This is a genomic window from Streptomyces sp. NBC_01750 (assembly GCF_035918095.1).
In the GTDB taxonomy this organism is placed as follows: Bacteria; Actinomycetota; Actinomycetes; order Streptomycetales; family Streptomycetaceae; genus Streptomyces.
Genome location: NZ_CP109137.1, coordinates 4,808,362 through 4,865,210, shown reverse-complemented (window position 1 = coordinate 4,865,210; position 56,849 = coordinate 4,808,362). Strand labels below are relative to the sequence as shown.

Below are 56,849 nucleotides of genomic sequence, written 5' to 3'. Positions count from 1 at the left end.
ACCGCGGGTGCACCAACGTCGACGGCGGCAGGGCAGGCAGCCTGGTCCGCTCGGCGGCACGCACCCCCGCCGCGAGCGCGGACGGGCCGAGCGCCCGCAGCCGCGGTACTCCCGTGTCGAGTCCGAGCCGCGGGACCCGGCCCACGGCGGCGAGCAGGAACCCCCAGTCGTGCGGCGCGGCGGCAGTGCCCGTCGCCCGGTCCGGTCCCGCGGCGAAGCCCGAGAACCGGCCGCTCGCGCTGTACGGCCGGGTGCCGAACCCGGCCGCGCGCAGCGTCGCGTCGATCGTCCAGAAGGTGTGCGGACGGGAGACCGGCGTCCCCGCATGGACGACCAGCCGCCCACCGTCCGCGAGGACCCGGGCGGCGAGCCCGTAGAACTCCTGGGAGTACAGCTTTGTGCTGGGAGTGATGCCCGGGTCGGGGAGGTCCGAGATCACCACGTCGTACGTCCCCCGGGGTGCGCGCAGCCAGGAGAAGGCGTCCGCGGTGACGACCCGCACCCGCGGATCCTGATAGGCGTGGGCGTTCAGCGTGAAGAGCGCCGGGTCCGTGCGCGCCAGCCGGACGACGCCGGAATCCAGTTCGACGACGGTCACCGACCGGACATCCGGATAGCGCAGCGCCTCACGCGCCGCCAGCCCGTCGCCGCCGCCCAGGATCAGTACGCGCGCGTGCGGCCCGCGCATCGCCGGGTGGACCAGCGCCTCGTGGTACCGGTACTCGTCGCGCCCGCTGACGCGTAGCCGGCCGTCCAGGAAGAGGTCCGGCGGCCCCGACCGGCCGCCGGTGAGCACGACTTCCTGTACGTCGGTGTGGACGGCGACCCGCACCTGATGCCCGTAGACCGCGCTGCGCGCAGCGCGCTCGAAGTCGTCGACCAGGACCGCCGCGGTCGCAAGCACCGCCAGCACCGTCATATTGGCGACCAGCAGCCACCATCGGGAACGGGCCGTCAGATCGCGGCGGAAGAGCCACAGCACGAGCAGTCCGCCTGCCACGGCGTTGACGGCTCCCGTCAACAGCGCGCCCATGAGCTGCCCCAGCCACGGCAGCAGCAGAAACGGGAAGGCGAGCCCGCCGACGAGGGCGCCCACATAGTCGGCGGCGAACAGATCGGCCACCGTGCCCTCCGCGTCGCGCCTGGAGATGCGCTGGATCAGGGACATCAGCAGCGGGATCTCGGCGCCGATCAGCACGCCGATGGCCAGGGAGAACAGGACCAGCACGAACCGGGACTCGCCGATCCAGGCGAAGAAGGCGTACAGCACCATGGCCGAGCAGCCGCCGATCATGGCCAGCGCGGCCTCCAGCAGACCGAAGCCGACCGCGGCCCGGCACCGCAGCCGCTTGGCGAGCAGCGAGCCGATACCCATCGCGAAGACCATCACCGAAAGGACGACGGATGCCTGGGTGACGGAATCGCCGATCAAGTACGAGGCGAGGGCGACCAGTTCGAGCTCGTACACCAGTCCGCAGGCGGCGCAGACGAAGACCGCGACCAGCACCAGATACCGTCCGGCGTCCGGGCGGACGGGCAGTCGCAGCACGCTCTGGGGCACTGAGGTCGGCTGCTGGTCGATCATGTTGGTAACGCTACGTCGCCGTGCGCGTGCACTGTGTCACCCACAAGAGTGTAACTACAGGGCGGCCGGCATACGGACGCCAACGCGCGTACGGGTGACAACGAGACGACCCTCCTGCGGATAGGCGTGCCAGGTGCGCCACCGCACCTGGCCCTCGATCCGCTGCGCGAGCATCGCGGTGAACGCGTCCGGCGACCCGGGAAAGGTGCCGGCCAGTCCGTTGGGGTGGTCTGCGACCAGCGCGAGCAGCTCCTGCGCACGACCCGCGAACGACCCCTTCGTGAGCGTCTCGACGTGGGCCGCGAACTCGTACTCCCAGTCGCCGAGCCGTTTGGCCACCCCGAGCGGCAGCGGAGTGCTGCTGCCCCGCATACAGGCGACGGTCTCGGAGCAGCTGCCCCGCTCCTCCTCGAGCAGCACTTGATGGGAGGCGCCCAGCAGTCTCAACTGCAGTTTTGCTCCTGAGAGTTCGAGGTCGAGGACGGCCAGGGCAGGGAGCGGCTCCCTTCCCAACGCCCAGGCGAGGTCGTCGGCACTGGTATCGGAATAGGCGGTCTTGAGGGTCGTGAGCATGGGTCGGCTCCGCAAACACGCTTCGACAGGTGGACACGTGGACCGGGGGCGCCCCGAAGGGGGAAGGTCAGAAAGTGGGGGAACGCCTGCTCGGGTCCACATGAGGTCCGAGGGCTGGATGGTTCCAATAGGTTCCAACAGCGAGGGAATCATGAACTGCGCGGCACCCACAGCGCTTTTACCCAACTTGGTTGGGTTTCCATCCCCTCGGGGGCCCTACAGTTCAACTGTTCAACAAAAAGGGTCGACATGGCCGACGCCGCGATCCGCGGAACGACCCGCGCGGCGGCCGACTGGGCATTCAACAAAAAGGCACCCGGCGGGAGTTCACCCGCCGGGTGCCTTCAGTGGTCGCGGACCGGCTGCCCCGTGTCAGCTGCCTCCGCCACCGCATCCACCACCGCCGCAGGACGAGGAACCGCCACAGGACGAGGAACCGCCACAGGACGACGAGCCCCCGTCAGCGCCACCCGCCCACCAGCTGCCACCGCTGCCCCCGGCCCCGCTGCGCCGACGGCCCGTGCCCGTCCTGCCCCGGTTGCCTTTCTTCGCCTTCGCCCTGCCCGCGACGATCACGGCGAACACGAAGACGACCATCAGAATCCCGAAGAAAGCTGCCACTGCTCTCACCGTCCTTCCATCCCCCGAAGCGAGCCCCCCGCGTCTTTGCGTGACCGCTTCTTGTGTGACACGGGGATGCCCCCGGCTGTGAGAACCCAAAGCAGACTTGAGCAAGTCCAGAGCTTCGGCACAGGATGGCGACCATGACTGGACGCGAACCCGGACCACGACCGCTGCTCAACCGCCGACTGGCGGAATTCGGCACGACGATCTTCGCGGAGATGTCGGCGCTGGCCGTACGGACCGGGTCGATCAACCTCGGCCAGGGCTTCCCCGACACGGACGGCCCGAAGGAGATCAGGGAGGCGGCGGTACGGGCGCTGCGCGACGGCCGCGGCAACCAGTACCCGCCGGGTCCCGGGGTCACCGAGCTGCGCACGGCGATCACCGACCACCAGCGGCGGCGCTACGGGCTGTCGTACGACCCCGATACGGAGGTCCTGGTCACGGCGGGCGCGACGGAGGCCATCGCGGCGGCGCTGCTCGCGCTGGTGGAGCCGGGCGACGAGGTCATCGCGCTGGAGCCGTACTACGACTCGTACGCCGCGTGCATCGCGATGGCGGGCGGCACGCGGGTACCGGTGACGCTGCGCCCGCGGGACGGCGCGTACCACCTCGACCTGGACGAACTGCGGGACGCGATCACCGGCCGGACCCGGCTGATCCTGCTCAACACGCCGCACAATCCGACCGGCACGGTGCTCACGCGCGAGGAGCTGGCCGCGATCGCCGCACTCGCCGTCGAGCGTGATCTGCTCGTCGTCACCGACGAGGTGTACGAGCATCTCGCCTTCGACGGCGAGCACGTCCCGATCGCGTCCTTCCCCGGGATGCGCGAACGCACGGTGACGATCTCCTCGGCAGGCAAGACGTTCTCGTTCACCGGCTGGAAGGTCGGCTGGCTCACGGCGTCGCCCGAACTGGTCACCGCGGTCCGCTCGGCGAAGCAGTTCCTGACGTACGTGTCGGCGGGGCCGTTCCAGTACGCGGTGGCCGAGGCGCTGCGGCTGCCGGACGCGTACTTCGAGGAGCTGCGGGACGGCCTGCGGGCCAAGCGGGATCTGCTGAGCGCGGGTCTGGTGGATGCCGGCTTCGAGGTCTACCGCCCGGCGGGCACGTACTTCGTCACCACCGACATCCGGTCCCTGGGCGAGGACGACGGCTTCGCCTTCTGCAGGTCGCTGCCGGAGCGGTGCGGGGTCGTCGCCATCCCGAACGCGGTCTTCTACGACCACCGCGACCAGGGCGCTCCGTTCGTCCGATTCGCGTTCTGCAAGCGGGAGTCGGTGCTCCAGGAGGCGGTGACCCGCCTCAAGGGGCTCGCTAGCGGCTGAGCGGCCCGCTGTCACGGGTGACACGCGCATCTTCAGCCGACCGGGTAGGAACCGGCTCCGTCTGCTGCGCAGCACTCGCGCGCGCGCCCCGGGCAGCACAAGGTCGGGTTGACCGACCCCCTGTGCGCGCCCGGAGGTGCACCCTGTCCGCCGACACTCTCGACACCACAGCGGCGGCGGGTGCCAGGCCCGTCTCCCGCCGGCGCGCCGCGATGCTGAGGGCAGTCCCCGCGCTGGGTCTGTTCGCGGTGGCGCGGCTGGCCGGGCTGCTGGTGATGGCCGGCTGGGCCTGGCACATCGGGCGCTCGCCCCGGATGCTGCTGGCCCGTACCTGGGACTCCGACTGGTACATGCTGATCGCCGAGCACGGCTACGGCCGCATCCTGAGCTGGCCGGACGGCTCGGTCCAGAGCGATCTGGCGTTCTTCCCGCTCTACCCGGGGCTGCTGCGCGCGGTGACGACCGTGCTGCCCGTGACCAGCGGCACCGCCGGGCTGCTGCTCTCCTGGTCCGCGGCCGCGGCCGCGGCCCTGGGCATCTACGCGGTCGTCGAGCGGCTGCACGGACGGCGCGTCGCGACCACGGCGGTCCTGCTCTGGGGCCTGCTTCCGCACTCGATCGTGCTCTCCATGGCGTACACGGAGCCGGTGCTCACCGCCTTCGCCGCCTGGTCGCTGTACGCGCTGCTCACCCGCCGCTGGGTGTGGGCGGGCACGCTGGCGACACTCGCCGGGCTCTCCAGGCCCAACGGGATCGCGGTGGCCGCGGCGGTGCTCGCGGTGGCGGTGTACGAGGTGTCCAAGGCGTACCGGCGGGGCGGGCGCCCGGGGTGGCGGATCTGGACGGGCGCGGCCGTGGCGCCGCTCGGCTGGTGCGGCTATGTGCTCTTCGTCGGCTTCCGTACGGGCGACCCGCTGCGCGGGTACTTCGCCGTGCAGCGCGGCTGGAACTCACGCTTCGACTTCGGGATCGGAGCGCTGAAGGTGGTGCGCGACATCGTGCTGCGCCCGGCGATGTTCCCTCCCGTGCTGTCGCTGCTGGTCGTCGCGGCGGCGGTGCTGCTGTTCGTGCTCTTCGCGCTGGAGCGGCCGCCGTTGGCGGTATTCGTCTACACCCTCGTGCTGGTGCTGATCACGGTCGGAGGCTCCGGCTTCTTCGAGTCCAAGCCGCGTTTTCTGCTGCCGGCCTTTCCGCTGCTGCTGCCGGTGGCCCGCGCCATGACAAAAGCCCGGCCGAGGGCGGCGGTCGTGGTGACCGTCGCGCTGGCCGGGCTGTCGTTCGCCTACGGGACGTATCTGGTGACACTGTCCCCGCTGGCGCCGTAGCCGGTGCTGCCGGGGCCGCTCAGGCGTCGTCGGCGGGCTTCTCGTCGGCTGCCTTCTCGTCCGCCGGCTCCAGGCCGAGCTGCTCCACGAGCCACTTGTCGAACTCGATCGAGGCCCGGACCCAGCTGACCGTCGACGACACGAAGTGCTCCAGGCTGACGCCCATGCCGATCAGCATCTGTGTCTCGCCGATGAGGCGGACCGTGCTGGGGGCGTCCTCCTCCTCGTCGTGGATGTGCGTGTAGACCTTCGGCCACAGGGTGCGACGGTTCCAGTCGTCGATCGCGTCGAGGAGCTTGGGCTTGTCCTCGAGGGCGTGCGGACGGTCGTAGAAGGTCCGCACCGAGAAGACCTGCTGGTCCTCCTCGCCTCGGAACATGAAGTACGTGCGGAATTCCTCCCACGGCGCGGCGAGGTCGCCCTCGTCGTCGACGACGTACTTGAGCTCCATCTGATCGAGGAGCTGCTTGACCAGGTCCTGATCGGGAACGACGGGGCCCGCCGGTCCTGCGGCCTGCGGCTGGGGCTGGCCCCCGAAATTAGGAATCGAGGACGGATCGATGGTCACCGTGTATTTCCCTTCGTACGGTTCCCGCCATCCTCTCCCATGCCCGGCGGGGCATGGCAACCCCCGACTCGCCCGATCCGCTGCGGGCTGACATTTCCGGCCGGGCCTTTCCCCTGCCGGCGCCTTCCCGTGCCCCCGATGAGGGGATACGCGGTGGCGTGGGGTCGCGGGCCCCACGGCGGGCCGGGGCCTGTCCCCCATGGGGGACAGAGCGGGCGCGGGGAGACGCGCCCCGCACCGCGTCAGCCCCGCCCTGCCCTGCCCTGCCCGCGATCAGGCCGCTCCCACGCTGCCCACGATCAAGCCGCTCCCGCCTTGCCCACGATCAGCCCGTTCTCGAAGCGGTCCACCCGGACCGTGTCGCCGTCCGTGACCTCGCCCGCGAGGATCTCCTTCGCGAGACGGTCGCCGATCGCCGTCTGCACCAGACGGCGCAGCGGCCGTGCCCCGTACGCCGGGTCGTTGCCCTCGTCCGCCAGCCAATCGAGCGCCGCCGGGGTGACCTCCAGCGTGAGCCTGCGCTCGGCGAGGCGCTGCGCGAGGCGGTCGATCTGGAGCTTCGCGATGTGCGCGAGCTCATCGCGGGACAGCGCCGAGAAGACCACCAGATCGTCCAGCCGGTTCAGGAACTCCGGCTTGAAGGAAGCCCGGACCACCTCCAGGACCTGCTCCCGCTTCTCCTCCTCCGAGGTGAGCGGCTCGACCAGGTACTGGCTGCCGAGGTTCGACGTCAGGACCAGGATCGTGTTGCGGAAATCCACCGTGCGGCCCTGTCCGTCCGTCAGCCGGCCGTCGTCGAGGACCTGGAGCAGGATGTCGAAGACCTCGGGATGCGCCTTCTCCACCTCGTCGAGCAGCACGACGGAGTACGGACGCCGCCGCACGGCCTCGGTGAGCTGGCCGCCCTCCTCGTAGCCGACGTACCCCGGAGGCGCACCGACCAGCCGGGCCACGGAGTGCTTCTCCCCGTACTCGCTCATGTCGATGCGGACCATCGCCCGCTCGTCGTCGAACAGGAAGTCCGCGAGGGCCTTCGCCAGCTCGGTCTTGCCGACGCCGGTGGGGCCGAGGAAGAGGAACGAGCCGGTCGGCCGGTCCGGGTCGGCGATCCCGGCCCGGGTACGCCGGACCGCGTCGGAGACCGCCCGCACCGCCTCGATCTGACCGATCAGCCGCCTGCCCAGCTCCTGCTCCATGCGCAGCAGCTTCTGCGTCTCGCCCTCGAGCAGCCGACCGGCCGGGATCCCGGTCCAGGAGCCGACCACATCCGCGATGTCGTCCGGGCCGACCTCCTCCTTGACCATGGTGTCCTTGGCCGCTTCCTGCTCGGCCTCCGCCGCCTCCTCCAACTCTCGTTCCACGCCCGGGATTTCCCCGTACAGCAGCTTGGAAGCGGTGTCGAAGTCGCCGTCGCGCTGGGCCCGCTCGGCCTGACCGCGCAGCTCGTCGAGCCTCTCCTTCAGCCCACCGACACGGTTGAGACCCTCCTTCTCCTTCTCCCAGCGCGCGGTGAGGCCGCGCAGTTCCTCCTCCTTGTCGGCGAGGTCGCGGCGCAGCTTCTCCAGGCGCTGCTTGGAGCCCGGGTCGGTCTCGTTCTTGAGAGCGAGCTCTTCCATCTTCAACCGGTCGACGGAGCGCTGGAGTTCATCGATCTCGACGGGCGAGGAGTCGATCTCCATACGGAGCCGGGAGGCGGCCTCGTCGACCAGGTCGATGGCCTTGTCCGGCAGGAAACGCGAGGTGATGTACCGGTCCGAGAGCGTCGCGGCGGCGACCAGTGCCGAGTCCGCGATCTGCACCTTGTGGTGAGCCTCGTACCGGCCCTTGAGCCCGCGCAGGATCGCGATCGTGTCCTCCACGGACGGCTCGGCGACCAGCACCTGCTGGAACCGCCGCTCCAGCGCGGGGTCCTTCTCGATCCGCTCCCGGTACTCGTCGAGCGTCGTCGCGCCGACCATGCGCAGCTCGCCGCGCGCCAGCATCGGTTTGAGCATGTTGCCCGCGTCCATCGAGGAGTCGCCGCCCGCGCCGGCGCCCACGACGGTGTGCAGTTCGTCGATGAAGGTGATGATCTGGCCGTCGCTCTGCTTGATCTCGGAGAGGACGGTCTTCAGCCGCTCCTCGAACTCACCGCGGTACTTCGCGCCCGCAACCATCGCGCTGAGGTCCAGCGAGACCAGCCGCTTGTTCCTGAGCGACTCGGGCACATCGCCCTTCACGATCCGCTGGGCGAGACCTTCGACGACGGCGGTCTTGCCGACGCCGGGCTCGCCGATGAGGACGGGGTTGTTCTTCGTACGCCGCGAGAGCACCTGCACCACGCGGCGGATCTCCTGGTCCCGGCCGATGACCGGGTCGAGCTTGCCCTCACGGGCCGCGGCGGTGAAGTCCGTACCGAACTTCTCCAGCGCCTTGTACTGCCCCTCGGGGTCGGCTGTGGTCACCCTGCGCCCTCCCCTCGCCGTCTCGAACGCGGCCAGCAGCTTCTTCGCCGTGGCCCCCTGCTGGTCCAGCACCTCCCCGGTCTGGCCGCCCCTGGCGGCGATACCGATGAGGAGATGTTCGGTGGAGATGTAGTCGTCCCCGAGCTCCTTGGCCCGCTGTGCGGCGTCGGCGATGACGGCGAGCAGCTCCCTGTTGGGCTGCGGCGGCGCGACGGTGGACCCGGTCACGCTGGGCTGCGCGGCCAGCAGCCGCTCCGCCCCGGACCGCACGGCTGCCTGGTCGGCTTCGGCCGCGGCCAGCAGATCGGTGATGTTCTCGTTGTCCTGGCCCGCGAGCAGCGCGAGCAGCAGATGCGTGGGGGTCAGATCGGGGTGCCCCTCGGACACGGCCCGGGTGGTGGCGGCGTTGATCGCATCCCGGCTCTTGTTGGTCAGCTCGGCGTCCACTGCGGTCTCTCCTCCTCGCTCAAGGGCTCTTCCGTCAACACTGACTCATTCAACCTGCACAAAGTTGAGTCTACTTCACTCAAGCAGGGAGCAGGCGGTGCCGACGCGACCGGTTGCCGTCACAATTACCCTGCAGAGCATGGCCATCGACGTACGCAACCCAGGTCCCGAATACCTCGCGTTCTGGCGTGAATACCATCTGTGCACGCTCACCACACAGCGTCCGGACGGCAGCCCGCACGTCGTCCCGGTGGGCGTGACATACGACCCCGAGGCCGGGCTCGCCCGCATCATCACCAACAAGAGCAGCACGAAGGTGGCCAACATCCTGGCCGCCGACCGCCAGGGCGGGGCGCGCGTGGCCGTCTGTCAGGTCCACCGGGGGCGCTGGGCGACGCTGGAGGGGCTGGCGACCGTACGCACGGAGCCGGAGCTCATCGAGGACGCGGTACGGCGCTACGCGGAGCGCTACGAGCGCATGCCGGCACCCAACCCGGACCGGGTGCTCATCGAAATCGCCCTGGACCGGGCGATGGGACGCGGCTGACGGACTCGGCCGAAGCCGGCCGTCCCGCTTCCGCACGGGACACAGCTCCGTACGGGAAATGCACAGCGGCGCCATCGTGTTTCAGGTCCACGATGGCGCCGCTGTGTGGGGGAAGCACCTGAGCGATTTACAACGACGGGGGAACCGCTCAGGCACTGCGGGGGGTGGCGGTGGTGGTGTCGGGCTCGACCAGCTGGTGGTCCCGCTGGTCGAGATTGACGAAAATCATGCCGTACCGGATGGCACAGCGGACGGGCTGTGGAGCTCCACGGGGCCTGCGAAGGCACCGATACGCGCGGACGTCCTCGTCCTCCTCGCGCGCCACGACTATCGGCTCTCCGAAGAGGGTGACCATCAACGAGTCGCCACGGTGGGGGATTGCCGTGACGAGGTCGATGAAATGCCACCCCGATCGGTAGGCCGTAGCCATTTCACGCCGGAAGACCCGGTCGTCCGGTGGAACGGTCATGCGTCCGTGCGGGCCGGAGCGACACCCCAGGAAGGCTCACCAGGAGTACCCGCGGCATCTGCCGGCGCCACACCCCAGGAAGGCTCACCAGGAGTACGCACCGCGTCTGCCGCGACGACACCCCAGGAGGGCTCACCGGGCGTTGCTGCCACAGCGTCCGCGGGAGCGAAGCCCCACGAAGGTTCGCCAGGGGCTGCCGTCACCGCGCCGGCGGGAGAGCTACCCCAGGAGGGCTCGCCGGAAGCCACCGCACCGAGCGCGGCCGCCGCTATGGCAAGAGCACAAAGAGCACGAAGCGTCCTAGACATGGGTGATCTCCACCTCTTTTGATCATTCCTCCTCCCCCGCGCATAAGACGATGTCTCACTCCGAACGCTTGCACCAGCGACGGCAGGCATCATGTTCCTGTAATGCAGGAGCCTGAGGGGGTGCATATGTCATCGAAGGAGGGCGAAACGGGACACCCTCACGCAGACGGCGAGCTGTGCGAAGCGGGGAAGGTTCTCTACATCACCGCTCTGCGGACCGGGCGAATAGCCCGGTCAGAGGCGGAACCCACACCCTGCCTCTTCGATCTCGCCCTGCTGCATCCGGATCCCGACGACGCTCAGTGGCTCCGTCCGGTTCCACCGACCACTGCGCTGACACAGCTGATACACCCCATCGAGCGGGAGATCCAAGAGCGCCGACGGCGAACTGTCGCTCTGACCGACGCACTTGAGCCATTCATGGCGTTCAGTGCTCAGAACTCCACCGTCCCACAGGGGATCACCGTCCTCGAGGGTCTCAACCGCATCAACACAACCCTTGACCAGGTCACCGCAGAGTGTTCGGAGGAGCTCCTCACGGTGCAGCCCGGCAGCGGGCGGCAGCCGCACATCCTGGAGAAGGCTCTGCGCCGCGTGGAGCCGCTGATCGACCGCGGCGTACGGATGCGGACGCTCTACCAGCACACGGCCCGCCACCACCCGGCCACGCTCTCCTACATGGAGCAGGTCGGCCCGTCCGGCGTGGAGGTGCGCACGCTCGAGGAGATCATCGACCGGCTGATCATTGTCGACCGGAAAGTAGCGTTCATACCGGCAAGTAGCGACAGGCTCTCGGCACTTGAGCTACGGCACAAGGGAATCGTCGAGTATCTCGTCGGCGTCTTCGAGCAGTTCTGGCTGCACGGCATCCCGTGGGAGGAGCAGGTCTCCTACGGCCCCCCGCTGGACGGCATCACAGGCGTCCAGCGCTCGATCGCCAAGCTGCTGGTCGAGGGCCATGTGGACGAGGCCATCGCCCGGCGGCTCGGCATGAACGTCCGTACCTGCCGTGCCCATATCGCCAAGCTGGGCTCCGCGCTGGGCAGCGGCAGCCGGACCCAACTCGGCTATCTCATCGCGCAGTCGGGGATTCTGGAGCACGAGGGCTGAGGCCCGGGACAGCGGGGTGGCCGGCGGGACCGTTTGCATTGGGAACGCCACAGGACGCGAGAAGGGAACGTAAGAAGCTGGCGTCCCGTCACATGTTTCACACGGCTGAGGGGCCGGAGAGCGACTCGCTCTCCGGCCCCTCAGCCGCACAACTGCGGTCCTGCTCGGGACACGACTCCGGTGCTACTCGGGACGCTTGGGCCGCCAGACCACCAGCGCGCTCGCCTGCTGCACATCCTGGTACGGCACCAGATCGCGCCGGTAGGAGGCATGCACCTGCGCCTCGCGCTGCTGCATCGCCGCCGCCGCGCCGTCCACGGCCGCAGACAGCTCCACCACCCGCTGCTGGAGCGCCGCCACCTGGTTCTCCAGTTCGATGATGCGCTTGATCCCGGCCAGGTTGATGCCCTCGTTCTGCGACAACTGCTGGACGGTGCGAAGCAGTTCGATGTCGCGGGCGGAGTAGCGCCGGCCCCGGCCTGCCGTACGGTCCGGCGAGACCAGACCCAGCCGGTCGTACTGCCGCAGGGTCTGCGGATGCAGACCCGAGAGCTGCGCCGCCACCGAGATCACGTACACCGGCGACTCGTCGGTCAGTTCGTAAGCCCTGCTGACAGCTGAATACTGTCGGCGACGTCCGTCCATTGCCTCATGCTCCCTTCGCGGCCTGGAACAGCTCGGCCCGCGGGTCCTCCTCCGCGGTGGCTTCGCGGTAGGCCTCCAGCGCTTCCTTCGCCTTGTCGCTCAGCTCCTTGGGGACCGCGACCTCGACGGTGACCAGCAGGTCGCCGCGGGTGCCGTCCTTGCGGACCGCACCCTTGCCGCGGGCACGCATCGTACGACCGTTGGGCGTCCCTGCGGGCAGTTTCAGCGTGACCGGGGGACCGCCGAGGGTCGGCACCTTCACCTCGCCGCCGAGGGCCGCCTCCACGTAGCTGACGGGCACGGTGACCGTGAGGTTGTCGCCCTTGCGGCCGAAGACGGAGTGGGCACCGACATGCACGACGACGTACAGGTCGCCGGCCGGGCCGCCTCGTTCGCCCGGTGCGCCCTTGCCGCGCAGCCGGATCCGCTGGCCGTCGGAGACGCCCGCGGGGATACGGACCTGCATGGTGCGCGAGGAGCGGGCGCGCCCACTGCCCTTGCAGACGTCGCAGGGGTCCTGTGCGATCAGGCCGCGGCCCTTGCAGTCCACGCACGGGTCGGTGAGCGAGAAGGAGCCGCTGCCGCCGCGCGAGACCTGGCCGGTGCCGACACAGGTCGGGCACACCCGAGGCGTACCGTTTCTGTCGCCGGTGCCCGAACACGCCTTGCACGCCGCCGAACTGGACATCCGCAGCGGGACCGTGGCCCCGTCCACCGCCTCGGTGAAGCTGAGCGTCACCTCGGACTCGATGTCCTGGCCACGGCGCGGCTGGGTACGCGTACCCGTGCCGGCGGCGCCACGGTTGAACAGGCCGCCGAACACATCGCCGAGACCGCCACCGAAGCCTCCGGCGCCACTCTGCGTCCCGCCCTGTGCGCCTCCGAAGAGGTCGCCCAGGTCGAAGTTGAAAGTGCCGCCGGGGCCGCCGGGACCCGGCCGGAAGCCACCGTTGCCGAAGAGGGCGCGCGCCTCGTCGTACTCCTTGCGCCGCTTGGGGTCGCCGAGGATGTCGTTGGCCTCGGAGATCTCCTTGAAACGACCCTCGGCCTTGGCGTCGCCCTTGTTGGCGTCCGGGTGGAACTCGCGGGCGAGCTTCCGGTACGCCTTCTTGATCTCGGCCTCGGTGGCATCCTTCGGGACGCCGAGAACCTTGTAGTAGTCCTTCTCGACGAAGTCCTTCGTACTCATCGACGTCCCTCCTCTCGGATGATCATTGCGTCAGCCCTCTTCCGGGCCACCGCTCTCCTCGTCGGTCGCCGTCTCGTCCTTCGGGGCCGCGCCCGGCTGGGGCTCGGCCACCGCGACCCGCGCGGGGCGGATGGTCCGCTCGCCGATGCGATACCCCGGCTGCAGGACCGCGACGCACGTGGTCTCCGCGACATCCGGTGCGTACGAGTGCATCAGGGCTTCGTGGATCGTCGGGTCGAAGGGCTCACCCTCCTTGCCGAACTGCTGCAGGCCCATCTTGGCGGCGGCCGTCTCGAGGGATTCGGCAACCGACTTGAACCCGCCCACCAGCTCCCCGTGATCACGGGCGCGACCGATGTCGTCGAGTACGGGCAGGAGCTCGGTCAGGAGGGACGCCGTGGCGATCTCCTTGACCGTGATCCTGTCGCGCTCCACGCGACGGCGGTAGTTCTGGTACTCGGCCTGGAGCCGCTGGAGGTCTGCCGTGCGCTCGTTGAGCGCCGTGCGGACCTGGTCCAGCTGTGCCGTCAGGCCGACGATCATTGCTGCGTCCCCTGCCGGGGCCGCCGGGCCCTCCTTCTCGGAGGACTCGGCGGATTCGGCGGCGTCGTCAGGTGTGGCGCCGGAGGGGACGTCAGGCTTCTCGTCGAAGCCCGGAGTCTCCTCGGTCACGCCGCACCACCCTTGGCGTCCTTCTCGTCGTCCACGATCTCGGCGTCCACGACATCGTCCTCAGCCTTGGCCTGCTCACCGGCGGGCGCATCGGCGCCGGGAGCGCCGCCCTCGGGCGCGGCGTTGGCGTACATCGCCTGGCCGAGCTTCTGGCTGACCGCGGCGACCTTCTCGGTGGCCGTACGGATCTCGGCCGTGTCCTCGCCCTTGAGCTTCTCCTTCAGCTCGGTGAGCGCGGTCTCGACCTCGGTCTTCACATCACCGGGAACCTTGTCCTCGTTGTCCTTGAGGAACTTCTCGGTCTGGTAGACGAGCTGCTCGCCCTGGTTACGGCTCTCGGCGGCCTCGCGGCGACGGTGGTCCTCGTCCGCGTACTGCTCGGCCTCCTGGCGCATCCGGTCGACCTCGTCCTTCGGCAGCGAGGAGCCGCCGGTGACGGTCATCTTCTGCTCCTTGCCCGTGCCCAGGTCCTTCGCGGTCACGTGCATGATGCCGTTGGCGTCGATGTCGAAGGCGACCTCGATCTGCGGGACCCCGCGCGGGGCCGGCGGCAGACCGGTCAGCTCGAACATCCCGAGCTTCTTGTTGTACGCCGCGATCTCGCGCTCGCCCTGGTAGACCTGGATCTGCACGGACGGCTGGTTGTCCTCGGCCGTCGTGAAGATCTCGGACCGCTTGGTCGGGATCGTGGTGTTGCGCTCGATGAGCTTGGTCATGATGCCGCCCTTGGTCTCGATACCGAGGGACAGCGGGGTCACGTCGAGGAGCAGGACATCCTTGACCTCACCCTTGAGGACACCGGCCTGGAGCGCGGCGCCGATGGCGACGACCTCGTCCGGGTTCACACCCTTGTTGGCGTCCTGGCCGCCGGTGAGCTCCTTGACGAGCTCGGCGACGGCGGGCATCCGGGTCGAGCCGCCGACCAGGACCACGTGGTCGATCTCGGACAGCTGGATGCCGGCGTCCTTGATGACGTTGTGGAACGGGGTCTTGCAGCGGTCGAGCAGGTCCGCGGTGAGCTGCTGGAACTGAGCCCGGGTGAGCTTCTCGTCCAGGTGCAGCGGGCCCTCGGCGGAGGCCGTGATGTACGGGAGGTTGATGTTCGTCTCGGTCGAGGACGACAGCTCGATCTTCGCCTTCTCCGCGGCCTCGCGGAGACGCTGGAGAGCCATCTTGTCCTTGGCCAGGTCGACGCCGTGACCGTTGGCGAACTGCTTCACCAGGTAGTCGACGACGCGCTGGTCCCAGTCGTCACCACCGAGGTGGTTGTCACCGTTGGTCGCCTTCACCTCGACGACTCCGTCGCCGATCTCCAGCAGCGAGACGTCGAAGGTGCCGCCACCGAGGTCGAAGACCAGGATGGTCTGGTCGTCCTTGTCGAGGCCGTAGGCCAGCGCGGCCGCGGTCGGCTCGTTGACGATGCGCAGGACGTTCAGGCCCGCGATCTCACCGGCCTCCTTGGTCGCCTGACGCTCGGAGTCGTTGAAGTACGCCGGTACGGTGATGACCGCGTCGGTGACCTTCTCTCCGAGGTAGGACTCCGCGTCGCGCTTCAGCTTCTGCAGGATGAAGGCACTCATCTGCTGCGGGTTGAAGTGCTTCCCGTCGAGCTCGATCTTCCAGTCGGTGCCCATGTGGCGCTTGACCGACCGGATGGTCCTGTCGACGTTCGTGACTGCCTGACGCTTCGCAACCTCGCCGACCAGCACCTCACCGTTCTTCGCGAAGGCGACGACGGACGGCGTGGTCCTGGCACCCTCGGCGTTGGTGATGACGGTGGGCTCTCCGCCCTCCAGAACGCTGACGACGGAGTTAGTCGTGCCCAGGTCGATGCCGACCGCACGTGCCATTTCAATTCCTCCAGCTGACTTGAGTGGATCTGGCTCAAGGATGCATGACCGGGTCCTACGAGTCAACAGACATGAGTCTGCCCCACTCAAGTTTTATCCGGCACTTACGTGCACCCTTGCCGACTCCTGCGCCCATCCCGCCCCCAAGGGCCCACGCGCGTGGCGCACGGGTTTCGCACAGCGCTCATCTGCGAGAGTCAAAGCCGAAAAAATCGGTTAATAACTGTCAATCGTGATGAAAGGCGTGTACCCATGCCTGCAAAGCGAGCCGTCGATCTGACGGGCAGTCTGATCCTGCTGCTGCTCCTGTCCCCGGTACTGCTCGCGGTCACCGCGGCGGTCGCGCTCACCTCTCCGGGGCCCGTACTGACCCGCCAGGACAGGGCCGGTCTCGGCGGCCGCACCTTTGCAATGCTGACGTTCCGTACGCGACGGGCCGGCACCCGCTGCAGCACACCCGTCGGACGGGCGCTGCGCGACCATTTCCTCGACGAGCTGCCCCAGCTGATCAATGTGGCGCGCGGCGAGATGTCGCTGGTCGGCCCCCGGCCGCTGCCGCCGGAGAACTCCGGGCCCGCCACCGGAGCCGGCCGCGCCCGGCTCGGCGTACGCCCCGGCATCACCGGCCTCTGGCAGATCAGCGGACGCTCCGAACTCCCCTGGGAGGAGATGGCCGTGCTCGATCTGCACTACATGGAGGAGTATTGGCTGGGACTGGACCTGCTGATCCTGGCCCGGACCCTCCCGGCCGCTTTCACCGGGCTCGCTCCGGTCCGTCCTCGCCGGGCCCGCCCGGTCAGGCTTGCCTGAGCGACACAGATCACCGCGTGCGCGGCTACAGTGCGGCGCAATAAGTGGGTACTCTCAGCAACGGACTGATTAAGTTACCGCTTAGTAGAAGTCGCCGAATCCCACCCTCGCAGGCCCGAGGAGCCCCCAAATGCAACTCGCCGCGATCATCGTGTCGCTGGTCCTGACCGTGGTCGGCGTTGCGCTCATCGCCCGAGCCGTCGCGCAGATCTACCGGTTCGTCAGGCTCGGCCAGGCCGTGCCCGCGGGCAGCCGTACCGACAATCCCAAGCAGCGCACGATCACCCTGGTCAAGGAGTTCCTCGGCCACACCCGGATGAACCGGTGGGGGATCGTGGGCTTCGCCCACTGGTTTGTCGCGATCGGCTTCCTCACCCTGCCGCCGACGCTGGCGCAGGCATACGGACAGCTCTTCCAGGCGGACTGGACGCTGCCGGTCATCGGCGGCTTCCTGCCGTTCGAGATGTACATCGAGTTCATCGGCCTGATGACGGTCGTCGGCATCGTCGTGCTGATGGCGATCCGGCTGCTGAACCTGCCCTCGCGGGCGGGCCGCAAGTCGCGCTTCGCCGGCTCCAAGGCCTGGCAGGCGTACTTCGTCGAGTACGTCATCCTCACCATCGGTCTCGCGATCCTCGCCCTGCGCGGGCTCGAGGGCGCGATCCACCATGTCGAGGGCTACGAGGCCGCTTACTTCGTCTCGTATCCGCTGGTCCTCGCCTTCAAGGGGCTCAGCCTCGGGGCGCTCCAGAACCTCATCTACTTCACCGCGATGATCAAGATCGGCACCTCGCTGATCTGGATGATCACGGTCTCGCTCAACACCAACATGGGTGTCGCCTGGCACCGCTTCCTCGGCTTCCCGAACATCTGGTTCAAGCGGAACGCCGACGGCTCGACCGCGCTCGGCGCGCTCCTGCCGATGACGAGCGGCGGCAAGGAGATCGACTTCGAGGACCCGGGCGAGGACGACGTCTTCGGCGTATCCCAGGTGGAGCAGTTCTCCTGGAAGGGCATCCTCGACTTCTCCACGTGTACGGAGTGCGGCCGCTGCCAGTCGCAGTGCCCCGCCTGGAACACCGGAAAGCCCCTCTCTCCGAAGCTCCTGATCATGTCGCTGCGCGATCACGCGCACGCCAAGGCCCCGTATCTGCTGGCCGGCGGCGGCAAGACGATGGAGGGCGAGGAGAAGGCTTCGGCCGAGGCACTCAAGGACGTGCCGGCGGCGGCCCTCGCCGAGGCCGAGCGTCCGCTGATCGGGACGCTCGAGGAGAACGGCGTCATCGACCCGGACGTGCTCTGGTCCTGCACCACCTGCGGTGCGTGCGTGGAGCAGTGCCCGGTCGATATCGAGCACATCGACCACATCGTCGACATGCGCCGCTACCAGGTGATGATCGAGTCCGCGTTCCCGTCCGAGGCGGGCACGATGCTCAAGAACCTGGAGAAGAAGGGCAACCCCTGGGGTCTTGCGAAGAAGCAGCGCGTCGAGTGGACCAAGGAGGTCGACTTCGAGGTCCCGATCGTCGGCAAGGACGTCGAGGACCTGTCCGAAGTCGACTATCTGTACTGGGTCGGCTGCGCGGGCGCCCTGGAGGACCGGGCGAAGAAGACCACCAAGGCCTTCGCCGAGCTCCTGCACATCGCGGGCGTGAAGTTCGCGATCATGGGCGGCGACGAGAAGTGCACGGGTGACTCGGCCCGGCGCCTGGGCAACGAGCCGCTGTTCCAGCAGCTCGGCCAGGAGAACGTGGCCATGCTGAACATGGCGTACGGCGAGGACGACGAGGACCCCTCGACGAAGAAGCCCAAGTCGTCGAAGAAGATCGTCGCGACCTGCCCGCACTGCTTCAACACGATCGCGAACGAGTACCCGCAGCTGGGCGGCGAGTTCGAGGTCATCCACCACACGCAGCTGCTCCAGCACCTCATCGACGAGGGCAAGCTGATTCCGGTGACGCCGGTCGAGGGTCTGATCACGTACCACGACCCCTGCTACCTGGGCCGTCACAACAAGGTCTACACGCCGCCGCGCGAGATCATCGCGAAGGTGCCGGGCCTGCGGAACGAGGAGATGCACCGCCACAAGGAACGCGGCTTCTGCTGCGGCGCCGGTGGTGCCCGGATGTGGATGGAGGAGCGGATCGGCAAGCGCATCAACACCGAGCGTGTTGATGAGGCCCTTTCGCTGAACCCGGACATCGTCTCCACCGCCTGCCCGTTCTGCCTGGTCATGCTCACGGACTCGGTGAACGGCAAGAAGAACGAAGGCAAGGCGAAGGAATCGCTCCAGGTCGTGGACGTGGCGCAGCTGCTGCTCGACTCGGTGCGCACGCCTCCGGCCGACCCGGCTGCCTCCGAGGAGTCCAAGGACGCGCCGGAGCCCGAGCCGGTGAAGTAGGGCCGGTGAAGTAGTCCGTACGCAACACGGGAGCGGCCGGATCTGCCTCGGGGCAGATCCGGCCGCTCCTGTGTGTGCACTCCCCCGGCGGAGATCGGCGGATCTGCGGGTCGTCCGTCGTGTGGTGCTCCCAGGGTGATCCGCTGTCTGGTTTATCGCGTCTGTCGCTCTTTGCCATGGCGACGTCCATGACATTACGGATGGGATGTTTGCACCATCCACCGGGAATGCAACAACCCTGGCATTCAGGCAGAGCGCGCTCCGGTGAACCCACTCATTTTCCACAATGGACTGCATTCCACACCCGCCCCACTACGCACCGTATAACCATCGGCCTGCGATCACGACGGATCCATTGCCCTGCCGCGACAGCCGAACGAGCATCGTGGGGCGACTGAGCACAGAAGAGACGGACGGGGTGGGTCGTGCGGATACAAACGGCGGCAGCAGCGGCAATGAGCGCCGCCTGCTTCTGCGCACTGCTGCTGGCGGGCTGCACGAGCAGCCCCGGGCCCGACCGGCCCGCCGCCAAGAACGGCGACACCGCCCCGCTCGCCGGGCGGGGAGCCACCCCGCGCCTCCCCGTCCCCCGCGGCTCCGGCAGCAGCGTCCCCGAGGACTTCAACGGCGACGGACATCGCGATCTCGTGCTGAACGACCTGGTGAAGGCCGCCGACGACAGCCACGGCGACGACGCGGGCATCGGTGTCGTCTACGGCACCGCCGCCGTGCGCCGCCTGGACCCCGCCCGCCGCCAGATCCTCACCCCGCGAGCCAACGCCGCACCCGTCGACGGCACCCTCCCGGCCGCCTTCGACGCCGAGGCCTCCTGCGACCTCGACAAGGACGGCTTCGCGGACCTGATCGTCGCCACGGACCCGCCGTACAACGGCATCGGCCGACCGCCCGTACCGCTCCAGCTCCTCTTCGGCTCCCCCACCGGCCTCGGCGGCAAGGCTGCCGTCCTCCGCATCCCCGACGAGGCGAGATACGGCAACGACTGGCCCGACCACCCCGTCTGCGGCGACTTCGACGGCGACGGCAGCACCGACCTGGCGGTCACCGCCTCGGCGGGCCGCGTCAGCTTCCTGCGCGGCCCCTTCACCCGCGCCGGCGCGCCGCGCGCCGCCACGGCGCCTGTCCCGGGCGGCGGGCCGGCGCTCTCGGCACCGGCACCCGAGGCGGACACCAATGACGACGGCTACGACGACCTGGTGGTCTCGGCCCGCGTCCCCGGGCCGGGCGCGGCGGCCAAGGGCAAGCTGCTGCTCGGCAGCCCCGACGGCCCCGGTCGCGCGGGCGGCACGTACCGCACCGAGCCGGTACAGCTCCCGCCCGGGCCCGGGCTTCCGTCCGGCGAGTCGAGCCCCGCGACCGACGTCCTCGTGTATGCGGACTTCGACGGCGACAAGCGCCCGGACGTGGTGACACGTACGCACCGCGGTGAGCACGCGGACGTCGTGGCCCTGTATCCGGCGGCGGAGCGGACGCGCGCGCTGGTGACCTTCAGTACGTCGGTCTTCCTGCCCTGACCACCTGCAACCTGCCTGCCGCACTCCGGCCCAGTACCCGCCCGTGCGTACGCCCGCCGTACGCGCATCGAATGCCCATCGAATGCCCGGCTGAGGGCACTCCGGCAGACCCCCGGACTTTCCCCTAGGGGATGTCACAGCTCCGCAGCAAAGGGCCGCTTGTTCCCCTGGGTGGAGTACCTCACTCTCCGGGACCAGGTACGTTCGAATACGTGGCTGGATTCAGGATCGGACGCGGCCGGGACAACCGCACCTCGCAGCAGCAACCGCAGCAGGCACCGCCGCCGCCCTACCGGGGCGGAGGCGGCCGTGCGGCGCCGCCGTATGCGCAGCAGCAGCAACCGCCGCAGTGGCCCCAGGCCGGCGGCGGTCACCAACAGCAGCGGCCTCAGGGCCCGTACGGCGAACCGGAGTACTTCGGCGACCCGTACCAGCAGCCCCCGCACGGTGACCCGTACGCCAACAACCCTGGCCACACCCAGGCGTTCAGCGTCAACGAGGACCCGTACGGCGACGGCGCGACCTACCGCGCGGGCGCGGCCGCCGCCGCCCCGGCCGGCCCGCGTCTGCACTGGAAGCAGCTGCTGAGCGGCATCGTGCTGCGCCCGGGACCGACGTTCTGGCAGATGCGCGACTACCCGGTGTGGGGCCCCGCGCTGATCGTGACGTTCCTCTACGGACTGCTCGCGATCTTCGGCTTCGACAAGGCCCGCGAGGAGACGATCAACGCGACGATCTCCTCGGCCATTCCGTACGTACTGACGACGGCGGTCGCATTCGTCATCGGCGGCCTGATCCTGGGCGCGGTGACCCACACCCTGGCCCGTCAGCTCGGCGGCGACGGCGCCTGGCAGCCGACGGTCGGCCTCTCCATGCTGATCATGTCGATCACGGACGCCCCGCGCCTGATCTTCGCCCTCTTCCTGGGCGGTGAGAACTCCCTGGTCCAGGGGCTGGGCTGGGCGACGTGGCTGGCTGCGGGAGCGCTGTTCACGTCGATGGTGAGCAAGTCACACGATCTGCCGTGGCCAAAGGCGCTGGGCGCGTCGGCGATCCAGCTGATCGCCCTGCTGTCGATCATCAAGCTGGGCACGATCTAGGACTGCCCAGAACCTGGGACTGCGCAGGACGCGAGGAGGCCCCCGGAGCCATCCGGGGGCCTCTTCCATGTCCGTACCGAGGGACTGCTCGTCACCGTTGGCGAAGCCGCGGCACGCGAAAGGGGTGGGCCCCGCCGGATGACCGGCGGGGTCCACCCCGTGAGGCGTGCTCAGCGAGCGACCTTCGCCGTCGGCTTGCTGGTGGCGGTGCCGTCGCTGTGTCCGGTGCGGCGGGCGGTCACCTTCACCGTGATCTTCTTTCCCCGCTCGGCGGAGGCCGGTTTCAGCGAGGACCCGGTGGCGCCCTTGATCGCCCTGCCGTCCGCGTACCACTGGTAGGCGTACGAGGACGGGGTGGGCGTCCAGGTGCCCGGGGCGGCCTTGAGCGTGCGGCCGACCTTGGCGGTGCCCGAGATCGTGGGCGCCTTGGTGGCCTTCGGGGTGCTGCCCTTGGCGACCGTGGCCGCGGCGGTCGTGGCCGTGCCGTCGGTATGGCCCGTGCGGTGGGCGGTGACGGTGACGGTGACCTTCTTGCCGAGCAGCGAGGCGGGCACGGTGTACGTGGACGCCGTCGCCCCGGGGATCGCCTTGCCGTCGGCCTTCCACTGGTAGCCGTACGACGTGACGGCCGGAGTCCAGATGCCCTGCGTGAGGCCGAGCTTGACGCCGACCTTCGCCGTGCCGCTGATCTTCGGGGCCGTGGTCGCCATGGGGGCGGCGCCCTTGTCGACCGTGACGGCCGCCGAGGTGACGGCGGTCTCTCCACCGAGGAGGCGGGCGGTGACGGCGACGGTCAGCTTCTTGCCGAGCAGCGAGGCGGGCACGGTGTACGTGGACGCCGTCGCCCCGGAGATCGCCTCGCCGTCGGCCTGCCACTGGTAGCCGTACGACACCGGGGTGGGCATCCAACTGCCCGGGTTCGCGGTGAGGGTGGCGCCGACCTGGGCCGTGCCCCCGATGGCGGGAGCCGCGGTGTTGGTCAGCGTGGGCGGGGTGACGGTGAAGGTGCCGAGTGCGTACTCCCCCGCGTTGTGGGTGATGACGCCGAGGTTCCAGTCGCCCGGGAGAGCCCCGGTCAGGTCCAGCACGGCCGTAAGGGTCCTGCGGTTGGCCGCCACCGACACAGTGGTCGACTCCACCTTGCCGCCGACCCGGCTGAGCACCACCTTGTCGTCCTTGTGCAGAGCCGTACCCGTCACGCGCACGGTGGCCTTCGTGCCGCTCTCGGCGGTGGTCGGGGTCACCCGATCGACGCTGACCCGCTGCGTGCCGCAGATGACGGATGAGCAGATGAGTTCCGCCCGGTAGGAGGTGTGTGAGGCCTTCTTGGGCAGGCTCAGGACCATGATGCTGGGGGAGGCGCCCCTGGTGTCCGGTTCGTCGACCGAGCATCCGTAGCCGGTGGGCACCGTCAGCGTGCAGCCGTTGTCGAGGCTCTTGTCGTACAGCGCGGGCACGGCGGCGTCGGTGGCCCCCGTGGTGTCGCTGATCGCCATGTCGAAGCGGTCGCCGACAGCGGTCGGCAGTACCGCGCAGACGGCGGTGTGCTGCTCGTCCAGGGTGCCGGTGATCGGACCGTACCCGTAGCTGATGTTGGGGACGGCCGTGCACTCCCGGGCCGGCCCGGCGGCGGTGGCGATGCGCAGGGCGTCGAAGTGATACGGGTCGTCGTCCTTCTGGCTCGTCGGTACGGTGACGAGGACCTGGTAGTGGGTGGAGCCGGTGACCGCGCAGGCCTTGTTGGGGTAGGTGCTGCAGGCGAGCTTGCCGTCCTCGCCGTAAGCCACGAGGCTCGCGGTGCCGTGCGCGTCGCGGACGTCGAGGTGCAGGGTGTCCTCGGCGTCGGAGGTGGTGACCTGGCGGCAGAGCAGCGTGTTCGCCCCGGAGAAGGTGCCGCCCGTGGACGGTCCGCCGACCGGGGTCGCGGGATTGGCGGTGCAGCCCTTCGCGGTGGAGGTGACGTCCCGGCGGGTCAGGGTGTAGGTGCCGGTTGTGTCGCTTCCGTTGACCAGGACGGTGTGCGCGACGCCCGGCACGAGGTTGCAGGTGAGCCGGATGCCCTGCAGAGCGGGGCCCCGGCAGACCTGCCTGCTGTACTTGTCCACGACCGAGAGGTACGTCCTGGCCGTCGTACCCGGGGCGGCCTGGAGCTGGATGCTCTCCATCGCGCTGTGGTCGCCGGCGGGGATGGTCAGGCAGTGCGAGATGACCCCGCCACCTGTGCTGAGGCCTGCGTGGGCGCTTTCGGAGGTGAAGTCGCCCGCCGGGAGCACCTGGCAATCGTTCGGCGCGCTCGTGCGGTACAGCGCGAGGCGGTAGGAGCCGGTCGGCGTTTTCTGGTCGGCGGCGGAGACCAGGACACGGAACGGAGCGGTGCCGTTCAGCCCGCAGGTGCCCCAGTTGAGGGTGGTCCCGTCGCACTGCTCGGCGCCGGTGGCGTCGGCGACGGTGACGTCGATCCGCGGGATCTGGCCGCTCACGCTCTTCAGCGCGGCCATACCGGAGCCCTTGGGCAGCGGCAGGGTCAGGCAGTCCACCTCGCCGCTGTGGGTCAGGGTGCCCTGGTGGGTGCCGAGTTCGACGGGCCGGCAGCCGGTGACGGCGGACCGGTCGAGGATCAGGGTGGCGTCGTCGGTGAGTACGGTGTAGTCACCCGCGGCGGGCAGGGTGCAGATGCCGTCCGATGCGCAGACGGTCCTGCCCGTCTGGTCGTACGCCTTCAGCCGGGAGCGGCTCCCGTCGTGGACCCCGTACACGTCGTAACGCCCGGCGGCGGGTGCGGTGAAGACCTTGCAGCCGGAGGCCGCATCAACGGTGGTGGGCGCCGCGCCGTACGCATTGAGCGGGACGTGCGCGCAGCCGGCCGGGTCGGAGAGGCGGCGGATCTTCAGGGTGTACGCGGCGGGGAAGCCGCCCTCCACGTCGCCGATGCGGGCGAGGACCCGGTAGGGGCCGTCGCCGGGCAGGACGCAGCCTTCGCTGTTGTCGTCGTTCGAGCGCGGGCAGATCCGGGCACCGGACGCGTCGGTGATCCAGTACTGGCTGTCGCCGGAGGGCTTGTCGGTGCGGAGGTCGACCGTGATGCGCTCACCGGCCTTCCCGGTGAAGGGCCGGCACATGATCGCCACCGGGCCGGGGGCGGAGCCCTTCACGACGGGGGTGTCCCACGCCGTCCCGGCCTCCGGGGCACAGTGGTCGGCGGTGTTCAGCGGCACGACGGCGACAGGAGTGTCGATCAGGTTCTGCCACCCCTGATTGACCACCTTCAGGGTGTAGGCGCCGGCGCGGGGCAGATCGCACCAGCCCGCGTCGCTCCGATCGGTTTGGTTGCAGTTCAGTTGGGTGGTGCCGTCGAAGACCTGGGAGTAGGTCTCGGCGTGGACCTTGCCGAGCACGACGCGGTGCAGCCCGGCCTTCTCAGCGGTGAAGCCGAAGCAGACGCTGCCGCCGTGGCCGGCGACCGTCGCCTTGCCGACCGCGCCGGCCGGGTCCCCGAAAGAGGTGAGCGGCAGCGCGGCGCAGCCGGCTCCGGCGGCGTCCGCGGCGGTGGGCGTGATGTCCCGCGCCCACGCTGCTCCCGCCGGAAGAAGCGTGGACAGCAGGACGGACAACAAGACGGGCAGCGTGAGCAGGAGTGCGGTGCGCGGCGCAGGTCTGGCGCTCGTCGCACGCGGATGGCGTGACATTCCGTTCCCCCCGGGACGGTCAGGACATGGCCGCGCGCGTGGGTCTGGTGCGGCACATGACAAATGTGCCGCAATGATCGCACAGGAGTCCGACCAAGAGGGCGGGCCGCCGCACTGTGCGCGGCGGGTGCTGACGATTCCCGACAGTTACCCGGAGGGACGCGTAGTCGCTCCCCGATCCCGGACCCGCGTGCTTGATCAAGCGCCAGGCGCGGCGGTGATGATCTTGTCCGCCCGCTCTCCGCGCCCTCCCCGGGGACCTCGCCCAGTCACACCGCATCACCTTCCGTAACAGGTCAGTGAAGGGACTTCCCCTCCGCGACAGTTTCAGCATACGCTGAAATTAGTTTCCACACGTGAGGAAATTAGGAGTTGATCATGTACGCATTCTGGTGTACCTGCCCGAGGGGAACCGCCCGTTTCCGGCGTTGGCACCCGACCGACGTCGCCGGGTACGACCTCAGGACTCCCGCTGTGTTCGGCCGACGGCCGACCAGTCCATCCTGATCAGCGTGATGATGCCGCCTCCGTCGTCCCGGCGCTGCTCGGCTGGGGACTCCTGGAGCTGCTGGAACGATTTGCCCCACGGCGGGCCACCGTCGTCTGGGAGGCGCTCACGGCTCTGGTGTTCGTCGGCAGTCTTCCCTTCAACGGGGTCGGCCTCACAACGTCCGACCTCCTCCTGCTGGCCCTGATGCACCTGATCGTCGCCGCGGCGGTGATCCCCGCATTCGTGATCACGTCACCGCGCCGATTCTGACGCCCGGCTCAGACCATCCGAAGAGCTCGTGGTGCAGCACCGGTGTGACTGACGGCGTCCGCAGCGTCTCCCCCATGCTTACCGCCCTTCAACAGGGCCCCCGCGTCCAGGTCGTCGCCGACGCCGGCGTCGGCCTCCTCCCCGCCCGACTCGCCCAAGCGAGCCGCCGCACCCACCCTGGAGACCGCCATGACCATGGCCTACCTCGCCCAGCCCAGCCAGCAGCAGACCCTTGAATGGCTCGACGGCGGGCTGTTCACGATCCTGCTCGACAGTCAGGCCACCGAGGGACAGCTCAGTGTCGGACGGTTCGACATCCACAAGGGGGAGGCCCCGCCCTTCCACCTCCACACCCGCGAGGACGAGGTGTTCCTCCTCCTCAAGGGCGAGGCACTCGTGTGGGTCGGAGACGAACGCCACGAACTGTCCGAAGGCGGCGTCGTCTACCTGCCCCGCAATATCCCCCATGGCTACCGCATCACGTCCGACCGCGCAGACCTCCTCCTCATCGCCACCCCCGCGGGCATAGAGGAAATGTTCCGGCACGCCGGACGCGACGTCACCACCCCCCGCCCCGACGGGTTCGAGATCACCAAAGACAAGCTCGCCGAAGCCGCAGCCCTGCGCGGCAACCGCATCATCGGACCACCTCGCTGACCATCCGCCCCCACCGCGTCCGCCCCCACCCGCCGTCCCGCATCCACCGCGGGACGACCCGAAAGGCGGGGCCCCACCACATCGATAGGAGGCCCCGCCATGGCCAACCTTGCTCTCCTCTACCCGATCGGCGCCGCTGTCGGCGCTACGTACGCGGCCGCCGCATGGGCCTGGCGCCGCTTCAAGGCCGCGGCCCTGGACGGCGTGTACCCGGGATCCCCGCAGCACCAGGCCGCGCTCCGGTCGGTCAAGGACCGCACCACAACCCAGTTCACGTACTGGCCGTACCTGCCGACCGCGATGCAGGCCGCCCACGACGAGCGGGCTCTGGACACCGATCATCCCGACACCCTCAGCGCCCGCAACAACCTCGCCACCTACGACGACGATGCAACAGCGGTACAGCAACCAAATACAGCAACCCCAACAACCGCCCCCGACCTTCTGCCCTCCGCAGCCCCTCCCACGCAACCGCTATGACCCCTACCGACTGATCTCTATAGAGCTACGGATCAGAAGGTTGCAGGTTCGAATCCTGCCGAGTACACAGCAGGCCAGAGGCCCCCGGCGATCAAACCGGGGGCCTCTGGCGTTACCTGATGGCGGCGCCCGTAAGACGCCGCAGGTCAGAGCGCTTCCTTGGAGGGCGTGATCGGCCGGCCAGACTTACGTACTACAGGCAAGACACTCCAGGGGAAGTTGATCCACTCGTCGGTGCGCTTCCAGACGTACTCGCACTTCACCAGCGAATGCGACTTCTCGTAGATGACGGCGCTGCGCACCTCGGCAACATGGTCGACGCAGAAGTCGCGCACGAGCTTCAGCGTCTTGCCGGTGTCGGCGACGTCGTCGGCGATAAGGATCTTCTTGTCCGAGAAATCAATGGCGTTCGGGATGGGCGCGAGCATGACCGGCATCGCGAGAGTGGTGCCCACCCCCGTATAGAACTCGACGTTCACCAGGTGGATGTTCTTGCAGTCGAGCGCGTACGCCAGTCCCCCGGCGACGAACACACCGCCCCTGGCGATGCTGAGCACGATGTCGGGCTCGTACCCGTCGTCGGCGATGGCCTGCGCCAGCTCGCGGATCGCGCCGCCGAACATCTCGTACGACAGGTTCTCCCGTACATCACTCATCGCTCACACCTGTGTCCGATGGAAGTTCATGTACGACCGCGACGCCGTGGGCCCCCGCTGCCCCTGGTAGCGGGACCCGTACCGCTCGCTCCCGTACGGGAATTCGGCCGGCGAACTCAGCCGGAACATGCAGAGCTGACCGATCTTCATGCCGGGCCAGAGCTTGATGGGCAGCGTCGCGAGATTCGACAGCTCGAGCGTGACGTGCCCGGAGAATCCGGGGTCGATGAACCCGGCGGTCGAGTGCGTGACCAGCCCCAGCCGGCCGAGACTGGACTTCCCCTCCAGCCGCGAGGCGAGGTCGTCCGGCAGCGAGATGACCTCGTAGGTCGAGGCAAGGACGAACTCACCGGGGTGGAGGATGAATGCCTCGTCCCCCTCCGGCTCGACCTTCCTGGTCAGATCCGTCTGCTCGACAGCTGGATCAATATGCGGATAGCGGTGGTTCTCGAACACCCGGAAGTAGCGGTCGAGCCGCACATCGATGCTCGAGGGCTGCACCATGGATTCGTCGTACGGATCGATGCGCACCCGTCCGGCGTCGATCTCGGCCCGGATGTCCTTGTCTGAGAGAAGCACGCCCCGAGGATACGCAGAGTGCGCGGGCCCACCCCAATCGGGACAGCCCGCGCCCACTCCGACCCGCCGCTTCCCCGCGGCTGCCGGCTACCGCTTGGCCGACCGCTCCGACTCCACAGGGACGACGCTGCGAAGCCGCGCACAACGCGGACACCGGATGAGCCGCCCGGGCCCGATCCGATCGGCGCCGAGCTGCTGCATCGGGAACGAAGCGGTACTGAAGACGTGCCCCTCGGCACAGCGGACGACGGTGCGCTCCATCAAGTCCATCGGGTCCCTTCCCCAACAAAATGCGGACGAACGACCACATTAGGGGATGAACGGGACGCACCCGCATCCGGCGCTCCGACGGCACTCCGCACGCAACGGTACGCCTCAACTCCCGTGCGCCGCAGCCGCATCCGGGTCAGCGCCATCAACCGCATCCGGGGCGGCGTCATCGACCGCATCCGCTCCCTGGACAGCACGAGGGCCCCGCGGCGAAATACACCGGGGGCCAGCGATGGGGTACAGTGTGCGACGATGCGGGGCCGGTCGACGGTCCGTCGCGCGGGTGTAGTTTAATGGTAGAACATGAGCTTCCCAAGCTCAGAGCGCGGGTTCGATTCCCGTCACCCGCTCCATAGAGAAACTCCAGGTCAACGACCTGGGGTTGTTTGTTGTCTAGACCATTTTTGGGGCGCGTGCCATTCGCGTGCCATAAGGGACCGAGTTGCCGCGCCGAATTGGGCAGCGCAAGCCCCGATTCGAGGATGCGCCACCGAGTCGTCTCGAATCGCGAGACGCATTTTGTGTGACCTGCGCCACTCGCCGATGGAGTGGTGCTTGTGTACGGGTGCGAAGTACCTCTGGGCTTCCTGGTCGTCTTCCCTGATAGGTCTGCGTGTTGAGGCGGATCGAGCCAGGGTGAGTTCGTTCGACCACCACGCACAGCAACTTCGGCAACGTGCGGCCCTGCTGGAGCGTCAAGCGGACTCCGAGGCGGTACCGGGGCCTCTTGCCGAGCGGCTGTACAGAAGTTCCGCACGCCTGCGTTCTCAGGCCGACGCCCACAATCGTGAGCGCGTCACCGGCTGCGAGAGCGCCTCATGAGCCCGTCAACCGACGAACGCGCACGTATTCGCGCAGCCATGGACCGGATCTTCAGCGACGCCCCCGCCCGCTCTGATGGAGCCTGGACCATCGTCGCTCTGGCCGCCGAAGCCGGTGTCCCGCGCAATGCCCTCACCCAGCGACACCCGACCTCAGAAACGAGTTCTACGACCAAGTCCGCGCACGGGGCCAGGCCCCGGACCACGAGAAGCGGCTCCGAAGGCAGATCACGAAGCTCACTCCGCGCCCCGAATGCAGTTCAGATCCGGCAACTGGAAGCAGACGTCGAAGCACTCGTCGGAGCGCTTCATCTGTCCCAACTGGAAAACAGCAGGCTGCGCACCCAGCCCGCGAACCCCGACATCCGACTCCTGAGGTAGGGGGCACCCAGACCCGGCCCTGCCGTGTCCTCGACCTGGTCGCTGCCAGAGCCGGTGCTCGCCGCGGCTGGTCGACTGCGAATCGATGTGGATCAGTGCGGTGGTGGCGGGATCGGGCCAGAGCCAGCCCGCCAAGGGCTGTGGCGATCAGCCCTGCCACCGGCCGGGCATACGGGTGCAGATCTGCACGCAGACGGGGCTGGATGAGTTGCGGGAGGCGGCCAGCGCGGTCGTCTCGGCTACTTCGGGTCGCGGTTGAACTGCGCCGTCGACCAGCGGTAGCCGAGCGCGATCAGGCCGACGCACCAGGCGATCGCGATCCAGCCGTTGTTGCCGATTTCGGTGCCGAGGAGGAGACCGCGGAGGGTCTCGATGGCGGGGGTGAAGGGCTGGTACTCGGCGATCGGCCGGAACCAGCCCGGCATCGTACCGGCCGGGATGAAGGCGCTGGAGATGAGCGGCAGGAGGATCAGCGGCATGGCCATATTGCCGGCCGCCTCGGGGTTCGGACTGGCCGCGCCCATGCCGACCGCGATCCAGGTGAGTGCCAGGGCGAACAGCGTGATCAGCCCGAACGCCGCGATCCACTCCAGTGCCGTGGCGTCCGTGGACCGGAAGCCCATCGCCACCCCGACGGCGCCGACGAGGACCACGCTCATCACGCACTGCAGCACGCCGCCGACGACATGCCCGACGAGCAGAGAGCCCCGGTAGATCGCCATCGTGCGGAAGCGGGCGGTGAGGCCCTGGGTCATGTCCACGCAGACGGACACCGCGGCCCCGATCACGGTGCTGCCGACGGTCATCAGCAGCAGGCCGGGGACGATATAGGCGATGTAGTCGGAGCGGTTCGCACCGCTGCCACCGATGCCGGCGCTCATCACGTCGCCGAAGATGTAGACGAAGAGCAGCAGCATCATGATCGGCGTGAGCAGCAGGTTCAGGGTCCCCGACGGGTAGCGCCATGCGTGCAGGAGGTTGCGGCGCAGCATCGTGTTCGAGTCGCGTACAGCGAGAGAGAGGGAGCTCATCGGACGGTCTCCTTCGGCTGGTTGGGGACGTTGGCTGGGCCGGTCAGGGCGAAGAACACGTCGTCGAGGTCGGGGGTATGGACGGTCAGTTCGTCCGCCTCGATGCCGGCGGAGTCGAGCCAGTCGAGAATGGAGCGCAGCTCGCGCTGACTGCCGTCGCTGGGGATGGACAGCGACAGTGCCTCGTCGTCCCGGGCGACCTCGCGCAGGGCGTCAGCGGCGGACTGGTACGCGCCAGGGTCGGTGAAGCGGAGCCGGATGTGCCCGCCCGGGATGAGCCGCTTGAGCTCCTCGGCGGTGCCCTCGGCGGCGATCTTGCCGTCGTTCAACACAGCGATGCGGTCGGCGAGTTCGTCGGCCTCGTCCAGGTACTGGGTGGTGAGGAAGACGGTGACGCCGTCGGAGACGAGGCCTCGGATGATGCCCCACATGTTGTGGCGGCTGCGCGGGTCGAGTCCTGTAGTGGGCTCGTCGAGGAAGATGATCCGCGGGCTGCCGACCAGCGTCATGGCGAGGTCGAGTCGACGCTTCATGCCGCCGGAGTAGGTCGAGGTGGGCCTCTTCGCGGCCTCCACCAGGTCGAAGCGCTCCAGGAGTTCGGCGGCGACCCGCCGCCCCTCGCTCTTGGACAGGTGGTGGAGGTCCGCCATGAGGAGCATGTTCTCCTCGCCGGTGATCAGGCCGTCGACGGCGGAGAACTGCCCGGTGACACCGATCGCGGCACGGACCGTCTGTGGGTCGGCGGCCAGGTCGTGCCCGCCGACGTGCAGGTCGCCGGCGTCGGCGGTGATGAGCGTGGAAAGGATCTTGACGGCGGTGGTCTTGCCGGCGCCGTTCGGGCCGAGCAGCGCGAACACAGACCCGGCCGGGATGTGCAGATCGATACCGTCGAGGACGAGCTTTTCGCCGTATGACTTGCGTAGCCCGACGGCGGAGACGGCGGTCGGCGACGGATGACCGTCACCTTGCCTGGATGTGGGCATGACAGATGAAGGCATGATGGCTTCCTTTCGGAGGCTGGAGACGCAAGGGGAGTGGAAGCTTTCGGAACCCGGATTGAGTGACTGTCCGTACTACACGTCAGTCGTGTCGCCTTGGGGAATGGTGTCGAGCGGCCCGCCGCCGGAGACCTGCTCGCCGGGGGCATGGGCAGGACTGAGCCAGGTATCGCCAGCCTGCTTGACCACCTCGGTGGACAGGATCTGCGGCGGCTTCCGGTGGCCGGTCGGCTCGCGCCTGTTCGCGCTGCGCCGAGGCGAACGAACCGCGCGTGCGGGCTACTACGCCCACTGGCATGAGGCGACGGGTGTTACTTCTCGGCCGTACCGGGTTCCCTGCTGATGGACTCCTGGTAGGCGTCCGCATAGGTGCGCGAGTCCTTGACCAGGTCGTCGCAGAACGCGGCGACGTCGTTGCCGATGAGTTCCAAGACCCCCTTGCCCGCTGCGACGCCTTCCTCGAAGAAGTCGACGATCCCGGGGAGCAGGGGCCCGTCAGGCAGGTCGATCGGTCCGACCTTGAACAGGTACTTCTGCATCTCCTTGTAGACGATCTGGTAGTCCGGCGGGAGCGCCTTGACCCGAGCCATGTGCGCCCGCCACTGCTTCTTGCCCTCGATGATGTCCTGGATGCCCACGTCAGCCTCCCAGCCGGCTCAATCTCCTTGCGACGTTCCTGTTCAACTGCTCGCGCCACCGGTCGCGATAGGTTCGAGCCCCTTCTCCACCGGCCAGCGCCGCGCAAAAGCCTCGGATGTCGTCGCCGAGCACCTCGTGGACGCTCTGCCCGTCCGCCGCTGTTTCTTCGAGCAGCCCCAGGGCTGCGTCGAGGATCGGCATCAGGTTGCGGCCGGTGAAGTCCCCATGGGGAAAGAGGTGGCCCTTGATCTGTTCCCACGCCGCCCGGTAGTCGTCTGGCAGGGCCTCGGCCCGGGCTTCGAACGCCTTCCAATCCCTGGTGAGATCGCTGCCTGTGATGGTCTCCCAGAAGTTCATCTCCCGCCCTCCTTGAGCCTGTCGATGCGTGATGAGACGTACTGCCATTTCGTCCAGAACTTCGCGAGTTCCTCGCGTCCGGCGTCGTTGAGCGCGTAGAACTTGCGCGGAGGACCGACCCCGGATGGTCGTTTCGTCACCTGGACGAGTTTGTTCCTCTCCAGTCGCAGCAAGATGGTGTACACCGTCCCCTCGACGACGTCGGCGAAGCCGAGCTCGTTCAGCTGACGAGTGATGGCGTAGCCGTAGGTTTCCTCGCTGCCGATGATTTCGAGCACGCACCCTTCGAGCGTGCCCTTCAGCATCTCCGTCAGGTCGTCCATCGCGAGTCCTCCTCGCCCCCTAGCGGTACTGCGTAGCACCGAGTACCACTATACGGTATCACCGAGTAGTGGAGAATGTCAGCGCGGCAGTCTTGCCTTCTGCAGGCTTGGGGCTTCCCCTACCGCAACACGCTGAACTTGACAGAGAACGGTCGGCAGACACGCCGCAGCGCCGGACCAGCGGAATGCCGGTCCGGCGCTGCGGGTGGTCACGCCTCCAGGGCGGCTGAGTCGTCGACGGTGTCACTTGCACGTGGGACAAAGGGGTGGACGATCGCCCCCAAGATCCTCGCCGAGGCCCGCGCGCTGAACATCGCCGGAGCCCACTTCGTCGGCGCCGTGGTCATGGCCTACATCGATGGCGATCTCACCCTGCCCGGCCAGCGCACCCCCGTTGACGATTACATCGACGAACTCAACGCGCTGCGCTCTCAGGTCGCCCACATCGGCCGCAACGTCAAACAGATCGCCAAACGCCTCAACTACGGTGGCCATCCACAGCCTGGGGATACCGGCCTTCTTGCCCAGACCGATCGTTCCCTGGATGCCGTCTCCAAGACCATCAAGAGCATCGCGGCAGCCGCGAACCAGGCCGTCTCCTCGAAGGCAGCCTGATGATCGCCAAGATCAGCAGCGGCAAGAGCACCGCTGGCCTGATCCGGTACCTGTTCGACACCGAGAAGGCCAAGGACCACACCGACCCCCACCTGGTCGCCTCCTGGGACGGCTTCGCCCCCGACCCCGGCCGCGCCGAAGACTTCGACGCCACGAAGATGCTCCTCGTGGCGGACCTCGACCTACGCGTTAAGCAGGCCAAGCGGCATGGCCGCGCCCCGAAGCAGCACGTGTGGCACTGCTCGATCCGCGCCGCCGAGAGTGACCGCATCCTCGGCGACGAGGAGTGGGCCGATATCGCCCGCCGGGTTGTGGCGGCCACCGGCATTGCTCCCGAAGGTGATCCCGATGGCTGCCGGTGGGTCGCCGTCCGACACGCCCCCGACCACATCCACATCGCCGCCACCAAAGTCCGAGGCGACCTGCGCACCGCACGTCACTGGAACGACTACCTCACCGCCGACCGCGAACTCGCCGCCATCGAGAAGGAATACGGCCTCCACCAAGTCGTACGCGGCGACCGCACCGCAGCCCAGCGCCCCACCCGCGCCGAACGGGAAAAGGCCCACCGCGCCGGACAGCAGCAGACAGCCCGCGAACGGCTGCGCACCACCGTCCGCACCGCCGTCTCCGCTGCCGCCAGCACCGAGGAGTTCCTCGGCATCCTCTCCGGCACCGAGGGAGTGCTCGTCGAGGTCCAGCACTTCCCCTCCGGCGACGTACGCGGCTACAAGGTCGCCCTCGAAGGCGACACCAACACTGCAGGTGAACCCATCTGGTTCTCCGGCTCCAAACTCGCCCCCGACCTGTCCCTCCCCAAGATCCAAGAACGGCTGGCCGCCACCGAGACCGTGCCCGCCCACCAGCAGTCAGGCCGGCGCAGGACCAATCCCTGGCACCAGGCCACCGCCGCCGCCGAACGCATCCCCCACCACCTCGACCAGGCGGACGACGAAGCCGCCCAGGCCCATCTCGCCGCCTTCGGCGAAGCCCTCGACTTCCTGCCCCTCATCGCCCCTGCGCACCTCCGGCCCCAACTTCGCCAGGCAGCAACCGCGTTCGAACGCGCCACCCGCTCCCGCATCCGCGCCGAACACCACCACGCCCGCGCCCTGCGCGGTGCCGTCCGGACCATGCTCCGCGAGCCCGCCCCAAAGGACGGCGCCGCCCTGGCAATGTTCCTCGACGCCGCGATCCTCGTCGTCATCGCCGCAACCCGCTGGCACGACGTACGACACCACGACCAGCAGGCCATCTCAGCCCACCAGACCCTGCTGCACCTCCAGGCCGCCTACGACCAAGCCGCCATCCCACCGCTGGCCGGCCTCACCCACCGCAAGCCGCCCCAGCAGACGGTGGACCGGCACATCCGCCACATCCAGCAGGCCGTGCCCAAGCACGCGGAACAGGTCCTCAACGACCCCGCCTGGGATGCCCTCACGACTGCGCTCGCCGACGCTGAGGCCGCGGGCCACGACCCGGCACAGATCCTCCAGCAAGCCGCCGACCAACGGACCTTGGACGACGCCCACTCCGCCGCGAAGGCTCTGACCTGGCGCGTACACCGCCTCACCCAGAGGACGCCCCCCAGCGCCCGAGCGGTCGCCGCCCAGGCCCGCAGCACCATGTCGGCCACACAACACCCGACTCCTCCCGCTGCCCGTCGCACTCACGGCCCCTCCGGCCCGCCTAAGGCACACAGCCGCTGATCAACAGGCCGCCGAGTTCCAGCATCATCCGCGCCGGGGAGTCCGGGAGGCTAAGCGGGCACGGCGCTGATGCGCTCAGCGAAACGACGCAGTCCCGGGATTTCACCGTTGAAAGTGAGGAGTTCCGACGTGAGGGAACGGATCTTCGGCCGGCGTGCTTCCTCCGGTGCGTAGGCTTCCAACGCCCGCAGTGCAGAGAACGCCCGCTCGGGCTCTCCCATGTCCCGCCATACCCTGGCCACGTCCATGCACAGGCGTCCCCGGCGCTCCGCGTTGGGTAGCTTCATCGGTTCGACCTTCGCCGCGTAGTTCAGTGCCAGGGTGCCTTCGCCGAGGGCGTGGTGGACGGAGATGCGGAACACCGTGGTCTGGTCCTGGCCGAAGACGCCGGGGATGTAGAGCTTCTGGGCCGCTGTCTCCCGGCGCTGGGCGGTCTCTTCGGCCTCGCCGATGAAGTCCAGGGCCTGCCCGCGCCACCCGGCCTGGGCCGCGCTGTAACTCGCGGTCAGAAGGAGCGTGCCCCGCATGGCGAGCTGATCGGGAGACTTCCCAAGCCTCGCCGTGGCCTCCTGGAGCTGGTCGATCGCCGCGCCGTATTCTCCGGCCCGGCGCATGGTGATCGACATGGCGTGTGCGGCCTCTCCCATCAGCACGGGGTTCCCGGTGAGTTCGGCCTGCTGCCGAGCCCGGTCGGCGGCGATCCAGGAGTAGCCCTGGTAGTTCTTGACGGCGAGCTGGGCCAGGAGGACATACGCCCGAGCGGTGACGTCGTGGGCGCGGGAGGCCAGAGAATCGGACACCAGCCGGGGCAGCGCCCTGCCGAGGTCGGTGTAGTGGGCCTCGTGGAAGAGGGCTCGAGCCTGGACGAGAGACGCGGTCAGTGTCGGGCGCGGTGACGGTTTGCTCTGCGGCAGATGGAAGAGACTGCGCTCGACGAGGTCTTTCGGCTCAGCCGCTGCCGCCGCGGCGGGGAGCGCGACACCAGCACCAAGTGCTAGCCCCGCAACCAAGAATCCGCGCCTGTGCACATCGTCCCCTTCGAGCCCGACTTCCTGTCTCGTCAAATCAAGCACATCACAGCACCGCGCCAGGGTCGCATCGTCGGGAACCAGTTGCCCGCCCTCGACACGGGACACCCACGAGGATGAGTATCCGAGCGCTTCGCCGAGTCTTCCCTGACTCATCCGCTTGAGTACCCGCCCACGCCGCAGTACCTCGCCCAGCTTCTCGGTCATGCACACAGTGTGCCGATCCGTGCACAGACTTTGCAGGCCCTCGGCGGACGGGGCCGTGCCCTCCCACGCCGGGTAGGCAACGGTCGTGCGTCCTTGACGGCCCCGCTGCCGTCGGAGGCTGTCACGCAAATCAGCGCAACTCACTGGCCAGGGGAGATCGTTATGCAGCTACGGTTCATCGGGATCGACCCCAACACGGGGGGCACCGGTTCGCCCACCGTGTGGGTGGACGAAGAGACGCTTGATCTCGCCTTCCAGGGGTGGAAGGCGGATGAGAAGACTGAGGCGGAGTGCGAGGCAACGGTGGTTCCAGGGCACGCTCCTGGGATTCCGGAGCATGAGACCGTCATACGGATACCGGCGCGCATGGTGTCGATGATCAGGAAGGCGTGCGATGTCGCAGAGCGTGGAGAGCTTCGCTGAGATCGTCCGGGACGTTCACCGGTCCGCGGTGCACCTGGAGATGCGGGACTCCTACGGCGTGGAGAACGAAGCCGACTACTTCGCCGCGTTCCGGCGCGGCGAGTGGAGTGAGGAGGCCGAACGGGAAGAGCGCCGGTCCTGGCTCGACCTCGTGACGGCCACCGTGGCGCGGGGTGTCGTCATGCGCCGGGCGCGGATCGTGTCCGTGCCGGTGTCCGAGTACATCCGGTACGAGTACGCCGGCACCCAGATGAACATCGATGCGGGCGAACAGGTCCGCTGGCTGGAGAGGCGGCAGGCAATCGGTATCGCCTTGCCCGCCAACGATTTTTGGCTCTTCGACGAGCGCCTGGTGCAGTTCAACGTGTTCGACGGCAACGGGCAGTGGGTCCACATCGACCACACAGAGGACCCGGCTGTCGCACAACTCTGCACGTCGGCGTTCGAAGCCGTGTGGGAACGCGGCACCCCCCACGAGAAGTTCACCGTCTGATCCCCGCCAGCACCGGACAGCCAGCTCATGCCAACGTTACCGTCCTCCAGCGCCCAAGCGGCCCGTGAAGCCCTCGCCGTGCGCCTGTCGCACCTTCGCAGGGACGCTGGCCTCAACGGTCGTGAGCTGTCTGCCCGATGCGGCTGGCACCCGGCGAAAACAACGCGCATCCAAAAGGCCGAGGCCGCGCCCACCGACGCCGATATCCGGGCATGGTGTGAAGCCTGCGGAGCTGAAGATCAGGTCGAGGATCTGATCGCCACCGCCCGCGCCGTTGAGTCGATGTACCTGGAATGGCGGAGGCTGCACCGGACCGGGATGCGTAAGGTCCAGGAACACTTCTACACACTGCATGCGCAGACCCGCGTGTGTCGCTCATACGTGTCCAACGTCGTTCCCGGCTTTTTCCAGACGCCCGCGTACGCCACCGCGCTCATGCGCAGCATCACTGACTTCCAGGGCACTCCCGATGACGTTGCCGAGGCAGTGGCCGCCCGGGTCGCGCGCAGCCGGTTCCTGTACGAGGGCAACCATCGCTTCGTCGTGCTGATGGAGGAGTGGGTGCTGCGCTCGCGACTCGGGGGCCCGGAGACGATGGCGGGTCAGCTCCAGCATCTGCTCGCGGTGATGCCGCTCGTGTCGGTCTCCCTCGGGATCATCCCGTTCACCGCCCAGCGCACCGTCTGGCCGCTGGAGGCGTTCTACCTCTACGACGACCACCGGGGCGTCGTGGAAACCCTCACAGCCGAGGTCAACGTCACCCAGCCACGCGAACTCGCCGACTACGGCAAGGCGTTCGGAGAGCTGTCGAAAATGGCCGTCTACGGCGCGCCCGCTCGGGCCCTCATCGCCTCCGCCATCGACACCCTCCGGTGAATCTGCGCAACCCCTCGCAACTTCGTTGAGCCCGCTCCCCGCTGCTTCCTACGGTGATGGCACCGCCCACGGATCCGGCTCGCAGGCCCGGCTCTCATGCGGCACCAGATCGGCGGCTCCCTCCCCGCGTCCCCCGCCGGGGACGGAGCCGCCCTCCAACCCCAGCCCGAGGAGCTGTCCTCATGACCCGCCGCGCCCGAATCCTCGTACCCGGAGATCCCTCCGCCGTCGCCTTCGCACGGAATCGCGTCATAACGCAGGTCCGGGCCTGGGATGTGCCGCTGGATGAGGAGAAGCGGTACGCGGTCAGGCTGGTGGTCTCGGAGCTGGTCACCAACGCCATCGCGCACGCCGAAGGACTCATCAGCGTCGGCCTCTATCTCAACGAGGAACGCCTGCTCTTGGTCGTCCACGACGGCCACCCCACCCGGCCACGGCGCCGCCGCCCCACCACCAACGACGAGACCGGCCGGGGCCTGGCCCTCGTCGCTCATCTCGCCACACGCACCGGCTGGGACCCGACGCCCAACGGGAAGAAAGTCTGGGCCGAGTTCGATGTCCTCACGCCCCCGCCGACCGTACGCGGGGAAACACTGCGGAGGCGCATGAAGGCGGCCATGCCCCGGACCTACATCACCGCCCACGTTCTCTTCGCCCTGGCTGCCGGTCTGTGAACGGCGCCCGCGTGGGCCGCCATGCTGCTCCCTCTCCATCAATCCGCTTACCGGGCCTGGGCTTCATCGCTGCCGCCCTGACGGTGTGGGCGACCCCGGCCGCGCTGATCCTCGGCCACGAACAGGCCGGCGAACTCCTCGCAACTCCACCACTGGTAGCTGCTCCCGACATCAAGCAGCCCACGTAACCCACAGACTTCCGTTCGGAACAGCCCTGGACAGGTCGAGCCGAACGGAACCGGTGCCGGGGTTCTCCCCCGAGGGCCCCGGCACCACTTCATGCACCACTCCCTTCCCTTGAAGGAGCAGTGATCTGTGTTGAACTTCCGCAAGGTCCACGGAGCCGGAAACGACTTCGTTCTCCTCGCCGGCACCGCCCCCGACCTGGAAAAGGACTGGTCGGAGACGGCCAGAGGGCTATGCGCCCGCCGTACCGGAATCGGCGCGGACGGACTCGTCATCAGCGCCCCGATCTGCACCGGCGTCCTCGGGGTCGCCTGCTTCAACGCTGACGGCTCCATCGCCACCATGTGCGGCAACGCCCTCCGCTGCGCCGCATGGTGTGCGGCCAAGGACTTTGCCCTGACGGAAATGGCCCTGGTCATGTCCAGCGTGGAGCACCAGTCGCTGGTACGCGATGACGCGTCTGGGCCACGGCCGAAGTCGGCCAGGTCGCGCGTACGTCCAGAACGCCGCGGGCAGTCGGCCGTCCGCCTCGGTTGGGCTTGTAGGTGTCGCCAGCTCTCTCTCATACGCCTCCGGATCCGGCACACACCAGCAGCCCCAGCACCGCCACACCGGGCAGCGCGAGCACGCCCAGCGCCGGCCCGTAGTCGCCGCCCCTCAACGCCGGCACACCGGCCACGGTCAACGGGCCGATCAGTGCCCCGACCTGGTCCAGGGCCTCATGGACGGCGAAGCCGCGCCCGCGCCCGGTCGCGGCCGTTGCGGTGGAGGTTGCCGTAGCGGTCGGTCAGCCGCAGCAGTCGCAGCCGGGGCGGCAATCGCACGAATCGGAAGACGCAGCGGGACCAGTCGGCGCCACCGGTACGGTGCAGCAGCCCTTGCCTTGCCAGGCATCACGGCCTTCCTTGACCGCGATGGCCGCGATGACCAGCGCGGCGATCGGGTCGGCCCACGACCACCCCACGGTGGCGTTGAGAACCAGGCCGACCAGGAGCACGGCGGACAGGTAGGTGCACAGCAGGGTCTGTTTGGAGTCAGCGACGGCCGAGGCGGAGCCCAATGCGCGTCCGGCGCGGCGCTGGGCGGCGGACAGGACCGGCATGACGGCCAGGGACAGCGCGGCCAGCACGATGCCGGGGAGCGAGGGCTCTGCCTCACCGGTGCTGGCCATGGCCCGGATTGCATCGGCCGTGATGTAGGCGGCGAGCGCGTAGAACGAGACGGCGATGATCCGCAGGGTGGTCTTCTCCCGCGCCTCGCGTATCGCGTGGTCGCGCGCGGAGAACTGCCAGGCGAGTGCCGCGGCGGAGGAGACCTCGATGACCGAGTCCAGGCCGAAGCCGATCAGCGCGGTGGAGGAGGCGATCGTGCCCGCGGTGATCGCGACAGCTGCCTCGATGACGTTGTAGGTAATGGTGGCGGCGACCAGCAGGCGTATCCGGCGGGCCAAGGCGTCGCGCCGGGCCGTGGCCGGGCCGATGGATATCTCCGCGGCCATCAGCAGCAGTCCTTCGTCTCGGCGTTCGCGCAGATGCGGTCGGTCTCGACGGCGACCACGGCGGTGCGCAGGTCGTCCAGGGCGTGTCCGAGGCGGGGGTCGGCCAGCTCGTAGCGGGTGCGGCGGCCAACCGGCACGGCCACGACCAGACCGCAGTCGCGCAGGCAGGCCAGGTGGTTGGAGAGCCGGGTGCGGGAGATCCCCAGGGAGTCGGCCAGGTCGGAGGGATGGGCCGGGGCCTGGTGCAGGGCGAGCAGTAGTTGGCAGCGGATCGGGTCGGCAAGCGCGCGGCCGAACCGCGTCAGCACCTCGATGTCGGAAGCAAGAGTCAGCACCTCCTAACAGTACACAGAATGCTGAATTCACAAAACCATGGACCTTGTAGCGCCTGCTGCATTCTGTGGTGTGACGAACCGTGAAGCAGGGATGCGGTGGCTAGTCCTGGTGATCAAGCTGCCTGCGGAGCCGTCGCGGGTGGCGGTCTGGCGGCAACTGCGCAAGATCGGCGGGCTGTCGCTGGGCCAGGGGATCGGGGCGGTGCCAGATGTGCCGGTTTTCGCCGACGGGGTGCGGCGGAAGCTGACCGAGCGGGCGGTTCGAGGAGGAGATCGCCAAGGAGATCCGGATCGCCGAGGTCACCCTGGCCGGTTGTCGTGAGTTCCTGCACGTCAGTGCCGGGATCGGCCGTGGGCGGCTGCGGCATGGGTGACGACGTAGACGTCGATGTCGTCGCCGGATCCTTCGATGATGGTCTCGCCCACGCCGCGGGTGAACATCTGCTTGAGGCAGCTGCGGCGGGTGGCGCCGATGACGATCTGGGTCGCGTTGACCTGGCGGGCGAATTCGAGGACGGCCTCGGCGGGGTCGTCGCCGGTCACGGTGTGGTAGGTGCCGCCGAGGTCTTCCACCAGGGCGCGTTGGTGGGCCAGGAGCTGTGGGGAGACTGCGGCCAGCCCGTCGCCGCGCTCGACGTGGACTGCAAGGAGTTCGCCGCCTGCCCCGCGGGATGCAGTCCGTTTGCCGCGTCGGATGAGGGTGTCGCCCTCGGGTCCGCCGGACAGGGCGACCAGCACGCGTTCCCGGGTGCTCCACGGCTGCTGGATGCCGTGTTCCGCGCGATAGCGCACGAGGACTTCCTCGACCCGGTCGGCTGCCCAGAGCATTGCGATCTCCCGCAAGGCGCTGAGATTGCCAGGACGGAAGTAATTGGCCAGCGCGGCGTCGATCTTCTCGGGCGGGTAGATGTTGCCGTGCGACATCCGTCGACGCAGCGCCTCGGCCGACATGTCCACCAGTTCGATCTGGTCGGCGCGGCGGACCACGTCGTCGGGCACAGTCTCCCGCTGTTTGATGCCGGTGATCTGTTCGACGACGTCGTTGAGCGATTCGAGGTGCTGGACGTTGACGGTGGAGATCACGTCGATGCCCGCTTCGAGCAGCTCTTCGATGTCCTGCCAGCGTTTTTCGTGGCGGCAGCCGGGGACGTTGGTGTGGGCGAGCTCGTCGACCAGGGCGACTTGCGGGTGGCGGGCAAGGACGGCGTCGAGGTCCATCTCGGTGAAGGTCGTGCCGCGGTAGGGCATGGTCTTGCGGGGCACGGTCTCCAGTCCCTCGGCCATCTGCCGGGTGAGCGGCCGTCCGTAGTCCTCCATGAAACCGATGACGACGCCGGTGCCCCGGCCGGCGCGGCGCTGCCCCTCGCCGAGCATGTCGTAGGTCTTGCCCACGCCAGGGGCTGCCCCTAGATAGACCCGCAGCCTGCCGCGCGGCACGGTTCCTCCTATCCGGGCAGACGGTCCAGCGCCAGGTTCGGGTGGGGCACGTTGACCCGTGGCCCAGGAACCGCACCCTTCCCTGTACATGGTCGTTCACCAACGCCGCACCGCGCTCCTGGTCCGGGGGCGCGGGCATGAGCCACCCGGTGCCTGCTGGCGGCGCCCCAGGCCATAGGACGAGCGGGAACGACGCTGCGTCGTCCCCGCCCCTGGTGGTCACGCTTCCCGTGCGAGCCGTTGAAGACCACGGCTGCTGACTGACAGGAGGCGTCGCAAGTGGCTGCCCGCGGGGCTCGACGTCGTCAGTCGCCCCGGCCCGCCGGTAGGACCAGCTCACGCAAGAACGGTCGTCGGCCCGATGCGCGGTCGAGCTCGCGCACCGGCTCATTCAGTTCGCGGGGATTCATGAAGTGGCCGTGGCCGGGAGGTCAGGGCGGGTCGGCGGGTGGCCGGTCGCCGATCGCAGCGTGAGAACCATGGTGAAGCCCCCACCAGGGGTGTCTTCTGCGGTGAGCGTGCCGCCAATGGCTTCCGCGAAGCCGCGGGCGACGGCGAGGCCGAGGCCGACCCCGGCGCCGCGTGGAGCGTCTCCGTAGCGCTGGAAGGGCGCGAAGATTCGGTCCTTGGCCTCGTCGGGGACGCCCGGACCGCGGTCGACGACGCGTACTTCGACGCGGTTGGCGATTGCGCTGGCCGACACCAGCACCGGTTCGCTTTCGGGGCTGTATTTGACGGCGTTCTCGACGATGTTCGCGACCGCCCGCTCTAGGAGGCCCGGGTCGACGGAGACCATCGGGAGGTCTTCCCGGATGTCGAGGACGACGCTGTCTTCCGGTACGCCGCCGAGTGCCATCGGCACGACCTCGTCGAGGTCGATCTCGCGGATGAGCGGGGTGACCGTGCCGGTCTGCAGCCGGGACATGTCGAGGAGGTTGCCGACCAGGTTGTCGAGGCGGTCGGCGCCTTCCTCGATGCCGGCCAGCAGTTCGGCGCGGTCTTCCTCGGACCAATCGATGTCGTCGGAGCGCAGGGAGGTCACCGATGCCTTGATGCTTGCCAGCGGGGTACGCAAGTCGTGGCTGACGGCGGCGAGCAGGGCCGTGCGGATGCGGTTGCCCTCGGCGAGTTCGCGGGCTTGCTCGGCCTGGCCGACAAGGCGCTGGCGGTCGAGTACGACGGCGGCCTGGGCGGCGAAGGCGGCCAGCACGCGGCGGTCCTCGGCGGGCAGGGCACGGCCGGAGAGGGCCAGCGCCATGTGGTCGCCGACGGGCATGTCCACGTCCGCGTCCTCGGGGCGCTCGAGCGGCGGGGTATTTCCGACGCTGCCCGTGCAGGTCCATGGCGCGACGTCGCTCTCCCGCTCCAGCAGCGCGACGGATTCCATGTTGAAGGTCTCGCGCACCCGGTCGAGGAGCGCCTCCAGACTCGTTTCGCCGCGCAGCACGCTGCCGGCCAGGAAGGAGAGGATCTCGGACTCGGCGCGCAGCCGGGCGGCCTGGTGCGTACGCCGGGCCGCGAGGTCAACGACGGAGGCGACCGAGACCGCCACCGCCACGAAGATCACGATGGCGACGATGTTCTTCGGGTCGGCGATGGTCAGCTTGTGCAGTGGCGGAGTGAAGTAGTAGTTCAGTAGCAGCGACCCGAAGGCAGCGGAGGCCAGCGCCGGAATCAGCCCGCCGACCAGGGCCGCCGCCACTGTCAGCGTCAGGAACAGCAGCATGTCGTTGGCCAGGCCGACGTCGGGTGCGACGCCATTGAGCAGGAGGGTCAGCAGGGCGGGGCCGGCGACGCCCACGAGCCAGCCCCAGATGATCCGTGAGCGGCCGAGACGCGCTCCGCGGGCCACCGGGAGTCCGCGGCCCTTGGCTGCCTCTTCGTGGGTGACGATGTGTACGTCGAGGTCGGGTCCCGATTCGCGGGCGACGGTGGCACTGACGCCGGGGCCGAAGATGTACTGCCACGTCCTGCGGCGGCTGACGCCGAGGACGATCTGGGTGGCGTTGACGCCGCGCGCGAATTCGAGCAGAGCGTTCGGTACGTCGTCGCCTATGACGTGGTGGAAGGTGCCGCCGAGGTCCTCGACCAGGGTCCGCTGGACCGTGAGCTCCTTGGGCGACGCGGAGGTCAGGCCGTCGCTGCGGGCGATGTAGACGGCGAGCACCTCGCCGCCGGCGCCCTTCTCGGCGAGCCGGGCGGCGCGGCGGATGAGGGTGCGTCCCTCGGGTCCGCCGGTGAGTCCGACGACGATGCGCTCGCGGGCCTGCCAGGTCGTACGGATGTTGTGCTCGCCGCGGTACTCCCGCAGGTACTCGTCGACCCGGTCGGCGACCCAGAGCAGGGCCAGCTCACGCAGGGCGGTCAGATTGCCCGGGCGAAAGTAGTTGGAGAGGGCCGCGTCGAGCTTGTCCGGCTTGTAGATGTTGCCGTGGGCCATCCTGCGGCGCAGCGCCTGCGGGGACATGTCGACCAGCTCGATCTGGTCGGCCCGGCGCACCACCTCGTCGGGGACGGTCTCCCGCTGCCGTATGCCAGTTATCGACTCAACAACATCACCGAGGGACTCCAGATGCTGGATGTTCACGGTGGAGATGACGTTGATCCCGGCGTCGAGGAGTTCCTCGACGTCCTGCCAGCGCTTGGCGTTGCGCGAGCCGGGGACGTTGGTGTGCGCGAGCTCGTCGACGAGGGCGACAGCCGGGTGGCGTTCCAGGACCGCGTCCACGTCCATCTCGGTGAAGACGGTGCCCCGGTAGTCGATCTCACGCCGCTGGATCTGTTCTAGGCCGTGCAGCATCACTTCGGTGCGCGGCCGGTCGTGGTGCTCCACGAAGGCGACCACACAGTCGGTGCCGCGTTCGATACGGCGGTGCGCCTCGGACAGCATCGCGTACGTCTTGCCGACGCCCGGTGCCGCACCGAGGTAGATCCGAAGCTTGCCGCGTCCCATGGGTCCGATCTTCGTCGTCGAGGGGCTGGGGGCTGGTACCAGGGTCTCCACGATCACGACGGACTGCCGGACCGCGCAGACTTCACATCTCGAAGCGGTAGCCCATGCCGGGCGCCGTGATGAGGTACCGGGGGTGCGAGGGGTCTGCTTCGAGTTTGCGCCTCAGCTGGGCCATGTAGACGCGGAGGTAGTTGGCCTGCGTGCTGTAGGTGGGACCCCACACTTCTTGCAGCAGTTGCTTCTGGGTGACAAGGCGCCCGCGATGGTGGATCAGTACTTCCAGCAGGTGCCATTCGGTCGGGGTGAGGCGGACATCGCGGCCGCCGCGCTTGACCTTCTTCGCCAGCAAGTCAACGGTGAAATTGTCGGTGGTGACGGTCACCAAGTCTTCGGTGGGCGGAACTGCCTCCGTGCGGCGGGATGCGGCCCGCAGCCGGGCCAGGAGTTCGTCAATGCTGAAGGGCTTGGTGATGTAGTCGTCGGCGCCCGCGTCGAGCGCCTCGACCTTCTCGTCCGAGGTCCGGCGGGCGGAGACCACCAGGATCGGCACCCGGGTCCAGCCGCGAAGCCCCTTGATCACGTCGATGCCGTCCATGTCGGGCAGCCCGAGGTCCAGCAGCACGACGTCCGGGTGGCGCGCGGCGGCCAGCCGAAGCGCCGTTCCTCCGTCGGGCGCGGCGTCCACCTCGTATTTGCGTGCCTTGAGATTGATCTCAAGAGCCCGTACGAGCTGTGGCTCGTCCTCCACCACCAGCACCCGGGTCATCGGCGTGCCGCCTTTCTGTTGTGCGTGAGGAGCGTGTCGTCCTGAACTGGGGCGGGAGCCGACGGCTCGAGGAGTCTCCTCGAGCCGTCGGCTCCCGCCCGCCTGCGTAGGACGCTCACTTCTCGGTGAGTGCCTTGAGTGCGATGTTGAGCTTGAGGACGTTCACCGTGGGCTCGCCGATGAAGCCGAGGATCCGGTCGTCCGTGTTCTGCTCCACGAGCCTCTCAACCTGCTTGACGTCGAGTTTGTTCTTCTCGGCGACACGGTGGACCTGGATCTTCGCGTAGGCGGGCGAGATGTGCGGGTCCAGGCCGGAGCCGGAGGAGGTGACGGCGTCGGCCGGCACGTCCGAGGGCTTGACCTTGTAGTCGGCCGTGGAGTTGTCGTCGACCACGGCCTTCTTGGCGGCGATGACCCAGTCGTACAGGCCGTCCTCGTCCTGGCTGACGCCGTTGTCGCCGGACCGGTTGGTCGCGCCGGACAGGATCAGCGAGTACTGCGTGTTGACGCTGTTGGCGCCGAGGCCGTTGGACGGACGCGGCTGGAACCACTTCAGGTCGGGACGGGCCGCCTCCTCCGCGTCGTCCGGGTCCTTCTTCGGCAGGTTGTAGGTCTGGCCGATCAGCTCCGAGCCGACGACCTTGCCGCCGGACTTGATCTCGGAGCCGTTGGCCTTATCGCTGAAGAGGGCCTGGGCCACCCCGGTGACCGCGAGCGGGTAGAGGATGCCGGTGACCACGCTCAGGACGAGCAGGGCACGCAGCGCTGCCCCGACCAGCCGTGCCGTGCTGCTGACAGAGTTGTTCATGGCGATCAGCCGATTCCGGGGATGAGGGAGATGATCAGGTCGATGAGCTTGATGCCGATGAACGGCGCGATCAGGCCGCCCAGGCCGTAGATCCCGAGGTTGCGGCGGAGCATCTTGTCCGCGCTGGTCGGCCGGTACTGCACGCCCCTGAGGGCGAGCGGCACCAGCGCGATGATGATCAGCGCGTTGAAGATGACGGCCGACAGGATCGCCGACTCCGGAGAGGACAGCTGCATGATGTTGAGCCTGTCCAGGCCCGGGTAGACCACCGCGAACATCGCCGGGATGATCGCGAAGTACTTCGCGACGTCGTTGGCGATCGAGAACGTCGTCAGCGCGCCCCGGGTGATGAGGAGTTGCTTGCCGATCTCGACGATCTCGATCAGCTTGGTGGGGTTGGAGTCGAGGTCGACCATGTTCCCGGCCTCCTTGGCGGCCGAGGTGCCGGTGTTCATGGCCACGCCGACGTCCGCCTGGGCCAGCGCCGGGGCGTCGTTGGTGCCGTCGCCGGTCATCGCGACGAGCTTGCCTCCGGCCTGCTCGCGCTTGATCAGCGCCATCTTGTCCTCGGGCGTGGCCTCGGCGAGGAAGTCGTCCACGCCCGCCTCCTCGGCGATCGCCCTGGCGGTCAGCGGGTTGTCACCCGTGATCATGACGGTCTTGATGCCCATCCTGCGCAGCTCGTCGAACCGCTCCCGCATGCCGTCCTTGACGACGTCCTTGAGGTGGATGACACCCAGGATCCGAGCGCCCTTGTCGTCCTCGACTGCGACCAGGAGGGGCGTGCCGCCGGCTTCGGAAATCTTGTTGGCGGTCGTGTCGGCGTCGTCGGCCACCTGCCCGCCGTGCTCCTTGACCCAGGCGAGCACCGAGCCGGTCGCGCCCTTGCGGACCTTGCGGGCCTCGCCGTCCTCGGAGAGGTCAACGCCGGACATACGGGTCTGGGCGGTGAAGGCCACCCAGTCGGCGTGCGCCAGCTCGCCCTGGTGGCGCTCGCGCAGCCCGTACTTCTCCTTCGCCAGGACGACGATGGAGCGGCCCTCGGGCGTCTCGTCGGCCAGCGAGGAGAGCTGGGCGGCGTCCGCCAACTCGGCCTCGGTGACGCCCTTCACGGGTACGAACTCGGCGGCCTGGCGGTTGCCGAGGGTGATGGTGCCGGTCTTGTCGAGCAGCAGCGTGGAGACGTCGCCGGCGGCCTCGACGGCGCGGCCGGACATCGCCAGTACGTTGCGCTGCACCAGCCGGTCCATGCCCGCGATGCCGATCGCGGACAGCAGCGCGCCGATGGTCGTCGGGATCAGGCAGACCAGCAGCGCGATCAGCACGATCATCGTCTGCGGAGCGTCCGCGTACTTGGCGAACGGCTGCAGGCTCACGACCGCCAGCAGGAAGACGATCGTCAGCGAGGCGAGCAGGATGTTCAGCGCGATCTCGTTGGGCGTCTTCTGCCGGGCAGCGCCCTCGACCAGGTTGATCATCCGGTCGATGAAGGTCTCGCCCGGCTTCGTCGTGATCTTGATGACGATGCGGTCGGACAGCACCTTCGTACCGCCGGTGACGGCCGAGCGGTCGCCGCCGGACTCCCGGATGACCGGAGCGGACTCGCCGGTGATGGCGGACTCGTCCACGCTCGCGACGCCCTCGACGACGTCACCGTCGCCGGGGATGATGTCGCCGGCCTCGCAGACGACCAGGTCGCCGATGCGCAGCTCGGTGCCGGGCACCCGCTCCTCGGTCCTGCCGTCCTTGGCGAGACGGCGTGCGACGGTGTCGGTCTTGGCCTTGCGCAGGGTGTCCGCCTGCGCTTTGCCGCGGCCCTCGGCCACGGCCTCCGCCAGGTTGGCGAAGATCGTGGTCAGCCAGAGCCACGCGGTGATGGCCCAGCCGAACCAGTCGGTCGGGTCCAGACACGCGAAGATCGTGGTCAGCACCGAGCCGACCAGGACCACGAACATCACCGGGGACTTGATCATCACCCGGGGGTCGAGCTTCTTGATCGCGTCCGGCAGCGACTTGACCAGCTGCTTGGGGTCGAAGAGACCCGCGCCGACGCGTCCGGCGTCCGGCTTGTGCCCGGTGGGCACATCACTGTGCGGCGCCCGGGTCGGAGTGGCGGTGGACATGGAGCCGGGCTCCTCTTGCTTCTTCACGTTGGTGGTCATGACGCCAGCCCTTCGGCGAGCGGACCCAGCGCCAGGGCCGGGAAGTAGGTCAGACCGGTGATGATCAGGATCGTGCCGACCAGCAGACCCGCGTAGAGCGGCTTGTCGGTCCGCAGCGTGCCTGCAGTGGCGGGGACGGGCTTCTGCTCGGCGAGCGAGCCCGCCAGCGCCAGCACGAACACCATCGGCAGGAACCGGCCGAGCAGCATCGCGAGACCGATGGTGGTGTTGAACCACTGCGTGTCGGCGTTCAGGCCGGCGAACGCGGAGCCGTTGTTGTTGGCGCCGGAGGTGTAGGCGTAGAGGATCTCGGAGAAGCCGTGCGCACCGCTGTTGGTCATCGAGTCGGCCGGGGTCGGCAGAGCCATCGCCGCGGCGGTGAAGCACAGCACCAGCGCCGGGGTGATGAGGATGTAGCAGGCCGCCAGCTTGATCTCGCGGGTGCCGATCTTCTTGCCCAGATACTCGGGCGTACGGCCGACCATCAGGCCCGCGATGAACACCGCGATGATCGCCATGATCAGCATGCCGTAGAGGCCGGAACCCACACCACCGGGAGCGATCTCACCCAGCTGCATGCCCAGCAGGTTGAGGCCGCCGCCCAGGCCGGTGTTCGACGAGTGGAACGAGTTGACCGCGCCGGTGGAGGTCAGCGTGGTGGAGATCGAGAAGATCGCCGAGGTGCTGATGCCGAAGCGGACCTCCTTGCCCTCCATCGCGCCGCCCGCGGCCTCGAAGGCCGGACCGTTGCCCGCGAACTCCGTCCACATCATGAGCAGGACGAAGCCCAGCCAGATGGTGGCCATCGTGGCGAGGATCGCGTATCCCTGCTTGATACTGCCGACCATCTTGCCGAAGGTGCGGGTCAGCGCGAACGGGATCAGCAGGATCAGGAAGATCTCGAAGAGGTTCGAGAAGGCGTTCGGGTTCTCGAAGGGGTGGGCGGAGTTGGCGTTGAAGTAACCGCCGCCGTTGGTGCCCAGCTCCTTGATGGCCTCCTGCGAGGCGACCGCGCCACCGTTCCACTGCTGAGAGCCGCCCATGAACTGACCGACCTCGTGGATCCCGGCGAAGTTCTGGATCGCGCCGCACGCGACCAGCACGATCGCGCCGATCACCGAGATCGGGATCAGGATGCGGACGACACCTCGGACCATGTCGGCCCAGAAGTTGCCCAGCTCACCGGTGCGGGAGCGGGCGAAGCCCCGCACAAGGGCCACCGCGACAGCGATGCCGACGGCAGCGGAGACGAAGTTCTGTACCGCGAGGCCGCCGGTCTGCACGACGTGCCCCATGGCCTGCTCGCCGTAGTACGACTGCCAGTTGGTGTTCGACACGAACGACGCGGCGGTGTTGAACGCCTGGTCCGGGTCGATCGAGGAGAAGCCGAGCGAGCCGGGCAGCGAGCCCTGGACGCGCTGCAGCAGGTAGAGGAAGAGGACGCTCGCCGCAGAGAAGGCGAGGACGCCGCGCAGATAGGCGGGCCAGCGCATCTCGGCATTCGGATTGGCGCCAATGGCCTTGTAGATCCACTTCTCGACACGCAGGTGTTTGTCGGAGGAGTAGACCTGGGCCATGTAGTCGCCCAGCGGACGGTATGCCAGCGCCAGCGCGGCGATCAGCGCGAGCAGCTGGAGCACACCAGCGAGGAACGGGCTCATGTGAGTGCTCAGAACCTCTCCGGCTTGACGAGGGCGAGGACGAGGTAACCCAGCAGGGCGACGGCCACGATCAGGCCGACAATGTTCTCGGCACTCACAGCTTCGCCACCCCCTTGGCGATGAACGCCACCAGCGCGAAAACCGCGATCGTGGTGACGACGAAGGCCACGTCGGCCATCGAGAGCTCCTGGAAGAGGTTCGGAAATTTTCGGGCTCCTAGAGGAAAGCTCCTTTCCGAGCGGACACGCCCGCCGTTGACGAGTCCCTTACGGCCATTGACGCCGCTTTGACGGTTCTCTTACGCCAACCCTTCCGACCTGTGAAGACATCGGCGTGCCTCACCCGTGCGAGAGAGCAGGACCCCCTGGCCACGCCGGTTTCCGGTCACCTGGGGTGTCCGTCCGGTGCGGCTGTACACCCGTCATCAGGGCATCCAGCCCGCGGCGTGTCGTAACCAGGACCAGGTTTCGTACCGGCCACCGGGGCCACCCGCGGCTGAGGTGCCCGCTGGATCTGGAGGACGCGCGGCTCGCGGATGTGTGACGTTCAGCGGAACTCCGCCAGTCGCGGACGCAGGCCGAGCACCGTCAGCGCTGCTGCCGCGACCAGCGCGCCGCCGGTCGCGGGGAGGAGCCCCGAGATCGTGTCCCGCCCGTCGCGCACCGATGCGTCGAAGTGAGTCCCTTTGATGTCGGTCACTTTGTCGAGCGCGTCCATCCAGGCGCCGAAGTGGGCGTTGGACTTGTCCGGACCCCAGCTGATGCAGAACTCGACGGCATCCCGTTCCTTGCCCTGGGCGACGAGGGCGCGGATGGTGCGGTCGTCCCTCATCGCGGCGCGCGCTGACTGATTTCCGCACGCCGCCGCGACCGTGCGTCCTTACACGTCGAGTCACTCGTCCAGTTGTGCGCGAATGAGCGTGTCGAGTCGCTGCCATGCTGGGGACGAGGCGTTGACCGTGCCCTGGATGAGGCCAGGAATTTCGGAGGCCACATCCAGCCCGGGCAGTTCGTCGGGTCCGTAGCGTTCCCGAGTCGCCTCGGTGATCCGGCGGGCGAGGTCGTCGATGCGGGGATCGTCGGCGTCGAGGTCGTGTGCGTGGTCGTAGTCGCGGAAGAGCTGCCGTAGCGCCGGGTCAGCCAAGCTATCGGCTTGGTCGTGAAACAGGGTGATCGCGTGGTCCGGGTGGGTGGCGAACGCGAGGATCCACAGGTCGCGTTGCAGGTCCACCCATCGAGGCGTGAATCCCCAGCGGGCCAGGTCCTCCAGATAGGCACCAACCTCGGTGGGCAGCGGTGCGAGCCGCCCGGCGGCGAGCTGGCGCAGGCGTCCCTGCGTTGTCTGCAGGCCGCCGATGCGGGCGGTGAGCTCGTCGTCAATCTCGCGCAGCGCCTGCTGAAGCTCCTCGTCGATCGCTGATCTCAGGTCCCTGATACGGGCCAGGGGGACGCCGGCTTCTGCGAGCGTCCGGATCTTGATCAGTTCGATGGCGTCGCTCGCGCCGTACCGCCGGTAGCCGGACGCATCGCGGTCGGGCTCGGGGAGCAGTCCCTTGTCGTGATAGACGCGGATGGTCTTGATCGACACTCCGACGTACCTGGCCAGCTGCCCGATGGTGATCACCCGGCCATCCTTCCACTTGACCCTTCCCCTGGGGCAGGGTTGCACCATGGGGTTATGGCGAACATGAATGCCGATCGGGAGACGCTGCGCGAGCTGGCCGATGAGGGCAATGAGACGGCTTTGGACCGGCTGGCCGATCTCGCCGACGCAGACGGCGACCTCGGGGAGCTGAGCGAGCTGTTGGACGAGGGATCCATGCACGCTGGGTTCCTGCTCACTCGACGCGCGACCGCGACTGGCGACCTGCGCGAGCTGCAACGGATCTCCGACGCCGGGTACGACGAGGCCGGCAACGAGCTGGACCGGCTGCTGAAGACACCGACCGACGGGCATGGCGACTGAGCATCTGACCGGCCGCCGTAGCGGCGCTGCAGGGGCGGCAGAGTCGCCCAGCGCCTCCGGAGCCAGACACGAAAAGCGTCGATGCGAGTGCGTCCCGGCCGCGGCCCCCCTCGTGGCTGCGGGCCGGGACGCCCCTCATGGCGTACGACCGGAATGTGGCCTGTTTCGGCTTCAGTCCGAGCCCCCGCCTCCGGACTGCGCGCGGTACCGGCTGTGATGGTCACGCGCCCTCCAACCTCACACCACGGACGGTCGCCCGTTCTCCCGCGCCGATCAGTCTCGGTCAATTTCGATCACAGAAGGCGTACGTTGACACTGCCCTGATGCCTATTCAGCGCTTCTTGACGCGGGCTTGACGACGATGCCGAGGAACCGTCAGAGGGCCGTAAATTCCTCAGGCTTCAGGCAATTCAGCGGCCGCGTGCGGCCTAGATTTCTGGTTGGCCGCTCAAGGGCGCGCAGACGTCAGTGGCATGACAGCACCCGAGGTACATCCCCGGTCGCGCCCTTCTGTGGCGGAAACGCGGCGGCGTCTCCCCGCGCCGCGTCCGCGCGCAGCCTTGCCGGTGCCAGGGCGCCCCGGCACCGGCAAGGCCAGCGCTCATCAGTCTCCTGCCGGCTCGCCCGGTCCTCGCTCTGCGGTGTCCGGCCTCATCAGAAGGTTCCGCGATGCTTCCCGCTGCCGCTCAACAGGCTCCGACGGCTCCGAGGGGCCGGGCTCCAGGAATGGGGCCGGAAGCCCGGCCGCCCCGCCGGCGCAGTCGGCCGGGCGGCCTTTTCGATCCCGTACAGCTGCTGAAGTCCTTCCCGGACGCCATCCGCAAGCTGCACCCGCGGGCCCTGGTCAGGAATCCGGTGCTGTTCGTCGTCGCCGCGGGATCGGTGCTCACCACGCTCTCCGCGCTGTTCCACCCATCCGTCTTCACCTGGGTGATCAGCGTCTGGCTCTGGCTGACGGTCATCTTCGCCAATCTCGCCGAGTCGGTGGCAGAGGGCCGGGGCAAGGCTCAGGCGGAGTCGCTGCGCAAGGCGCGTACGGACACGGTCGCGCTGCGGCTGCGGAGTTGGCGCGTCGGGATGGACCTGAGGCGCGCCGAGACGGAGGCCGTCGCCGCGACCGACCTCCAGCTCTTCGATTTCGTAGTGGTGGAGGCGGGCGAGCTGATCCCGGCGGACGGGGATGTCGTCGACGGGGTTGCTGCGGTCGACGAGTCGGCTGTCACCGGCGAGTCCGCCCCGGTCATCCGTGAGTCGGGCGGCGACCGCTCCGGCGTCACCGGCGGTACGACGGTGCTCTCCGACCGCATCGTCGTACGGGTCACCTCCCGCCCCGGGCATTCCTTCCTGGACCGGATGATCGCCCTGGTCGAGGGCGCGTCCCGGCAGAAGACCCCCAACGAGATCGCCCTCAATATCCTGCTGGCGGCCCTCACCATCGTCTTCGTACTGGTGGTCGTGGCACTCCAGCCGATGGCTGCCTACGCGAACGCCGCCCAGTCCACGACCGTGCTGGTCGCCCTGCTGGTCACCCTGATCCCGACCACCATCGGCGCACTGCTCTCCGCCATCGGCATCGCCGGGATGGACCGGCTCGTGCAGCGCAATGTGCTCGCGATGTCCGGACGCGCTGTCGAGGCCGCCGGCGACGTCAACACCCTCCTGCTCGACAAGACCGGCACCATCACCCTCGGCAACCGCGAAGCCGCCGACTTCGTACCGCTGCCCGGCATCGACGAGCTGATCCTGGCGGACGCCGCCCAGCTCTCCTCGCTGGCCGACGAGACACCCGAGGGCCGCTCCATCGTCGTCCTCGCGAAAAGGAAGTACGGGCTGCGGGCCCCGGCCGAGGGAGAACTGAGCCATGCGCAGTTCGTGGAGTTCAGCGCACAGACCAGGATGAGCGGGGTCGACCTTTCCTGGGACAACGGCGCCGCCTGCCACATCCGCAAGGGAGCCGCAGCCCAGGTGATCGACTGGGTGGAGATGCGCGGAGGCCAAGTCCCCTCCGACGCACGTTTGTTCACCGACTCGATCGCCGCCTCCGGCGGCACCCCCCTGCTGGTGGCGGTGCACGACTGGGACGGGCCGCGCGTCCTGGGTGTCATCCACCTCAAGGACGTCGTCAAGGACGGAATCCGCGAACGCTTCGCCGAGCTGCGCCGCATGGGCATCCGTACGGTCATGATCACCGGCGACAACCCGCTCACCGCGCGCGCCATCGCCGCCGAGGCGGGCGTCGACGACTACCTCGCCGAGGCCACGCCCGAGGACAAACTCACCCTCATCAAACGCGAGCAGGCCGGCGGCAAGCTCGTCGCGATGACCGGCGACGGGACCAACGACGCGCCCGCGCTGGCACAGGCGGACGTCGGCGTCGCGATGAACACCGGCACATCGGCCGCCAAGGAGGCCGGGAACATGGTCGACCTCGACTCCAACCCCACCAAACTCATCGAGATCGTCCAGATCGGCAAGCAACTCCTCATCACCCGGGGCGCGTTGACCACCTTCTCCATCACCAATGACGTCGCCAAGTACTTCGCGATCATCCCGGCCATGTTCACCAGCGCCTATCCGGGCCTCGAAGCGCTGAACATCATGGGCCTGCACAGCCCGACTTCAGCGATCACCTCCGCGATCATCTTCAACGCCCTGATCATCGTGACGCTCATCCCGCTCGCCCTGCGCGGCGTGCGCTACACCCCGGCGTCCGCCCACGACCTCCTGAAGCGCAACCTCGCCGTCTACGGCCTGGGCGGCCTGGTCCTGCCGTTCCTGGGCATCAAGCTGATCGACCTGCTCGTCTCGACGATTCCAGGTCTGGGCTGACCCTCGTCAGAGGGTCGTCAAGGACGACCCGCGGCTCTTGAGTCCATGCCCGCATGCCAGTTGTATGGACGATGTGAACAGCAGCCTGCGCCATGACGACCGGCCACCGAATACGGTGCCGCCGGTCTCGCGCGCTGCTCACCTGCCGGTGCGGTGACGCACTCGCCTGCGGCCGTCTGACGGCGGCCGCTTCCTCAGCCGTACACCCCGCTCGCTGACGAGCCGTACGTACGCACTTACACCCCTTCGCACGGCCGATGCCCCTGCGTCCTCCCTGCCTCGGGAAGTCGGGGGGACTCTCAGCCGTGCCCGTTTCCAGGAACTGATCATGTCTTCTGCATCCCTGTCCGGACGTACCGTTCTGGTCACCGGAGCCACCTCCGGCATCGGCTGGGAAACCGCGCGGCAGCTCGCCGAGCGCGGCGCCACCGTCCTCGTCCACGGCCGCACCGCCGAGGAAGCGCAGGCCGCGACCGACCGGCTCATCGCCAGCGCCGGGATCGATGCGGCCCGCCTGTGCCCGTTCGCCGCCGACTTCACCCGGCTCGAAGAGGTCGAGTACCTCGCCCACCGGGTCGTCCAGGAGCATCCGCATCTGGACGTCCTGGTCAACAACGCGGGCATGGCGGCCCCCGAGCGGCACACCGTGACCGCGGACGGCAACGAGATCGCCTTCCAGGTCAACTTCCTGGCGCACTACTTGCTCACCAACCTGCTGGAGCCTGCCCTCACCATGGGGCATCCCCAGCTCGAAGAGCGAGGGGAAGAGCCCGGCGGACGGGTCGTGAGCGTCTCGTCCTCGCTGCACCGCACCGCATCCATCCAGTGGAACGACCCCAACCGCGCCCGCAGCTACTCCCGGCTCGCCGCCTACGCCCAGTCACAGCTGGCGCTCACCGTCTTCGCCGCAGACCCGCGCGTGACCGCCGTCTCCGTCCACCCCGGCATCTGCGAGACCGCCCTGCTGCCGCTGTACGCCCACCGTGGCGCCACCGCCGCCGAGGGCGCCGCGCACGTGGTGCGGCTGTGCGACCCGGCCACCGAGATCGTCAACGG

General features: G+C 68.5%; 51 protein-coding genes, 1 tRNA gene and 1 pseudogene (2 of these 53 only partly in view). 23 read left to right on the top strand and 30 right to left on the bottom strand.

The genetic code is table 11. The features are described 5' to 3' along the window. On the bottom strand, positions 1 to 1,585 hold the 5' portion of the coding sequence (locus OG966_RS21975) for a polyamine aminopropyltransferase (protein ID WP_326651472.1). Its footprint begins 11 nt before the window's first position; the window shows 1,585 of its 1,596 coding nt (coding positions 1–1,585); it begins with the start codon at positions 1,583 to 1,585; the stop codon falls past the left edge of the window. 54 nt (positions 1,586 to 1,639) lie between these two features. Beyond that, positions 1,640 to 2,158: a DUF2617 family protein gene (locus OG966_RS21970; RefSeq protein ID WP_326651471.1), complete on the bottom strand. Its 519-nt coding sequence runs from the start codon at positions 2,156 to 2,158 to the stop codon at positions 1,640 to 1,642. Between the two features lie 755 nt (positions 2,159 to 2,913). Here OG966_RS21970 and OG966_RS21965 point away from each other — a divergent pair. Then, positions 2,914 to 4,113, top strand: coding sequence for a pyridoxal phosphate-dependent aminotransferase (locus tag OG966_RS21965; RefSeq protein ID WP_442806739.1), 1,200 nt, complete (start codon positions 2,914 to 2,916; stop codon positions 4,111 to 4,113). A 212-nt stretch (positions 4,114 to 4,325) separates the two neighbouring features. Further along, positions 4,326 to 5,438: a glycosyltransferase family 39 protein gene (locus tag OG966_RS21960; protein ID WP_326655316.1), complete on the top strand. Its 1,113-nt coding sequence runs from the start codon at positions 4,326 to 4,328 to the stop codon at positions 5,436 to 5,438. A 19-nt stretch (positions 5,439 to 5,457) separates the two neighbouring features. Here OG966_RS21960 and OG966_RS21955 read toward each other — a convergent pair whose 3' ends face one another. Beyond that, on the bottom strand, positions 5,458 to 6,006 hold the full coding sequence (locus tag OG966_RS21955) for a YbjN domain-containing protein (RefSeq protein ID WP_326651469.1): 549 nt from the start codon (positions 6,004 to 6,006) through the stop codon (positions 5,458 to 5,460). A 299-nt stretch (positions 6,007 to 6,305) separates the two neighbouring features. Next, positions 6,306 to 8,897, bottom strand: a complete 2,592-nt coding sequence (clpB, locus tag OG966_RS21950; protein WP_326651468.1) for an ATP-dependent chaperone ClpB — start codon at positions 8,895 to 8,897, stop codon at positions 6,306 to 6,308. Positions 8,898 to 9,036: 139 nt separating this feature from the next. On the opposite strand from clpB, the gene OG966_RS21945 reads away from it, so the two are divergent. After that, positions 9,037 to 9,444: a pyridoxamine 5'-phosphate oxidase family protein gene (locus OG966_RS21945; RefSeq protein WP_326651467.1), complete on the top strand. Its 408-nt coding sequence runs from the start codon at positions 9,037 to 9,039 to the stop codon at positions 9,442 to 9,444. Positions 9,445 to 9,592: 148 nt separating this feature from the next. On the opposite strand, the gene OG966_RS21940 is transcribed toward OG966_RS21945, so the two are convergent. Then, positions 9,593 to 9,913 carry a (2Fe-2S)-binding protein gene (locus tag OG966_RS21940; protein WP_142214562.1) on the bottom strand — a complete coding sequence of 107 codons (321 nt, stop codon included), beginning with the start codon at positions 9,911 to 9,913 and terminating at the stop codon, positions 9,593 to 9,595. A 434-nt stretch (positions 9,914 to 10,347) separates the two neighbouring features. On the opposite strand from OG966_RS21940, the gene OG966_RS21935 reads away from it, so the two are divergent. Then, positions 10,348 to 11,331 (top strand): helix-turn-helix transcriptional regulator, encoded by a 984-nt coding sequence (locus OG966_RS21935; protein WP_326651464.1) that lies wholly within the window; start codon positions 10,348 to 10,350, stop codon positions 11,329 to 11,331. A gap of 183 nt (positions 11,332 to 11,514) precedes the next feature. Here OG966_RS21935 and OG966_RS21930 read toward each other — a convergent pair whose 3' ends face one another. The 4 genes from OG966_RS21930 to dnaK are packed head-to-tail and all read right to left on the bottom strand — an operon-like array spanning position 11,515 to position 15,687. Beyond that, the gene (locus tag OG966_RS21930; protein WP_326651462.1) at positions 11,515 to 11,976 is read right to left on the bottom strand and encodes a heat shock protein transcriptional repressor HspR; all 462 of its coding nucleotides are present in this window, start codon (positions 11,974 to 11,976) and stop codon (positions 11,515 to 11,517) included. 4 nt (positions 11,977 to 11,980) lie between these two features. Next, positions 11,981 to 13,165, bottom strand: a complete 1,185-nt coding sequence (dnaJ, locus tag OG966_RS21925; protein ID WP_326651461.1) for a molecular chaperone DnaJ — start codon at positions 13,163 to 13,165, stop codon at positions 11,981 to 11,983. Between the two features lie 30 nt (positions 13,166 to 13,195). After that, complete coding sequence (grpE, locus tag OG966_RS21920) at positions 13,196 to 13,837, bottom strand: nucleotide exchange factor GrpE (protein WP_326651460.1); 642 nt, start codon at positions 13,835 to 13,837, stop codon at positions 13,196 to 13,198. After that, complete coding sequence (gene dnaK / locus OG966_RS21915; protein WP_326651459.1) at positions 13,834 to 15,687, bottom strand: molecular chaperone DnaK; 1,854 nt, start codon at positions 15,685 to 15,687, stop codon at positions 13,834 to 13,836. Before dnaK ends, grpE begins: the two co-directional genes overlap by 4 nt. A 252-nt stretch (positions 15,688 to 15,939) precedes the next feature. On the opposite strand from dnaK, the gene OG966_RS21910 reads away from it, so the two are divergent. From OG966_RS21910 to OG966_RS21895, 4 genes are all read left to right on the top strand, one after another. Next, the gene (locus OG966_RS21910) at positions 15,940 to 16,497 is read left to right on the top strand and encodes a sugar transferase (RefSeq protein WP_326651458.1); all 558 of its coding nucleotides are present in this window, start codon (positions 15,940 to 15,942) and stop codon (positions 16,495 to 16,497) included. A gap of 130 nt (positions 16,498 to 16,627) precedes the next feature. Next, a complete protein-coding gene (locus tag OG966_RS21905) occupies positions 16,628 to 18,898 on the top strand; it encodes a (Fe-S)-binding protein (RefSeq protein ID WP_326651457.1) in 2,271 nt (756 codons plus the stop codon). 455 nt (positions 18,899 to 19,353) lie between these two features. Next, entirely contained in the window at positions 19,354 to 20,430 is a 1,077-nt protein-coding gene (locus OG966_RS21900) for an FG-GAP repeat domain-containing protein (protein ID WP_326651456.1), read from the top strand. 212 nt (positions 20,431 to 20,642) lie between these two features. Further along, positions 20,643 to 21,530, top strand: a complete 888-nt coding sequence (locus OG966_RS21895) for a Yip1 family protein (RefSeq protein WP_326651455.1) — start codon at positions 20,643 to 20,645, stop codon at positions 21,528 to 21,530. 170 nt (positions 21,531 to 21,700) lie between these two features. On the opposite strand, the gene OG966_RS21890 is transcribed toward OG966_RS21895, so the two are convergent. Continuing rightward, positions 21,701 to 25,216, bottom strand: coding sequence for a hypothetical protein (locus tag OG966_RS21890; protein WP_326651454.1), 3,516 nt, complete (start codon positions 25,214 to 25,216; stop codon positions 21,701 to 21,703). 472 nt (positions 25,217 to 25,688) lie between these two features. Here OG966_RS21890 and OG966_RS40865 point away from each other — a divergent pair, with 472 nt between their 5' ends. From OG966_RS40865 to OG966_RS21880, 3 genes are all read left to right on the top strand, one after another. Beyond that, positions 25,689 to 25,976, top strand: a complete 288-nt coding sequence (locus tag OG966_RS40865) for a DUF6069 family protein (RefSeq protein WP_442806814.1) — start codon at positions 25,689 to 25,691, stop codon at positions 25,974 to 25,976. A 189-nt stretch (positions 25,977 to 26,165) separates the two neighbouring features. After that, positions 26,166 to 26,633: a cupin domain-containing protein gene (locus tag OG966_RS21885; RefSeq protein WP_326651453.1), complete on the top strand. Its 468-nt coding sequence runs from the start codon at positions 26,166 to 26,168 to the stop codon at positions 26,631 to 26,633. A gap of 99 nt (positions 26,634 to 26,732) precedes the next feature. Next, positions 26,733 to 27,113, top strand: coding sequence for a hypothetical protein (locus tag OG966_RS21880; RefSeq protein ID WP_326651452.1), 381 nt, complete (start codon positions 26,733 to 26,735; stop codon positions 27,111 to 27,113). 146 nt (positions 27,114 to 27,259) lie between these two features. Here the strand turns inward: OG966_RS21880 and OG966_RS21875 are convergent, their stop codons facing one another. The 3 genes from OG966_RS21875 to OG966_RS21865 all read right to left on the bottom strand — a co-directional run bounded on the left by OG966_RS21875 (position 27,260) and on the right by OG966_RS21865 (position 28,618). Beyond that, positions 27,260 to 27,769 carry a phosphoribosyltransferase gene (locus OG966_RS21875; RefSeq protein WP_326651451.1) on the bottom strand — a complete coding sequence of 170 codons (510 nt, stop codon included), beginning with the start codon at positions 27,767 to 27,769 and terminating at the stop codon, positions 27,260 to 27,262. Between the two features lie 3 nt (positions 27,770 to 27,772). Then, positions 27,773 to 28,348 (bottom strand): dCTP deaminase, encoded by a 576-nt coding sequence (dcd, locus tag OG966_RS21870; RefSeq protein ID WP_326651450.1) that lies wholly within the window; start codon positions 28,346 to 28,348, stop codon positions 27,773 to 27,775. 87 nt (positions 28,349 to 28,435) lie between these two features. Continuing rightward, the gene (locus OG966_RS21865; RefSeq protein WP_326651449.1) at positions 28,436 to 28,618 is read right to left on the bottom strand and encodes a hypothetical protein; all 183 of its coding nucleotides are present in this window, start codon (positions 28,616 to 28,618) and stop codon (positions 28,436 to 28,438) included. A 279-nt stretch (positions 28,619 to 28,897) separates the two neighbouring features. Between OG966_RS21865 and OG966_RS21860 the strand changes: the two genes are divergently transcribed. Continuing rightward, a tRNA-Gly gene (locus OG966_RS21860) sits at positions 28,898 to 28,971 on the top strand. Positions 28,972 to 30,059: 1,088 nt separating this feature from the next. Here the strand turns inward: OG966_RS21860 and OG966_RS21855 are convergent. The 5 genes from OG966_RS21855 to OG966_RS21835 form a co-directional block, all read right to left on the bottom strand. Beyond that, positions 30,060 to 30,851: an ABC transporter permease gene (locus OG966_RS21855; RefSeq protein WP_326651448.1), complete on the bottom strand. Its 792-nt coding sequence runs from the start codon at positions 30,849 to 30,851 to the stop codon at positions 30,060 to 30,062. Beyond that, positions 30,848 to 31,849, bottom strand: a complete 1,002-nt coding sequence (locus tag OG966_RS21850) for an ATP-binding cassette domain-containing protein (protein ID WP_326651447.1) — start codon at positions 31,847 to 31,849, stop codon at positions 30,848 to 30,850. The genes OG966_RS21855 and OG966_RS21850 overlap by 4 nt, the downstream gene beginning before the upstream one ends. A 311-nt stretch (positions 31,850 to 32,160) precedes the next feature. Further along, complete coding sequence (locus OG966_RS21845) at positions 32,161 to 32,487, bottom strand: DUF1048 domain-containing protein (protein ID WP_326651445.1); 327 nt, start codon at positions 32,485 to 32,487, stop codon at positions 32,161 to 32,163. 1 nt (position 32,488) lies between these two features. Beyond that, positions 32,489 to 32,845: a DUF1048 domain-containing protein gene (locus OG966_RS21840; protein ID WP_326651444.1), complete on the bottom strand. Its 357-nt coding sequence runs from the start codon at positions 32,843 to 32,845 to the stop codon at positions 32,489 to 32,491. Next, positions 32,842 to 33,168: a PadR family transcriptional regulator gene (locus tag OG966_RS21835; RefSeq protein ID WP_189110929.1), complete on the bottom strand. Its 327-nt coding sequence runs from the start codon at positions 33,166 to 33,168 to the stop codon at positions 32,842 to 32,844. The genes OG966_RS21840 and OG966_RS21835 overlap by 4 nt, the downstream gene beginning before the upstream one ends. Positions 33,169 to 33,300: 132 nt before the next feature. On the opposite strand from OG966_RS21835, the gene OG966_RS21830 reads away from it, so the two are divergent. Both OG966_RS21830 and OG966_RS21825 read left to right on the top strand, forming a co-directional pair. Beyond that, positions 33,301 to 33,783 (top strand): hypothetical protein, encoded by a 483-nt coding sequence (locus tag OG966_RS21830; protein ID WP_442806813.1) that lies wholly within the window; start codon positions 33,301 to 33,303, stop codon positions 33,781 to 33,783. Beyond that, the gene (locus OG966_RS21825; protein WP_326651442.1) at positions 33,783 to 35,492 is read left to right on the top strand and encodes a relaxase/mobilization nuclease domain-containing protein; all 1,710 of its coding nucleotides are present in this window, start codon (positions 33,783 to 33,785) and stop codon (positions 35,490 to 35,492) included. The genes OG966_RS21830 and OG966_RS21825 overlap by 1 nt, the downstream gene beginning before the upstream one ends. Positions 35,493 to 35,542: 50 nt before the next feature. On the opposite strand, the gene OG966_RS21820 is transcribed toward OG966_RS21825, so the two are convergent. Next, a complete protein-coding gene (locus OG966_RS21820; protein ID WP_326651441.1) occupies positions 35,543 to 36,727 on the bottom strand; it encodes a helix-turn-helix domain-containing protein in 1,185 nt (394 codons plus the stop codon). 162 nt (positions 36,728 to 36,889) lie between these two features. On the opposite strand from OG966_RS21820, the gene OG966_RS21815 reads away from it, so the two are divergent. The 5 genes and pseudogenes from OG966_RS21815 to OG966_RS21795 all read left to right on the top strand — a co-directional run. Continuing rightward, complete coding sequence (locus OG966_RS21815) at positions 36,890 to 37,150, top strand: hypothetical protein (protein ID WP_326651440.1); 261 nt, start codon at positions 36,890 to 36,892, stop codon at positions 37,148 to 37,150. Further along, positions 37,122 to 37,643 (top strand): DUF6879 family protein, encoded by a 522-nt coding sequence (locus OG966_RS21810; protein WP_326651438.1) that lies wholly within the window; start codon positions 37,122 to 37,124, stop codon positions 37,641 to 37,643. Before OG966_RS21815 ends, OG966_RS21810 begins: the two co-directional genes overlap by 29 nt. Positions 37,644 to 37,670: 27 nt before the next feature. After that, positions 37,671 to 38,519: a helix-turn-helix domain-containing protein gene (locus OG966_RS21805; RefSeq protein ID WP_326651437.1), complete on the top strand. Its 849-nt coding sequence runs from the start codon at positions 37,671 to 37,673 to the stop codon at positions 38,517 to 38,519. A 182-nt stretch (positions 38,520 to 38,701) separates the two neighbouring features. Next, positions 38,702 to 39,193, top strand: coding sequence for an ATP-binding protein (locus tag OG966_RS21800; RefSeq protein ID WP_326651436.1), 492 nt, complete (start codon positions 38,702 to 38,704; stop codon positions 39,191 to 39,193). Positions 39,194 to 39,508: 315 nt separating this feature from the next. After that, positions 39,509 to 39,754, top strand: a pseudogene (locus OG966_RS21795) (diaminopimelate epimerase); the annotation flags it as partial. A gap of 412 nt (positions 39,755 to 40,166) precedes the next feature. Here OG966_RS21795 and OG966_RS21790 read toward each other — a convergent pair. Both OG966_RS21790 and OG966_RS21785 read right to left on the bottom strand, forming a co-directional pair. Next, positions 40,167 to 40,877 carry a cation transporter gene (locus tag OG966_RS21790; RefSeq protein ID WP_326651434.1) on the bottom strand — a complete coding sequence of 237 codons (711 nt, stop codon included), beginning with the start codon at positions 40,875 to 40,877 and terminating at the stop codon, positions 40,167 to 40,169. Next, positions 40,877 to 41,212, bottom strand: coding sequence for an ArsR/SmtB family transcription factor (locus OG966_RS21785; protein WP_326651432.1), 336 nt, complete (start codon positions 41,210 to 41,212; stop codon positions 40,877 to 40,879). Before OG966_RS21785 ends, OG966_RS21790 begins: the two co-directional genes overlap by 1 nt. Before the next feature lie 109 nt (positions 41,213 to 41,321). Between OG966_RS21785 and OG966_RS21780 the strand changes: the two genes are divergently transcribed. Further along, the gene (locus OG966_RS21780) at positions 41,322 to 41,534 is read left to right on the top strand and encodes a Chromate resistance protein ChrB (RefSeq protein WP_326651431.1); all 213 of its coding nucleotides are present in this window, start codon (positions 41,322 to 41,324) and stop codon (positions 41,532 to 41,534) included. A gap of 11 nt (positions 41,535 to 41,545) precedes the next feature. Here the strand turns inward: OG966_RS21780 and OG966_RS21775 are convergent, their stop codons facing one another. From OG966_RS21775 to OG966_RS21735, 9 genes are all read right to left on the bottom strand, one after another. Next, positions 41,546 to 42,649 carry a universal stress protein gene (locus tag OG966_RS21775; protein ID WP_326651430.1) on the bottom strand — a complete coding sequence of 368 codons (1,104 nt, stop codon included), beginning with the start codon at positions 42,647 to 42,649 and terminating at the stop codon, positions 41,546 to 41,548. 406 nt (positions 42,650 to 43,055) lie between these two features. After that, positions 43,056 to 45,602, bottom strand: coding sequence for a sensor histidine kinase KdpD (locus tag OG966_RS21770; RefSeq protein ID WP_326651429.1), 2,547 nt, complete (start codon positions 45,600 to 45,602; stop codon positions 43,056 to 43,058). A gap of 82 nt (positions 45,603 to 45,684) precedes the next feature. Continuing rightward, entirely contained in the window at positions 45,685 to 46,368 is a 684-nt protein-coding gene (locus OG966_RS21765; RefSeq protein ID WP_326651428.1) for a response regulator, read from the bottom strand. 115 nt (positions 46,369 to 46,483) lie between these two features. After that, complete coding sequence (locus OG966_RS21760) at positions 46,484 to 47,176, bottom strand: potassium-transporting ATPase subunit C (protein ID WP_326651427.1); 693 nt, start codon at positions 47,174 to 47,176, stop codon at positions 46,484 to 46,486. Between the two features lie 5 nt (positions 47,177 to 47,181). After that, complete coding sequence (gene kdpB, locus OG966_RS21755; RefSeq protein WP_326651426.1) at positions 47,182 to 49,338, bottom strand: potassium-transporting ATPase subunit KdpB; 2,157 nt, start codon at positions 49,336 to 49,338, stop codon at positions 47,182 to 47,184. Next, a complete protein-coding gene (gene kdpA / locus OG966_RS21750) occupies positions 49,335 to 50,999 on the bottom strand; it encodes a potassium-transporting ATPase subunit KdpA (protein ID WP_326651425.1) in 1,665 nt (554 codons plus the stop codon). Before kdpA ends, kdpB (OG966_RS21755) begins: the two co-directional genes overlap by 4 nt. An 8-nt stretch (positions 51,000 to 51,007) precedes the next feature. Further along, positions 51,008 to 51,097, bottom strand: coding sequence for a K(+)-transporting ATPase subunit F (kdpF, locus tag OG966_RS21745; protein ID WP_326651424.1), 90 nt, complete (start codon positions 51,095 to 51,097; stop codon positions 51,008 to 51,010). A gap of 448 nt (positions 51,098 to 51,545) precedes the next feature. Beyond that, positions 51,546 to 51,830 carry a hypothetical protein gene (locus OG966_RS21740; protein ID WP_326651423.1) on the bottom strand — a complete coding sequence of 95 codons (285 nt, stop codon included), beginning with the start codon at positions 51,828 to 51,830 and terminating at the stop codon, positions 51,546 to 51,548. A 60-nt stretch (positions 51,831 to 51,890) separates the two neighbouring features. After that, entirely contained in the window at positions 51,891 to 52,622 is a 732-nt protein-coding gene (locus OG966_RS21735; protein WP_326651422.1) for a MerR family transcriptional regulator, read from the bottom strand. Positions 52,623 to 52,676: 54 nt separating this feature from the next. Here OG966_RS21735 and OG966_RS21730 point away from each other — a divergent pair, with 54 nt between their 5' ends. The 3 genes from OG966_RS21730 to OG966_RS21720 all read left to right on the top strand — a co-directional run. Further along, positions 52,677 to 52,964, top strand: coding sequence for a hypothetical protein (locus OG966_RS21730; protein ID WP_326651420.1), 288 nt, complete (start codon positions 52,677 to 52,679; stop codon positions 52,962 to 52,964). Positions 52,965 to 53,633: 669 nt separating this feature from the next. Then, positions 53,634 to 55,793, top strand: a complete 2,160-nt coding sequence (gene kdpB / locus OG966_RS21725) for a potassium-transporting ATPase subunit KdpB (protein WP_406731343.1) — start codon at positions 53,634 to 53,636, stop codon at positions 55,791 to 55,793. 328 nt (positions 55,794 to 56,121) lie between these two features. After that, a protein-coding gene (locus OG966_RS21720) for an SDR family NAD(P)-dependent oxidoreductase (RefSeq protein ID WP_326651418.1) crosses the window boundary here: on the top strand, positions 56,122 to 56,849 show its 5' portion. It continues 112 nt past the right edge of the window; the window shows 728 of its 840 coding nt (coding positions 1–728); its start codon is at positions 56,122 to 56,124; its stop codon lies beyond the right edge, outside the window.

Coding starts and splice junctions, on each gene's coding strand:
- OG966_RS21800 (WP_326651436.1), top strand. CDS start 38,702: ATGACCCGCCGCGCCCGAATCCTCGTACCCGGAGATCCCTCCGCCGTC.
- OG966_RS21825 (WP_326651442.1), top strand. CDS start 33,783: ATGATCGCCAAGATCAGCAGCGGCAAGAGCACCGCTGGCCTGATCCGG.
- OG966_RS21940 (WP_142214562.1), bottom strand. CDS start 9,913: ATGACCGTTCCACCGGACGACCGGGTCTTCCGGCGTGAAATGGCTACG.
- OG966_RS21875 (WP_326651451.1), bottom strand. CDS start 27,769: ATGAGTGATGTACGGGAGAACCTGTCGTACGAGATGTTCGGCGGCGCG.
- OG966_RS21890 (WP_326651454.1), bottom strand. CDS start 25,216: ATGTCACGCCATCCGCGTGCGACGAGCGCCAGACCTGCGCCGCGCACC.
- OG966_RS21850 (WP_326651447.1), bottom strand. CDS start 31,849: ATGCCTTCATCTGTCATGCCCACATCCAGGCAAGGTGACGGTCATCCG.
- OG966_RS21820 (WP_326651441.1), bottom strand. CDS start 36,727: ATGACCGAGAAGCTGGGCGAGGTACTGCGGCGTGGGCGGGTACTCAAG.
- OG966_RS21765 (WP_326651428.1), bottom strand. CDS start 46,368: ATGACCCGGGTGCTGGTGGTGGAGGACGAGCCACAGCTCGTACGGGCT.
- OG966_RS21905 (WP_326651457.1), top strand. CDS start 16,628: ATGCAACTCGCCGCGATCATCGTGTCGCTGGTCCTGACCGTGGTCGGC.
- OG966_RS21740 (WP_326651423.1), bottom strand. CDS start 51,830: ATGAGGGACGACCGCACCATCCGCGCCCTCGTCGCCCAGGGCAAGGAA.
- OG966_RS21900 (WP_326651456.1), top strand. CDS start 19,354: ATGAGCGCCGCCTGCTTCTGCGCACTGCTGCTGGCGGGCTGCACGAGC.
- OG966_RS21855 (WP_326651448.1), bottom strand. CDS start 30,851: ATGAGCTCCCTCTCTCTCGCTGTACGCGACTCGAACACGATGCTGCGC.
- OG966_RS21810 (WP_326651438.1), top strand. CDS start 37,122: ATGTCGCAGAGCGTGGAGAGCTTCGCTGAGATCGTCCGGGACGTTCAC.
- OG966_RS21970 (WP_326651471.1), bottom strand. CDS start 2,158: ATGCTCACGACCCTCAAGACCGCCTATTCCGATACCAGTGCCGACGAC.
- OG966_RS21945 (WP_326651467.1), top strand. CDS start 9,037: ATGGCCATCGACGTACGCAACCCAGGTCCCGAATACCTCGCGTTCTGG.
- OG966_RS21770 (WP_326651429.1), bottom strand. CDS start 45,602: ATGGGACGCGGCAAGCTTCGGATCTACCTCGGTGCGGCACCGGGCGTC.
- OG966_RS21865 (WP_326651449.1), bottom strand. CDS start 28,618: ATGGACTTGATGGAGCGCACCGTCGTCCGCTGTGCCGAGGGGCACGTC.
- OG966_RS21960 (WP_326655316.1), top strand. CDS start 4,326: ATGCTGAGGGCAGTCCCCGCGCTGGGTCTGTTCGCGGTGGCGCGGCTG.
- kdpA (WP_326651425.1), bottom strand. CDS start 50,999: ATGAGCCCGTTCCTCGCTGGTGTGCTCCAGCTGCTCGCGCTGATCGCC.
- OG966_RS21835 (WP_189110929.1), bottom strand. CDS start 33,168: ATGGACGACCTGACGGAGATGCTGAAGGGCACGCTCGAAGGGTGCGTG.
- dnaK (WP_326651459.1), bottom strand. CDS start 15,687: ATGGCACGTGCGGTCGGCATCGACCTGGGCACGACTAACTCCGTCGTC.
- OG966_RS21935 (WP_326651464.1), top strand. CDS start 10,348: ATGTCATCGAAGGAGGGCGAAACGGGACACCCTCACGCAGACGGCGAG.
- kdpB (WP_326651426.1), bottom strand. CDS start 49,338: ATGACCACCAACGTGAAGAAGCAAGAGGAGCCCGGCTCCATGTCCACC.
- OG966_RS21760 (WP_326651427.1), bottom strand. CDS start 47,176: ATGAACAACTCTGTCAGCAGCACGGCACGGCTGGTCGGGGCAGCGCTG.
- OG966_RS21880 (WP_326651452.1), top strand. CDS start 26,733: ATGGCCAACCTTGCTCTCCTCTACCCGATCGGCGCCGCTGTCGGCGCT.
- OG966_RS21965 (WP_442806739.1), top strand. CDS start 2,914: ATGGCGACCATGACTGGACGCGAACCCGGACCACGACCGCTGCTCAAC.
- OG966_RS21840 (WP_326651444.1), bottom strand. CDS start 32,845: ATGAACTTCTGGGAGACCATCACAGGCAGCGATCTCACCAGGGATTGG.
- OG966_RS21730 (WP_326651420.1), top strand. CDS start 52,677: ATGGCGAACATGAATGCCGATCGGGAGACGCTGCGCGAGCTGGCCGAT.
- OG966_RS21885 (WP_326651453.1), top strand. CDS start 26,166: ATGACCATGGCCTACCTCGCCCAGCCCAGCCAGCAGCAGACCCTTGAA.
- OG966_RS21805 (WP_326651437.1), top strand. CDS start 37,671: ATGCCAACGTTACCGTCCTCCAGCGCCCAAGCGGCCCGTGAAGCCCTC.
- OG966_RS21910 (WP_326651458.1), top strand. CDS start 15,940: ATGCCTGCAAAGCGAGCCGTCGATCTGACGGGCAGTCTGATCCTGCTG.
- dnaJ (WP_326651461.1), bottom strand. CDS start 13,165: ATGAGTACGAAGGACTTCGTCGAGAAGGACTACTACAAGGTTCTCGGC.
- OG966_RS21815 (WP_326651440.1), top strand. CDS start 36,890: ATGCAGCTACGGTTCATCGGGATCGACCCCAACACGGGGGGCACCGGT.
- kdpB (WP_406731343.1), top strand. CDS start 53,634: ATGCTTCCCGCTGCCGCTCAACAGGCTCCGACGGCTCCGAGGGGCCGG.
- OG966_RS21790 (WP_326651434.1), bottom strand. CDS start 40,877: ATGGCCGCGGAGATATCCATCGGCCCGGCCACGGCCCGGCGCGACGCC.
- OG966_RS21930 (WP_326651462.1), bottom strand. CDS start 11,976: ATGGACGGACGTCGCCGACAGTATTCAGCTGTCAGCAGGGCTTACGAA.